General features: G+C 68.6%; 56 protein-coding genes, 2 pseudogenes and 1 riboswitch (2 of these 59 running past the window's edge). Of the genes and pseudogenes, 32 read left to right on the forward strand and 26 right to left on the reverse strand.

Annotation, left to right across the window (positions count from 1 at the left end; all coding sequences use genetic code 11):
• The 3 genes from G6N14_RS02990 to G6N14_RS03000 all read left to right on the forward strand — a co-directional run.
• Window positions 1–816: the 3' portion of an HNH endonuclease signature motif containing protein gene (locus G6N14_RS02990; protein ID WP_179960863.1), read on the forward strand. The gene continues 672 nt to the left of window position 1, outside the view; the window shows 816 of its 1,488 coding nt (coding positions 673–1,488); its start codon lies off the left edge, out of view; its stop codon occupies window positions 814–816.
• 69 nt (window positions 817–885) lie between these two features.
• A complete protein-coding gene (locus tag G6N14_RS02995; RefSeq protein ID WP_085136973.1) occupies window positions 886–1,836 on the forward strand; it encodes an oxygenase MpaB family protein in 951 nt (316 codons plus the stop codon).
• A gap of 13 nt (window positions 1,837–1,849) precedes the next feature.
• Window positions 1,850–2,440 carry a TetR/AcrR family transcriptional regulator gene (locus tag G6N14_RS03000; protein WP_085136975.1) on the forward strand — a complete coding sequence of 197 codons (591 nt, stop codon included), beginning with the start codon at window positions 1,850–1,852 and terminating at the stop codon, window positions 2,438–2,440.
• 2 nt (window positions 2,441–2,442) lie between these two features.
• Here G6N14_RS03000 and G6N14_RS03005 read toward each other — a convergent pair whose 3' ends face one another.
• Genes G6N14_RS03005 through glpX form a run of 3 tightly spaced genes read right to left on the reverse strand, consistent with a single transcriptional unit; the run spans window position 2,443 to window position 6,272 of the window.
• A complete protein-coding gene (locus G6N14_RS03005; protein WP_085136977.1) occupies window positions 2,443–3,777 on the reverse strand; it encodes an MFS transporter in 1,335 nt (444 codons plus the stop codon).
• Window positions 3,778–3,813: 36 nt separating this feature from the next.
• Window positions 3,814–5,217, reverse strand: a complete 1,404-nt coding sequence (locus G6N14_RS03010) for a class II fumarate hydratase (protein ID WP_085136979.1) — start codon at window positions 5,215–5,217, stop codon at window positions 3,814–3,816.
• Between the two features lie 23 nt (window positions 5,218–5,240).
• Window positions 5,241–6,272 (reverse strand): class II fructose-bisphosphatase, encoded by a 1,032-nt coding sequence (glpX, locus tag G6N14_RS03015; protein WP_179960801.1) that lies wholly within the window; start codon window positions 6,270–6,272, stop codon window positions 5,241–5,243.
• A 65-nt stretch (window positions 6,273–6,337) separates the two neighbouring features.
• Here glpX and G6N14_RS03020 point away from each other — a divergent pair, with 65 nt between their 5' ends.
• Window positions 6,338–6,967 (forward strand): DUF4245 domain-containing protein, encoded by a 630-nt coding sequence (locus tag G6N14_RS03020; RefSeq protein WP_109559906.1) that lies wholly within the window; start codon window positions 6,338–6,340, stop codon window positions 6,965–6,967.
• Here G6N14_RS03020 and G6N14_RS03025 read toward each other — a convergent pair.
• Window positions 6,957–8,126: an AI-2E family transporter gene (locus tag G6N14_RS03025; RefSeq protein WP_085136985.1), complete on the reverse strand. Its 1,170-nt coding sequence runs from the start codon at window positions 8,124–8,126 to the stop codon at window positions 6,957–6,959. The genes G6N14_RS03020 and G6N14_RS03025 overlap by 11 nt on opposite strands.
• Window positions 8,123–9,172 carry an NAD-dependent epimerase/dehydratase family protein gene (locus G6N14_RS03030; RefSeq protein WP_234809011.1) on the reverse strand — a complete coding sequence of 350 codons (1,050 nt, stop codon included), beginning with the start codon at window positions 9,170–9,172 and terminating at the stop codon, window positions 8,123–8,125. The genes G6N14_RS03025 and G6N14_RS03030 overlap by 4 nt, the downstream gene beginning before the upstream one ends.
• A gap of 180 nt (window positions 9,173–9,352) precedes the next feature.
• Between G6N14_RS03030 and G6N14_RS21420 the strand changes: the two are divergent.
• Window positions 9,353–9,535: pseudogene (locus G6N14_RS21420) on the forward strand (hypothetical protein); the annotation flags it as partial.
• Between the two features lie 146 nt (window positions 9,536–9,681).
• A complete protein-coding gene (locus tag G6N14_RS03040) occupies window positions 9,682–12,249 on the forward strand; it encodes a LuxR C-terminal-related transcriptional regulator (protein WP_179960864.1) in 2,568 nt (855 codons plus the stop codon).
• A 439-nt stretch (window positions 12,250–12,688) separates the two neighbouring features.
• Here the strand turns inward: G6N14_RS03040 and G6N14_RS03045 are convergent, their stop codons facing one another.
• From G6N14_RS03045 to G6N14_RS03060, 4 genes are read right to left on the reverse strand one after another with little or no spacing between them, the layout of a single operon-like run.
• Window positions 12,689–13,798: a 3-beta-hydroxysteroid dehydrogenase gene (locus G6N14_RS03045; RefSeq protein WP_085136991.1), complete on the reverse strand. Its 1,110-nt coding sequence runs from the start codon at window positions 13,796–13,798 to the stop codon at window positions 12,689–12,691.
• A gap of 43 nt (window positions 13,799–13,841) precedes the next feature.
• Entirely contained in the window at window positions 13,842–14,081 is a 240-nt protein-coding gene (locus G6N14_RS03050) for an exodeoxyribonuclease VII small subunit (protein WP_085136992.1), read from the reverse strand.
• Entirely contained in the window at window positions 14,071–15,312 is a 1,242-nt protein-coding gene (gene xseA / locus G6N14_RS03055) for an exodeoxyribonuclease VII large subunit (RefSeq protein WP_085136994.1), read from the reverse strand. The genes G6N14_RS03050 and xseA overlap by 11 nt, the downstream gene beginning before the upstream one ends.
• Entirely contained in the window at window positions 15,309–15,926 is a 618-nt protein-coding gene (locus tag G6N14_RS03060) for a lipid droplet-associated protein (protein WP_085136996.1), read from the reverse strand. The genes xseA and G6N14_RS03060 overlap by 4 nt, the downstream gene beginning before the upstream one ends.
• Window positions 15,927–16,022: 96 nt before the next feature.
• On the opposite strand from G6N14_RS03060, the gene G6N14_RS03065 reads away from it, so the two are divergent.
• Complete coding sequence (locus G6N14_RS03065) at window positions 16,023–17,039, forward strand: 4-hydroxy-3-methylbut-2-enyl diphosphate reductase (RefSeq protein ID WP_085136998.1); 1,017 nt, start codon at window positions 16,023–16,025, stop codon at window positions 17,037–17,039.
• A gap of 34 nt (window positions 17,040–17,073) precedes the next feature.
• Here the strand turns inward: G6N14_RS03065 and G6N14_RS03070 are convergent, their stop codons facing one another.
• On the reverse strand, window positions 17,074–18,804 hold the full coding sequence (locus G6N14_RS03070) for a SulP family inorganic anion transporter (protein ID WP_234809012.1): 1,731 nt from the start codon (window positions 18,802–18,804) through the stop codon (window positions 17,074–17,076).
• Between the two features lie 509 nt (window positions 18,805–19,313).
• The gene (locus G6N14_RS03075) at window positions 19,314–20,468 is read right to left on the reverse strand and encodes a DUF6542 domain-containing protein (RefSeq protein WP_133054950.1); all 1,155 of its coding nucleotides are present in this window, start codon (window positions 20,466–20,468) and stop codon (window positions 19,314–19,316) included.
• Window positions 20,469–20,539: 71 nt separating this feature from the next.
• On the opposite strand from G6N14_RS03075, the gene ychF reads away from it, so the two are divergent.
• Together ychF and G6N14_RS03085 are read left to right on the forward strand one after the other, a co-directional pair.
• On the forward strand, window positions 20,540–21,613 hold the full coding sequence (ychF, locus tag G6N14_RS03080) for a redox-regulated ATPase YchF (RefSeq protein WP_085137001.1): 1,074 nt from the start codon (window positions 20,540–20,542) through the stop codon (window positions 21,611–21,613).
• A 249-nt stretch (window positions 21,614–21,862) separates the two neighbouring features.
• Window positions 21,863–22,870, forward strand: coding sequence for an alpha/beta fold hydrolase (locus G6N14_RS03085; RefSeq protein WP_234809013.1), 1,008 nt, complete (start codon window positions 21,863–21,865; stop codon window positions 22,868–22,870).
• A 390-nt stretch (window positions 22,871–23,260) separates the two neighbouring features.
• Here the strand turns inward: G6N14_RS03085 and arr are convergent, their stop codons facing one another.
• Window positions 23,261–23,671 (reverse strand): NAD(+)--rifampin ADP-ribosyltransferase, encoded by a 411-nt coding sequence (arr, locus tag G6N14_RS03090; RefSeq protein WP_085137005.1) that lies wholly within the window; start codon window positions 23,669–23,671, stop codon window positions 23,261–23,263.
• 42 nt (window positions 23,672–23,713) lie between these two features.
• On the opposite strand from arr, the gene G6N14_RS03095 reads away from it, so the two are divergent.
• Window positions 23,714–24,169: an acetyltransferase gene (locus G6N14_RS03095; protein ID WP_234809018.1), complete on the forward strand. Its 456-nt coding sequence runs from the start codon at window positions 23,714–23,716 to the stop codon at window positions 24,167–24,169.
• 1 nt (window position 24,170) lies between these two features.
• On the opposite strand, the gene G6N14_RS03100 is transcribed toward G6N14_RS03095, so the two are convergent.
• Both G6N14_RS03100 and G6N14_RS03105 read right to left on the reverse strand, forming a co-directional pair.
• A complete protein-coding gene (locus G6N14_RS03100; protein WP_085137008.1) occupies window positions 24,171–24,551 on the reverse strand; it encodes a nuclear transport factor 2 family protein in 381 nt (126 codons plus the stop codon).
• 66 nt (window positions 24,552–24,617) lie between these two features.
• On the reverse strand, window positions 24,618–24,971 hold the full coding sequence (locus tag G6N14_RS03105; RefSeq protein ID WP_085137010.1) for a Fe-S protein: 354 nt from the start codon (window positions 24,969–24,971) through the stop codon (window positions 24,618–24,620).
• A 102-nt stretch (window positions 24,972–25,073) separates the two neighbouring features.
• On the opposite strand from G6N14_RS03105, the gene G6N14_RS03110 reads away from it, so the two are divergent.
• Both G6N14_RS03110 and G6N14_RS03115 read left to right on the forward strand, forming a co-directional pair.
• On the forward strand, window positions 25,074–25,586 hold the full coding sequence (locus G6N14_RS03110) for an OsmC family protein (protein ID WP_085137012.1): 513 nt from the start codon (window positions 25,074–25,076) through the stop codon (window positions 25,584–25,586).
• Between the two features lie 5 nt (window positions 25,587–25,591).
• Window positions 25,592–25,915 (forward strand): putative quinol monooxygenase, encoded by a 324-nt coding sequence (locus G6N14_RS03115; protein WP_085137013.1) that lies wholly within the window; start codon window positions 25,592–25,594, stop codon window positions 25,913–25,915.
• 56 nt (window positions 25,916–25,971) lie between these two features.
• Here the strand turns inward: G6N14_RS03115 and G6N14_RS03120 are convergent, their stop codons facing one another.
• On the reverse strand, window positions 25,972–26,664 hold the full coding sequence (locus G6N14_RS03120) for a guanylate cyclase (RefSeq protein WP_085137149.1): 693 nt from the start codon (window positions 26,662–26,664) through the stop codon (window positions 25,972–25,974).
• 20 nt (window positions 26,665–26,684) lie between these two features.
• On the opposite strand from G6N14_RS03120, the gene G6N14_RS03125 reads away from it, so the two are divergent.
• Window positions 26,685–26,849: a hypothetical protein gene (locus G6N14_RS03125; RefSeq protein WP_163786988.1), complete on the forward strand. Its 165-nt coding sequence runs from the start codon at window positions 26,685–26,687 to the stop codon at window positions 26,847–26,849.
• A gap of 16 nt (window positions 26,850–26,865) precedes the next feature.
• Here the strand turns inward: G6N14_RS03125 and G6N14_RS03130 are convergent, their stop codons facing one another.
• On the reverse strand, window positions 26,866–27,687 hold the full coding sequence (locus tag G6N14_RS03130) for an adenylate/guanylate cyclase domain-containing protein (protein WP_085137015.1): 822 nt from the start codon (window positions 27,685–27,687) through the stop codon (window positions 26,866–26,868).
• On the reverse strand, window positions 27,684–28,538 hold the full coding sequence (locus G6N14_RS03135; protein WP_085137017.1) for an alpha/beta fold hydrolase: 855 nt from the start codon (window positions 28,536–28,538) through the stop codon (window positions 27,684–27,686). Before G6N14_RS03135 ends, G6N14_RS03130 begins: the two co-directional genes overlap by 4 nt.
• 68 nt (window positions 28,539–28,606) lie before the next feature.
• Here G6N14_RS03135 and G6N14_RS03140 point away from each other — a divergent pair, with 68 nt between their 5' ends.
• The 3 genes from G6N14_RS03140 to G6N14_RS03150 are packed head-to-tail and all read left to right on the forward strand — an operon-like array spanning window position 28,607 to window position 31,288.
• The gene (locus tag G6N14_RS03140) at window positions 28,607–29,500 is read left to right on the forward strand and encodes an alpha/beta fold hydrolase (RefSeq protein WP_085137019.1); all 894 of its coding nucleotides are present in this window, start codon (window positions 28,607–28,609) and stop codon (window positions 29,498–29,500) included.
• A gap of 33 nt (window positions 29,501–29,533) precedes the next feature.
• On the forward strand, window positions 29,534–30,757 hold the full coding sequence (locus tag G6N14_RS03145) for a WS/DGAT/MGAT family O-acyltransferase (protein WP_085137151.1): 1,224 nt from the start codon (window positions 29,534–29,536) through the stop codon (window positions 30,755–30,757).
• 9 nt (window positions 30,758–30,766) lie between these two features.
• Window positions 30,767–31,288 (forward strand): DoxX family protein, encoded by a 522-nt coding sequence (locus G6N14_RS03150; RefSeq protein WP_085137021.1) that lies wholly within the window; start codon window positions 30,767–30,769, stop codon window positions 31,286–31,288.
• On the opposite strand, the gene G6N14_RS03155 is transcribed toward G6N14_RS03150, so the two are convergent.
• Complete coding sequence (locus tag G6N14_RS03155) at window positions 31,249–32,697, reverse strand: short-chain fatty acyl-CoA regulator family protein (protein ID WP_085137023.1); 1,449 nt, start codon at window positions 32,695–32,697, stop codon at window positions 31,249–31,251. The two genes, G6N14_RS03150 and G6N14_RS03155, sit on opposite strands and share 40 nt — an antisense overlap.
• Before the next feature lie 120 nt (window positions 32,698–32,817).
• On the opposite strand from G6N14_RS03155, the gene prpD reads away from it, so the two are divergent.
• The 6 genes from prpD to G6N14_RS03185 all read left to right on the forward strand — a co-directional run bounded on the left by prpD (window position 32,818) and on the right by G6N14_RS03185 (window position 39,803).
• Entirely contained in the window at window positions 32,818–34,323 is a 1,506-nt protein-coding gene (gene prpD, locus G6N14_RS03160) for a 2-methylcitrate dehydratase PrpD (RefSeq protein ID WP_085137024.1), read from the forward strand.
• Complete coding sequence (prpB, locus tag G6N14_RS03165) at window positions 34,320–35,234, forward strand: methylisocitrate lyase (RefSeq protein ID WP_085137026.1); 915 nt, start codon at window positions 34,320–34,322, stop codon at window positions 35,232–35,234. The genes prpD and prpB overlap by 4 nt, the downstream gene beginning before the upstream one ends.
• Window positions 35,231–36,361 (forward strand): bifunctional 2-methylcitrate synthase/citrate synthase, encoded by a 1,131-nt coding sequence (locus G6N14_RS03170; RefSeq protein ID WP_085137028.1) that lies wholly within the window; start codon window positions 35,231–35,233, stop codon window positions 36,359–36,361. Before prpB ends, G6N14_RS03170 begins: the two co-directional genes overlap by 4 nt.
• Before the next feature lie 90 nt (window positions 36,362–36,451).
• Window positions 36,452–38,185: a DUF3556 domain-containing protein gene (locus G6N14_RS03175; RefSeq protein ID WP_085137030.1), complete on the forward strand. Its 1,734-nt coding sequence runs from the start codon at window positions 36,452–36,454 to the stop codon at window positions 38,183–38,185.
• 59 nt (window positions 38,186–38,244) lie between these two features.
• Complete coding sequence (locus G6N14_RS03180; RefSeq protein ID WP_234809014.1) at window positions 38,245–38,970, forward strand: FadR/GntR family transcriptional regulator; 726 nt, start codon at window positions 38,245–38,247, stop codon at window positions 38,968–38,970.
• 5 nt (window positions 38,971–38,975) lie between these two features.
• On the forward strand, window positions 38,976–39,803 hold the full coding sequence (locus G6N14_RS03185) for a sterol desaturase family protein (RefSeq protein WP_085137032.1): 828 nt from the start codon (window positions 38,976–38,978) through the stop codon (window positions 39,801–39,803).
• Here G6N14_RS03185 and G6N14_RS03190 read toward each other — a convergent pair.
• The 4 genes and pseudogenes from G6N14_RS03190 to G6N14_RS03205 form a co-directional block, all read right to left on the reverse strand.
• Complete coding sequence (locus G6N14_RS03190) at window positions 39,800–40,678, reverse strand: crotonase/enoyl-CoA hydratase family protein (protein ID WP_085137034.1); 879 nt, start codon at window positions 40,676–40,678, stop codon at window positions 39,800–39,802. The genes G6N14_RS03185 and G6N14_RS03190 overlap by 4 nt on opposite strands.
• Before the next feature lie 97 nt (window positions 40,679–40,775).
• A complete protein-coding gene (gene metE, locus G6N14_RS03195; protein ID WP_275986557.1) occupies window positions 40,776–43,073 on the reverse strand; it encodes a 5-methyltetrahydropteroyltriglutamate--homocysteine S-methyltransferase in 2,298 nt (765 codons plus the stop codon).
• Between the two features lie 110 nt (window positions 43,074–43,183).
• Window positions 43,184–43,376, reverse strand: a riboswitch (cobalamin riboswitch).
• 46 nt (window positions 43,377–43,422) lie between these two features.
• Window positions 43,423–44,076: an SDR family oxidoreductase gene (locus G6N14_RS03200; RefSeq protein ID WP_085137038.1), complete on the reverse strand. Its 654-nt coding sequence runs from the start codon at window positions 44,074–44,076 to the stop codon at window positions 43,423–43,425.
• A gap of 48 nt (window positions 44,077–44,124) precedes the next feature.
• A pseudogene (locus G6N14_RS03205) lies at window positions 44,125–44,625 on the reverse strand (SDR family oxidoreductase); the annotation flags it as partial.
• A gap of 79 nt (window positions 44,626–44,704) precedes the next feature.
• Here G6N14_RS03205 and G6N14_RS03210 point away from each other — a divergent pair.
• The 5 genes from G6N14_RS03210 to G6N14_RS03230 all read left to right on the forward strand — a co-directional run bounded on the left by G6N14_RS03210 (window position 44,705) and on the right by G6N14_RS03230 (window position 48,202).
• Window positions 44,705–44,860: a hypothetical protein gene (locus tag G6N14_RS03210; RefSeq protein WP_163787037.1), complete on the forward strand. Its 156-nt coding sequence runs from the start codon at window positions 44,705–44,707 to the stop codon at window positions 44,858–44,860.
• Between the two features lie 87 nt (window positions 44,861–44,947).
• Window positions 44,948–46,093, forward strand: a complete 1,146-nt coding sequence (locus G6N14_RS03215; protein WP_046319824.1) for a thiolase family protein — start codon at window positions 44,948–44,950, stop codon at window positions 46,091–46,093.
• The gene (locus tag G6N14_RS03220) at window positions 46,090–46,878 is read left to right on the forward strand and encodes a crotonase/enoyl-CoA hydratase family protein (RefSeq protein ID WP_085137040.1); all 789 of its coding nucleotides are present in this window, start codon (window positions 46,090–46,092) and stop codon (window positions 46,876–46,878) included. The genes G6N14_RS03215 and G6N14_RS03220 overlap by 4 nt, the downstream gene beginning before the upstream one ends.
• Window positions 46,875–47,402 carry a gamma carbonic anhydrase family protein gene (locus G6N14_RS03225; RefSeq protein WP_085137155.1) on the forward strand — a complete coding sequence of 176 codons (528 nt, stop codon included), beginning with the start codon at window positions 46,875–46,877 and terminating at the stop codon, window positions 47,400–47,402. The genes G6N14_RS03220 and G6N14_RS03225 overlap by 4 nt, the downstream gene beginning before the upstream one ends.
• Before the next feature lie 80 nt (window positions 47,403–47,482).
• Window positions 47,483–48,202: a CPBP family intramembrane glutamic endopeptidase gene (locus G6N14_RS03230; protein ID WP_085137042.1), complete on the forward strand. Its 720-nt coding sequence runs from the start codon at window positions 47,483–47,485 to the stop codon at window positions 48,200–48,202.
• 9 nt (window positions 48,203–48,211) lie between these two features.
• Here the strand turns inward: G6N14_RS03230 and G6N14_RS03235 are convergent, their stop codons facing one another.
• Window positions 48,212–49,021 (reverse strand): enoyl-CoA hydratase, encoded by an 810-nt coding sequence (locus G6N14_RS03235; RefSeq protein ID WP_085137044.1) that lies wholly within the window; start codon window positions 49,019–49,021, stop codon window positions 48,212–48,214.
• Between the two features lie 51 nt (window positions 49,022–49,072).
• Between G6N14_RS03235 and G6N14_RS03240 the strand changes: the two genes are divergently transcribed.
• Genes G6N14_RS03240 through G6N14_RS03250 form a run of 3 tightly spaced genes read left to right on the forward strand, consistent with a single transcriptional unit; the run spans window position 49,073 to window position 51,963 of the window.
• Window positions 49,073–50,158, forward strand: a complete 1,086-nt coding sequence (locus tag G6N14_RS03240) for a CaiB/BaiF CoA transferase family protein (RefSeq protein WP_085137156.1) — start codon at window positions 49,073–49,075, stop codon at window positions 50,156–50,158.
• A gap of 42 nt (window positions 50,159–50,200) precedes the next feature.
• Complete coding sequence (locus tag G6N14_RS03245; protein WP_085137046.1) at window positions 50,201–50,953, forward strand: 3-hydroxyacyl-CoA dehydrogenase; 753 nt, start codon at window positions 50,201–50,203, stop codon at window positions 50,951–50,953.
• Window positions 50,954–50,961: 8 nt separating this feature from the next.
• Window positions 50,962–51,963 carry an NAD(P)H-dependent flavin oxidoreductase gene (locus tag G6N14_RS03250; protein WP_085137048.1) on the forward strand — a complete coding sequence of 334 codons (1,002 nt, stop codon included), beginning with the start codon at window positions 50,962–50,964 and terminating at the stop codon, window positions 51,961–51,963.
• A 285-nt stretch (window positions 51,964–52,248) separates the two neighbouring features.
• Here the strand turns inward: G6N14_RS03250 and G6N14_RS21180 are convergent, their stop codons facing one another.
• Window positions 52,249–52,374 carry a hypothetical protein gene (locus tag G6N14_RS21180; RefSeq protein WP_109559908.1) on the reverse strand — a complete coding sequence of 42 codons (126 nt, stop codon included), beginning with the start codon at window positions 52,372–52,374 and terminating at the stop codon, window positions 52,249–52,251.
• 166 nt (window positions 52,375–52,540) lie between these two features.
• On the opposite strand from G6N14_RS21180, the gene G6N14_RS03255 reads away from it, so the two are divergent.
• Window positions 52,541–53,179: a class I SAM-dependent methyltransferase gene (locus G6N14_RS03255; RefSeq protein WP_085137158.1), complete on the forward strand. Its 639-nt coding sequence runs from the start codon at window positions 52,541–52,543 to the stop codon at window positions 53,177–53,179.
• A 7-nt stretch (window positions 53,180–53,186) separates the two neighbouring features.
• Here G6N14_RS03255 and G6N14_RS03260 read toward each other — a convergent pair whose 3' ends face one another.
• Window positions 53,187–53,900: an SIR2 family NAD-dependent protein deacylase gene (locus G6N14_RS03260; RefSeq protein WP_085137050.1), complete on the reverse strand. Its 714-nt coding sequence runs from the start codon at window positions 53,898–53,900 to the stop codon at window positions 53,187–53,189.
• Window positions 53,901–53,928: 28 nt separating this feature from the next.
• Between G6N14_RS03260 and G6N14_RS03265 the strand changes: the two genes are divergently transcribed.
• The gene (locus G6N14_RS03265) at window positions 53,929–54,306 is read left to right on the forward strand and encodes an Rv1152 family transcriptional regulator (protein ID WP_085137052.1); all 378 of its coding nucleotides are present in this window, start codon (window positions 53,929–53,931) and stop codon (window positions 54,304–54,306) included.
• On the opposite strand, the gene G6N14_RS03270 is transcribed toward G6N14_RS03265, so the two are convergent.
• A protein-coding gene (locus tag G6N14_RS03270; protein WP_085137054.1) for a class I SAM-dependent methyltransferase crosses the window boundary here: on the reverse strand, window positions 54,303–54,781 show its 3' portion. It continues 343 nt past the right edge of the window; only the last 479 of its 822 coding nucleotides appear in the window; the start codon falls outside the window, past its right edge; it ends in the stop codon at window positions 54,303–54,305. The genes G6N14_RS03265 and G6N14_RS03270 overlap by 4 nt on opposite strands.

The following is a 54,781-nucleotide window of genomic DNA, read 5'->3' on the forward strand; positions in this document are numbered from 1 at the left end:
CTTGGCCAGCGGCGTGCCGACGCGATGGGCGCGCTGGCGGCGCGGGCGGACCGGCTGGGCTGTCGCTGCGGTCGCCCGGACTGTTCGGCGGGAGGGCGTCCGGGAGCGTCGCCGGTCGTCATTCACGTGATCGCCGGGCAGGCCACCGTCGACGGTGTGGGTGAGGAGCCGGGATCACTGGTGGAGGCCGATGGCCTGCTTCCGCCGGAGCTGATCGCAGAGCTGGCCAAGTCGGCTCGGTCAGTGCCGCTGGTGCACCCTGCCGATGCCCCGGCCGAGCCTGGGTATGTGCCCTCGAAAGCATTGGCGGATTTTGTGCGTTGCCGGGACCTGACGTGTCGTTGGCCGGGGTGCGACCGGCCGGCGGCCGACTGCGACATCGACCACACGATCGCATTCGGCGACGGCGGAGCGACCCATGCGTCGAATCTGAAGTGTTATTGCCGCACACATCATTTGGTGAAAACCTTCTGGGGGTGGCGGGACCAGCAGCTGCCGGACGGAACGGTGATCCTGACCTCGCCGTCGGGGCAGACCTACGTGACCACCCCGGGCAGCGCCCTGGTGTTCCCGCAGCTGTGCGCGCCGACGGGGGATCTGCCGGCGCCGCAGCGGGAATCGGTTGCTGCGTGCGGTGACCGCACCGCGATGATGCCGCGGCGCCGGCGCACCCGCGCCCAACACCGCGCGGCCCGCATCGCGACCGAACGCAACCAAAACCGCCAAGCCCGCCAAGCCCGGCGTGCCGCATTCAATGTCGTCTGGTTCCCGCAGGTAGCCTCCGGCATCGACCTCGACGACCCACCGCCCTTCTAGCGGCACCCTCGACTCTTGACACTGTGACACAGAAAACTATTCTTTGTGTCATACAGCCGAGGAGGCCAGATGACGGCAGTGATCAGCGACGCCAGCATCGATTCGGGCCAACCGGTCCGGCCCAAGGTGATGGCCCAGTTCCGCAGGCACTCCGGCAGCGTGCTGTCGGGCCTGTTCGGCGCCGCAGCGTTCGACGAGGTGGCGCTGGTACCGGTGGCCGCGGCGGTGGACAAGACCGGGCGCTTTGAGAGCAACTTCACCGACCGCGCAATCCGCAGCGGATATTCGGCGCTGCTGGCCATCTGGGGCGACGCCGCGGACCGCGCCGCCGAGGCGGAGCGCCTCAAACGGATGCACCGCGACGTGCACGGCCGCGGCAAAGGCGATTTCGCCGACGTCCGCTACAGCGCGCTCAACCCACGACTGTGGAACTGGATAGCGCTGAGCGGCATGTTCGTCACGCTCAACTCCTTCACCCCGGTCACCGGCATCGCCTGGAACGAGGCGGAGCGCGACGCCGCCTACCAGCAGCTCCTCGAGGCGTTCGGGGCGCTCGAGCTGCCCGGCAAGTCGAGCAAGTTTCCGGCCACCTACGCCGAGGCCGTCGCCTACTACGACGAGGTGGTCCGCACCGAACTGGCCGCCAACCCGTTTCTGGATCGGGTGACCGCCGGCCTGACCCGGCTGCCGATGCCCTCGGTGGTGCCGGCCCCGGTCCGTGCCGCCGCCGCCCCGTTGTGGTCGGTGCTCAGCGCCGGGGCGGGCCGAGTGGTGAAGATCTGCTCGTTCGGGATCATGCACCCCGGGGTCCGCAAGCTCACCGGCTTCGAATGGGAGCCCCGCCACGACGCGGAGTTCTCCCTCTACACCCAGCTGCTGCAGCTGGCCTGGCGGACGCTGCCCGACCGGGTGGTGCTGGTTCCGTTGGCCTACAACCGGATGCAGTACGAGAAGCTGGTCAAGACGCACCGCTCGGTGGCGCTGGAGTCCTTCGCGCCCCCCGGGTGCCCGATGCGATGACAGCCCAGACTCGATGACGCCGCGACGCAGTAACGCCAGCCCCGCCGAACAAGAGGCGGCCATCCTCAAGGCGGCCGCCGAGGAAGTCGGGCTGGTAGGTGTGGGGCGCGCCAGCCTCGACGTCATCGCTCACCAGGCCGGCGTCAGCCGCAGCACCCTCTACCGGCGCTTTCCCACCCGCGACGCGCTGATCACCGAAGTGGGCCGGCGGGCATTCGAGGACGCCATGGTCCAGCTGCGCACGGTGGCCGTGGACGCCGGACCGCACGAGGCCGCGGTGGCGGGGTTCTGCGCCGGGTTGCGCGTGCTCACCACCGACCCGGTGGTGCGCAAGCTGCTGCGCCTAGACGCCGCCGGAGCGCCGATGATGGCCGGGATGTACCAGCAGGCCGAGGTGATCCTCGAGAGCGCCTCGGCCGCCATGGCCAAGGCGCTGCGGGCAGCCGGAGCGACCATGCCGGACGCAGACCTGGCGGCCGTCGCAGAGCTGCATGTGCGCCTGGCCGCCTCCATCGCGCAGATGCCGACGCCGGTACTCGATGCGCGTGACGAGGCGGCGGTGCGTGCCTACGCGAAGAAGTTCCTGGCGCCGCTGGTCTGGTAGCGCTACGGCGCGCCGTCGCTGACCTGAGCCGGCTGCGGGGCGGTCCGCAGACTGATCACCGCTGCCGCCGACGACAGCAGGAATGCCCCCACCACCCACATGGCGGCTTTGCCGTCGCCGGTCGCACCGGTGAGCCATCCGGTGACGTACGGGCCGCCGAAGCCGCTGATGTTGCCCAGCGAGTTGATCAAGGCGATGCCCCCGGCGGCCGCGGCTCCGGTCAGGAACGTCGGGGGCAGCGCCCAAAAGACCGGCATCGCGCACATGATCGAGCACGTCGTCACCGTGATCGCAACCATCGCCAGGTAGGGGTTGGCCATGTGCAGCGCTGCCGGGATGCACACGCCGCCGGCGATCGCCGGAAGCGCCACATGCCAGATCCGTTCTCCCGTCCGGTCGGCATGGCGTGCCCAGGGCACCATGACGATCGCGGCGACGGCGTAGGGAACGGCGGTCACCAGCCCGCGCTCGATGATGCTCAGGTGGCTGCCGAACTGCTGCTGAAAGCCCGCGATGATGGTCGGCAGGAAGAACCCGACCGCGTACAGCCCGTAGACGATGCCGAAGTAGACGAAGGCCAGGGTCAGGACCTTGCGGTGGCGCAGCGTCTTCATCAGCGGCCAGTGCCGATCGGTCCCGGCCGTCGCCTGTTCGTCGGCCAACGTGGTTTCCAGCCAACGGCGTTCGTCGGCGTCGAGCCAGCGGGCCGTGGCAGGTCGGTCGGTCAGATAGAACCAGCAGGCGAATGCCAGCGCGACCGCCGGCAGGCCCTCGACCAGGAACATGAACCGCCACCCGGCAAGCCCGAAAACCCCGTGTCCCCAGTCGATGACGAGCGAGGACAAGGTGGCCCCGATCGCCGTCGACACCGGGACCGCCACCATGAACAGGGAAACGGCCCGGGCGCGCTGCTTGGCGGGAAACCAGAGCGTGAGATAGAAGATGATGCCGGGGAAAAATCCCGCCTCGGCGACCCCGAGCAGAAACCGCAGGGCGACCAGGGTTGGCGCGTTGGGCACGAAAGCGATTGCGGTGCTGATGATGCCCCAGGTCAGCATGATGCGCGCCAGCCAGCGCCGAGCGCCGAAGCGGTGCAGCGCGATGTTGCTGGGCACTTCCAGGAGCAGATAGCCGAAGAAGAAGATGCCCGAGGCGAATCCGAACATGGTCGCGCTCATGCCGAGCGCAGCATTCATGCCGTTGGGCCCGGCAAAGCCGATGTTGACGCGGTCCAGGTAGTTGACGAAATAGAGCAGCGCCAGAAAGGGGATGAGCCGGCGCGTCACTTTCCGCATCGTCGACCGGCCCACGGCCGACCCGACGGCATCGGTGCTCATCGCCGGTCACCGCATCCGATGGCCCCGGCGTCCGGTCTAGTCCTCGTCCACCTTGGCCATCGCCAGCACGTCGAGGCGGCGGTCCAGCTCGGCTTCCGAGAGCTTGTCACCGATCAGGCCGCGGTCGATCACCGTCTGGCGGATGGTCTTGCGCTCCTTGAGGGCCTGCTTGGCCACCGCGGCGGCCTCCTCGTAGCCGATCGCGGAGTTCAGCGGTGTCACGATCGACGGGCTGGACTCGGCCAGCTGCCGCAGGTGCTCCTCGTTGGCCACCAGGCCGACGATGCAGCGCTGCGCGAACAGCTTGGAGACATTGGCCAGCAGCGTGAACGACTCCAGGATGTTGCGGGCCATCATCGGGATGTAGACGTTGAGCTCGAAGGCGCCGTTGCCGCCACCCCAGGCGATCGCCGCGTCGTTGCCGATCACCTGCGCCGCCACCTGGGTGACCGCCTCGGGCAGCACGGGGTTGACCTTGCCCGGCATGATCGAGCTGCCCGGCTGCAGGTCGGGAAGCTGAATCTCGGCCAGACCGGTCAGCGGGCCCGAGCCCATCCAGCGGATGTCGTTGGCGATCTTGGTCAGCGACACCGCGATGGTGCGCAGCGCACCGGATGCCTCCACCAGGCCGTCACGCGCGGCCTGGGCCTCGAACGAGTTCTTCGCGGTGCGCAGCTCGGTGATCCCGGTCTCGGCGACCAGCACCTCGACCACCTTGGCGCCGAATCCGTCGGGGGCGTTCAGGCCGGTGCCCACGGCGGTGCCGCCGATAGCCAGCTCACCCAGGCGGGGCAGCGTCGCCTGCACGCGCTCGATACCGGCGGCGATCTGGCGGGCGTAACCGGAGAACTCCTGACCCAAGGTCACCGGGACGGCGTCCATCAGGTGGGTGCGGCCGGACTTGACCACGGTGCGCCATTCGGCGGCCTTGGCGGCCAGCGCGTCGTGCAGCACCTGCAGCGCCGGGATCAGGTGGCGCACCGCGGCTTCGGTGGCCGCGATGTGCGTGGCGGTGGGGAACGTGTCGTTCGAGGACTGCGACATGTTCACGTCGTCGTTGGGGTGCACAACAACAGGAGGGGTCGCCGTGGCGGCGATCGAGGCGATCACCTCGTTGGTGTTCATGTTGGAGCTGGTGCCCGAGCCGGTCTGGAACACGTCGATGGGGAACTGGTCGTCGTGCTTGCCGTCGGCGATCTCGGCGGCGGCGGCCTTGATGGCGGCGGCCTTCTCCGGGGCCAGCAGACCCAGGTCGGCGTTCACCTGCGCACACGCGCTCTTGAGCAGACCGAGCGCCCGGATCTGGGTGCGCTCCAAGCCGCGCCCGGAGATCGGGAAGTTCTCCACCGCGCGCTGGGTCTGCGCACGCCACAACGCGGTGACCGGCACCCGGACCTCGCCCATGGTGTCGTGTTCGATGCGGTATTCGATCTCGCTCATAGCTGTTCGGTCCTCGCTTGACGTCAGGGCAGGGGATAGGCGGCGTGGGAGTCGCCGGTGAAGTCGACGGCCGAGTACTCGTTGAGCTTCGACAGCCGGTGGTAGGCCTCGATCATCCGGACGGTGCCGGACTTGGAACGCATCACGATCGACTGGGTGGTGCAGCCGCCGGGGTAGTAGCGCACCCCCTTGAGCAGGTCGCCGTCGGTGACGCCGGTGGCGCAGAAGAACACGTTCTCGCCGGAGACCAGGTCCTCGGTGGTCAGCACCGCATCCAGGTCATAGCCCGCGTCGAGGGCCCGCTGTCGCTCGGCGTCATCGGTGGGCGCCAGCTGGGCCTGGATCGCTCCGCCCATACAGCGGATCGCGGCCGCGGCGATGATGCCCTCGGGGGTTCCGCCGATCCCGGCCAGCATGTCGGTGCCCGAGTCCGGCCGGCACGCCGAAATGGCGCCGGCCACGTCGCCGTCGGTGATCAGGCGGATGCGCGCCCCGGTGGCCCGGGCGTCGGCGATCAGCTGGGCGTGCCGGGGCCGGTCCAGGATGCACACCGTCATGTCACGGGCGGACAGGCCCTTGACCCTGGCCACCGCGGCGATGTTGTCCGCGATCGGCTTGGTGATGTCCAGTACGTCCGCGGCATCCGGGCCGACGGCGATCTTGTTCATGTAGAACACCGCCGACGGGTCGAACATCGCGCCGCGCTCGGCCACCGCCAGCACCGAGATCGCGTTGGGCATGCCCTTGCTCATCAAGGTGGTGCCGTCCACCGGGTCGACCGCGAAGTCGCATTCGGGACCGTCGCCGTTGCCCACCTCTTCGCCGTTGTAGAGCATCGGCGCGTGGTCCTTCTCGCCCTCGCCGATCACCACCACTCCGCGCATCGACACCGAGTTCACCAGTTCGCGCATCGCGTCGACGGCCGCGCCGTCGCCGCCTTCCTTGTCGCCGCGGCCCACCCATCGGCCAGAAGCCATGGCTCCGGCCTCGGTCACCCGCACCAGCTCCATGGCCAGGTTGCGGTCTGGGGCTTCGCGTCGCGTTGGTCCCGTCATGCCAGTCACGGCTCATGATTCTCCCAGAGCCGGATCGGCTCGATCGAGCTGGGATACTGGCTTCCGTGACCAACGAGCCCCAACCGGCGCCCAAGCCTGCGAAACCACGTCTGCTGCAGGACGGCCGCGACATGTTCTGGTCGCTGGTGCCGCTGGTCCTGGCCTGTGTCGCGCTGGCCGGTCTGGCCGGTACGTGCGCGTTTCGCCCCGGGGGCGTCACCCCCGGCCCGGTGCCGTCCTACGACGCCGTCGCGGCATTGAACGCCGACGCGCAGACCCTCGGTTTTCCGGTGCGGCTGCCGGCGCTGCCCGAAGGCTGGCAACCCAACTCCGGCGCCCGCGGCAGCATCACCGACGGGCGCACCGACGCCTCGGGGCAGCGGTTGCGCGCGGTGACCTCGCGGGTGGGCTACATCAGCCCGAGCGGGATCTACATGAGTCTGACCCAGAGCAACGCCGACGAGAGCGCCCTGGTCGCCTCGATCCAGCCCAATCTGCACCCCACCGGCACCGAGGACGTCGAGGGCACCCGCTGGGTGGTGTATCAGGGCGACGGCGAACCGGTGTGGACCACCCGGCTGGCCGCACCGTCCGGGGCGACGCAGCTGGCGATCACCGGCGCCGGCAGCCCCGCGCTGTTCCGGACCCTGGCGGCGGCCGTGCAGTCGCAGCCGCCGTTGCCGGCTACCCGGTAGGCGCGTTCGCGGGGCGGGGGTCGGCCTTCGCCCCCCGAGAGGCCGACCGCCGCAGCCGGTTGCCCCGCCGTTTTGTGCGTTCGCGGTTCTGTTCCTGCATTTCCACGCCGTGATACACCGCGAGATAGACGTCGATGGTGGTGACGATGATGATCATCAGCACCGGGCCGATCACGATGCCCCAGAAGCCGAACATGCCGATACCGGCGAAGACGGCCAGCAGCATCAGTGCGGGATTGAGCCGGGCATCGCGGGGCACCAGCACCGGGCGCAGGAAGTTGTCGATGTTGGTCACCACGATCAGGTGGAAGAAGAACACGAACAACCCGCCGAGGACATTGCCGAACAGAGCCATCCCGATGCCGAACGGCATGGTGACGATGCCGCCCCCGAGCGGGATGATCGACAACGCGGTCAGCACGATCGCGAAGATGAAGAACCCCTGGTGGAACCCGCCGATGTACAGGGAGGTGGCGCCGGCCACCCCCTGGAAGGCCGCGATGACGAACTGTCCGCCCACAGTGCCGCGCACCATCGAGCCCATCTTGGCCAGGTACAGGTCCGTCACCTCGGCGCCCAGGGGGTTGAGCCGGCGGATCAATGTGAGCATTTCCTCGCGGTGGGTCAACAGGGCAAGGAACACGTACAAGAAGATGACCGCCGAGGTGACCGCGCCGACCACACCGCCGACGGCGCCCTCCAGGACGTGCAGCAGCAGCTCGCCGCCCTTCTGCGCCACATTCACCATCGCCGAGCGCAGCGTTTCCATGGTCAGCTCGACGTGCAGGTACGGGACTTTGGCCAGCGCGCTGTTGATGAACTTCAGCACTTTGTCGCCCAGGGCGTTGGGATCGGTGGCCTGTACCCAATCGGCGACCTCGCCCACGGCGCGCGATATCTGCACGACCGCCAGAAAGACCAACAGACTGACCGGAACGATCACCGCGACCAGTGCCGCCAGCAGCGTGCCGGCCGCTGCCGGGCCGGTCGGCAGCCGGCGGCTCAGCCACCGGAACAGCGGTGTGAACAGGTAGGCGCCCACCGCGGCGACCACGATCAGCACGAAGTACGTGCGCAGGAAGTACGCGCCGAAAGCCAGCGCCAGCACGGTGAACACGGCCAGGGCGCGCCGTTGGTTGAGGGTGAATTCCTGGTTCATGGGCGTGGATCACTCCACTTGTCGGTGATGGCCCGCCACGGGTCGGCGAACTTCTGGCCGGTGCGGTGGTAGGGGGAACGCCGGCGCAGCACGACGCGGGCCAGCGGCGCCAGCATCCCCAGCAGGTACCGCTTCACGCCGGCTTGGGCGGTGACCTCGGCCAGCATCTGCGGCCAGGAGTGGTGCTGGAAGTCCAGCGCCTCCTGGGCCCGTCGGCAGTCCATCCAGTCGGTGTTGAACCACCCGTCATCGTTGTCGGGGTCGCCGGGCAGGCCCGGAGGCATCCCGTTGACCAAACCCATGGCCGCCGCCATCGCCGGGGCCACATCGCCCTGCAGCTGCCGGTGGGAGTCGTCGCCGCCGACCAGCAGGGTTTCGCCGACCACGGGCGCGGTGGTGGCCGCCACACACGCCGCGGCGACGTCTCGTACGTCCACGGTCTGCAGCCTGCCGTCGGCGGGCAGCAGCTGCTCGAAATACAGGTTGTCGAGATTGACGTAGGGGCCCGGATCCACGGTGAGCACGCCGCCGAGTCGCAGGATCACCCACTGCAGCGCCGAGTCGCGGACCAGTTGTTCGGCGCGCACCTTGTGGTCGCCGTAGACGTCGGCGGGACGGGTCGGGGTCTCGGCGGTCAGCACGCCGGAAACCGAATGCGGGTTGCGGCAGCCGTACACCGCGATGCTGGACGCCAGAACGAAGCGCGCCCGGTCGGGTTCGCGGGCCGCGGCGGCAAGCAGGTGGCCGGTGGCCTCCACGTTGACCCGGTAGGCCAGTTCGCGGCGCAGGTAGATGAACGGCGGGATCACCGCGGCCAGGTGGATGATGGCGGCGGGTTTGACGGTGGCGACCAGTTCGGTGACCGCTGCGGGGTCGGTGAGGTCGGCGTAGCGCACCTGTACCGCTTTCGGCAGTCGGGCCGCGGCTTTTCGATTGGCCGGGATGTCGAGGTCGGTGGCGACCACGTCTGCGCCGTCGGCCGCCAACCGGCGGACCACCGCTGAACCCACCAAACCGAACGCTCCGGTCACCAGCACCGTTTTCACACCGTCCATCCTTAGCCGAAAATCCCCTCGCGCGATGCCGCTTCCGCGCACACCCGACTTTGCGCGCGGGCAAATTTACGGCTTGACCGGGGGCGATTCGGTTAAAAAAACATCGATTAGCAAAGAAATGCATATTCTTTTCCGAGCGGAGAAAACCGGATCACGATCGGCGGCGCAGCGATGACAGCGGCGACCACTTGCCCCACCTGCGGCAGTCAGTGCCTGGCCGGCGCGCGGTTCTGTCACTGCTGCGGTGCGGCGACCACCGCCGCCTCGGCATCCGCGGAGTACAAGCAGGTGACGGTGCTGTTCGCCGATGTGGTCCATTCGAGGGGCATCGCAGCGGCGGTGGGCCGGGCCCGGGGTGACTGCGCCGCCTACGGCGAGTACGCCAAACGTTACCGGCAGAAGGCGGCGATCTGCGGCTACCCCGGCCACGTCGTGATGGCGGAGGCGATGACGTGAGCCCAATAGCCTTGTCGTGGACACTGACCGGCCGCATCAAACAGATGTATGTGCTCAAGGAGACCCTGTCGAGCACGGAGGTCGCCGGTGCCGTGGTCTGCGGCGCCGCAGGGGTCGGCAAGAGCCGGGTCTGCCGTGAGGCACTCAGCGCTGTGGCGTCGCAGGGGTGCCACGTGCGTTGGGCGGTCTGCACATCGGTGGCGCGAAGCGTCCCGCTCGGTGCCTTCGCGGAGTGGGTACCGCCGGCGGTCACCGATACTGTCCTGCTGGTGCGCAGCGTGATCGAGGCGCTGACGGCTTCGGGGCCCACGGTGGTCGGTGTCGACGACGTGCATCTGATCGACGACCTGTCGGCATTCGTGGTGCATCAGATCGTGCAGCGCGGCCTGGCCAAGGTGTTCGTGACCGTCCGTGTCGATGCGCCGATTCCCGCATCCGTGCATGAGATATGGGCGGCCGGCCGGTTCACCTGGCTTGATCTGGAGCCGCTGTCTTTGGAGGAGACCGCCGAGTTGCTGTCGGTCACGTTGGACGGTCCGGTGGATTTCGCCGCCGCCCAACGGTTGTGGCGGCTCACGCTCGGTAATGCGCTGTACCTTCGCAATATCGTCGAGCACGAGATGGCCGAAGGCCGAATCGTTCGCCAGCACGGATACTGGCGCTGGATCGGTGATCCGACCATTCCGGCCGGCCTCGCCGGGTTTCTCGAACCCCGCATCGCGGGGCTGCCCAGGCCGGTCGGCGACGTGATCGAGGTGCTCGCTGTCGGGGAGCCACTCGATCTGGCGGCGTTGAGCCGCATCACCAGTTCGGCTGCGGTGGAAGAGGCCGAGACCCGCGGTCTCATCGCCCTTGAGCCCGCCACCGGCGGGGTGCAGGTACGGCTGGCACACCCGCTGTACGGGGAGGTGTGCCGTAGCCGCGCGGCCGCCACCCGGCTGCGACGGCTGCGCGGCGCGGTCGCCGAAGAACTCGCCGCATCCGAGGACCGCGAGGACCTCGCTGCGGTGGTCCGTCGCGCGACGTTGGCCCTTGAATCCGATCTCGCGCCGGACGCCGAGCTGTTCACCAAGGCGGCCAGCGGCGCCGTCTGGCTGGCCGACCTGGCCCTGGCCGATCGCCTGGCGCGGGCGGCCGTCCGGGCCGGCGCCGGTGCCGAGGCCAGCTTCATCTCCGCACATGCGCTGTCGTGGCTGGGACGTGGTGAGCAGGCCGATGCGGTGCTGGCCCAGGTCATTACCGACGACCTCACCGACCGAGACCGCGCCAAGCTGGCGTACCTGCGGTCCTGCAACATGCTCTGGGCACTGGGCGAACCGCAGCGCGCCAAGGAACTCATCGACGCCGCCGCGAGCACCGTGTCGGCCACAGACCGCGCCTACATCGACGCATTTCTGGCCGTGTACTGGTTTGCCACCGATGAGCTCGAGTTGGCGCGGCACGCTTGCGGGCAGCTGGATCTGCACGGCCTTCCGCCGGTCGTCGGCGTCGAAATCGCCTGGGTGCTCAGCGCTGTGTGTGCGGACGCCGGACGACTGGACGAGGCCCTGGCCGCCGCGAACGCCGGCTACGCCATTGCGGCTCGCTCGCTGGATGCCCCGCAGATGATGTTCAACATCGCCGATGCGCATGTCAGCGCCCTGGTGCTGGCAGGCTGCAATGGTGAAGCCCGCAACGTGGCGGAACAGACGCGCCGCAGGGCCGCTGACCTGCCCGGCGCGGCGCAGCTGCTCGGCACCGCAATCGCCGGTCGTGCGGCGGTGTGGGCCGGCCGCCTCGATGCCGCCGGCCAACTGCTCGACCGAGCCGACGCCGGATTCGCCGGCACCGGCCACGCCCTGGGCTGGGGATACCGGTATCTGCTGCCGCGCATCACCGCACTGGCCATGCGCGGTGCGGCCGGCGAGGCCGCCGGTGCGCTCGATGAGCTCGACGGGCTGCGGCGGCCATTCCGGCCGCTCGACTATGAGCGGAGCCTGGCCCGCGCCTGGGTGTCGGCCGCCCAGGGTGCGGTCAGCGAGGCGATCGCCATGGTGCTGGCGGCGGCGCAGCGGGCCGGGGCGCGCGGTCAGTTCGCCGCCGAAGTGATGTGCCTGCAGACCGCCGCACAGTTCGGCGACAGCTCCGGTGCGCCACGGCTGTGCGAGCTGGCGGCAATGGTCGAGGGGCCGCGTGCGGGAATCGCCGCCCGGTTCGCGGCCGCGCTGCGTGACGGCGACGGGCCGGAATTGTCAGCGGTGTCCGAGGATTTCGAGGGCATTGAGGACGTGGTGGCTGCCGTGGATGCCATGGCCCACGCCGCGCTGGCCTACCGCCGCCACGACCTGCGGGGGTCGGCGTTGGGTTGCTGCGCGCGTGCGGCAGCGCTGGCCGAACGATGCGGCGGCGCGAGCACCCCGGCCTTCCGGCAGGCCGCCGAACCGCTGCCGCTGACCGACCGGGAGACCGAGATCGTGATGCTGATCGGACAGGGACTGTCCAACCGCGCCGTCGCGGAGCGACTGACCCTGTCGGTGCGCACCGTGGAAAGCCATATCTACCGGGCGATGCTGAAAACGGGCACCACCAACCGCGACGAACTCGCGGCCCTACGGCCCCGGCATCGGACCTGAGTCAGGGAGCAGTCAGATTGCAGTGGCGCGCTACTGAGGGTGGCGCGCTATTGGTGTTCGGGGGACCGCAATCCGCGGCTGCCGATTAATTGGTCACCGGCTTGCAAGGCAGTGGGGACGATTGCCGATCTGGGATTTTGAACGGCTAAGTAATCCGCCATCGAAGCCGGGTGAGCCTGCCGTGGTGCGGCACTGAGCGCACCTCCCCGAACGGGAGTGACGATTTGTCGATCACACGGAGGAGGGCAGGTCATGTCCGTATCCGTCATCCCCGTGACGCACGCTATTTCCACTCTGGTGATCGGCGCGGTACGCGCGGTGTTCCCGAGGCCGACCGAGGGTACCGGCTGGCCACCACGGCACTGCCCACCGCAGCCCAACGACATTTTCGGAGATGCCGCCATGGCGCGGGAAATGCATCGGCTGTGAGCGGCGTCGACTACTCCGGATGCGGTTCGGCGACCACCGTCGCCAGGTGCGGGTGCGCCTCGGCTTTGACCTGCTCGAAGAGCCGCTTGTAGTACGGCAGGCAGTCGGCCATCGCCTGTTCGGTGGTGAACAGCGGCTGATAGCCGAGCTGGCGGCGGGCCTTGTCGATCGAGAAGTAGTTGTTCAGGTAAAGCCGCTCCACCGCACCGGGCTCCAGCATCGGCTCGGGCAGGCCGAAGCGGAAGTGCAGCCACTGCCAGGCGAACATGACGTCGCGCACCATGCGCCCGGAAACCCGGAATTTGGGCCACGGTTCGCCGCACGCCTCGACTACCGGGCGGGCGAACTCGAACATGTTGATCGGTTCGCCGTCGTTGATGAAGTAGGCCTGGCCGGGCGCCGATCCGCCCGGCACCAGGTGTTCGGCGGCCAGGATGAAGCCGTGGATCAGGTTGTGCACGTAGGAGTTGTCGAGCTTGGCGTGTTTGCTGCCGATCAGGACTTTGACGTGACCGGCGACCACGCTTTCGAACAGCTTGCGGAACATGGTCTGGTCGCCGTCGCCCCAGATTCCCGACGGGCGAATCGAACAGGTCAGCATGCCGTCAACGCCGTTCTCGCCGAGCACGAACTTCTCGGCGACCACCTTCGTCTCGGTGTAGAGGTCGTTGAACTTGGTGGTGTAGGCCATGTTCTCGTCGCCGCCCGAGATGGCCTTGCCGCCCATCACCACGCTGTTGGAGGCGGTGTAGACAAAGCGTTTCACTCCGGCGCGCTGCCCGGCCAGGACCAGGTTCTTGGTGCCGTCGACGTTGACCGCGAAGCTGCGCCGGCGGATCTCGTCGGTGACCTTGGCGCCGCCCTGCAGATCGATGATCGCGGCGGTGTGAAAGATCGTGTCGATGTCGGCGACCGCAGCGGCCACCGTCTGCGGGTCGCAGATGTCGCCTTCGACCTTTTCCAGGTTGGGATGCTCGGGCAGCGATGACGGAGCGCGGTCGAAGGACCGCACCCGGTAGCCGCGCTCCAGCAGGGTCCTGACGAAATTGGTGCCGACGAATCCGGAGCCCCCCGTGACCAGAACCCGGCCCAGCTCGGTAGTCAGTGATGGATCACCCATCGGGCGAGCATAACTGAACGTGTTCCAGTTCTAGTGGCCGAATTCACGCCTGGGGTTCGTCGCCGGGCTCGGCGTCGAGCGCTTCCTGGACTCGGCGGCGGGCGCCCGCCAGGTGCTCTTCGCACCGTTTGGCCAGCTGCTCGCCCCTTTCCCAGAGGCTCAGCGAGGCGTCGAGGTCCAGCCCGCCCTGCTCCAGGCGCTGCACCACATCGATGAGCTCGTCGCGGGACTGCTCGTAGCCGAGCTCACTAACGGGTGTCAGCGGATCGCGCTCAGCTGCCATCGATGCGTCCTTCACTTGTCGCTGCGATCGCACCGTCGGCGACCCGAATCCGCAACCGGGTGCCCGGCGCGGCGTCCTCGACCGATCGCAGTACCTGCGGCCCGCCGGCGCCGAGGGCTTGGACCACGGCGTAGCCGCGCGCCAAGGTGGCGGCTGGGCCCAGCGTAGCCAGCCGCGCCGACAGATGCGCCACGCGTTCGGCCTGAACGTCGATCAGCCGGGTCACATCGCGGCGCACCGCGCTCAGGGCACGTTGCACCTGGTCGCCGCGCTCGGTCAGCGCGCGCAGCGGGTCGGCCAGCACCGGCCTGCTGCGCAACTGGGCGAGCACGCGGTCCTCGCGCACCACCCAGTTCCGCACGGCTTGCGCGCTGCGGCGGCGCAGGTCGTCGACCAGCGCCTGTTCGGCGGCGGCGTCCGGGACGATCTTCTTGGCCGCGTCAGTGGGGGTGGCCGCGCGCAGGTCGGCGACCAGATCGCACAGCGGACTGTCGGGTTCGTGGCCGATCGCGCTGACCACGGGGGTGCGGCAGGCGGCGATCGCCCGGCACAGAGTTTCGTCGGAGAACGGCAGCAGGTCCTCGACACTGCCGCCGCCGCGGGCCAGCACGATCACCTCCACGGCGGTGTCGGCGTCCAGCTCGCGCAACGCCGCCACCATCTGAGCGACGGCCGTCGGCCCCTGCACCGCGGTGTTGCGCACCGCGAAGCGCACCGCCGGCCAGCGGGTGCCGGCCACCGTCATGACGTCGTGCTCGGCGGCGCTGGCCCGCCCGGTGATCAGGCCGATGGTGCCCGGCAGGAACGGCAGGGGCCGTTTGAGCCGCGGATCGAACAACCCCTCGGCGTCCAGCAGCCGGCGCAGCCGTTCGATGCGGGCCAGCAGCTCACCGATGCCCACCGCGCGGATAGCGCTCAAACGCAGCGAGAAGGTCCCCCGGGCGGTGTAGAAGTTGGGCTTGCCGCACACCACCACCTGGGTGCCTTCGGTCAGCTTGACCGGCGACCCGGCCACCAGCTCCGGGCTGCACGTCACCGTCAGGGACATGTCGGCGGCCGGATCGCGCAGCACCATGAACACCGTGCGTACCCCGGGGCGCAGGTTGATCTGGGTCAGCTGCCCCTCCACCCACACCGACCCCAGCCGGTCGATCCAGCCCTTGACCCGGACGGCAACCGCGCGGACCGGGAAGGGGTTCTCGGCGGATTCGCCCGGGGCGGGGGCGGTCACTTGGCGGTGGTGCGGGTGATCCTGTTGGCCAGCAGCGTCTGGAACGGGGCCCGGGCCTTGGTGGCCTCCTCGTAGGCCAGCAGCGTCTCCAGCTCGTCGAGGCTCAGCGAGGCCAGCCGGGCCCGCAGCTGGGCCAGCGTCAGCGAGCCGTAGTCCAGTTCGTCGACCAGGTCGGGGACAGGCACCTGCGCGCCCCCGCCCTGGCTGCCTGCGGCGCCGGTGTCGGCCTTGGCGGGCTCGCTCGGCGGGGCAACGGCATCGTCGGCATCGTCGTCGTCCTCGCGGCTGTCACTGAACGAATAGAGCGCAAACCGCCCCTCGGTGCGCTGACCGGTGTCGGCGTCGTCGAAGGCCGCTGCGTTGCCGCCGTCGTCGTCGTCGAAGGTGGCCCACTCCGGCTGCTCATCCTTGGGCGGGAACAGTGACTCGAGGGTGGAGTCGCCCTTGTTGACCAGGTCAGCGACGCCCTGCTGCCAGCGCATCACCGCGTGCGCGGCCTGGCTGGCCAGCGTCATCGGGTAGGTCAGGATGGTTTGCGGCAGCTTCATGGTCTCCTCGACCGCGACGGTGGCCGCGCCGACCAGAAGCCGGACTCCAAAGGGTGCATTTGCCATGGCCTCCAGACTGCCTTACCTGCCGTTCATCTCCAAGCATCGGGTGGCGTGCCGCGAGCTGGCGGTCCCGAGTCGGCAGACCGTACGCTGGTTGCCATGCCGCCGACCCTCGATGTGGAGAACTCTGCCAACCCGGGATCGCCCGTCCCCGCCACCCACACCGGGAAGCGGGTGTTACTGGCCGAGCCGCGCGGCTACTGCGCGGGAGTGGACCGGGCGGTGGAGACCGTCGAGCGGGCGCTGGAGAAGCACGGCGCACCGGTGTACGTGCGCCACGAGATCGTGCACAACAAGCATGTTGTGGACACCCTGACGAACAAGGGCGCGGTCTTCGTGCACGAGACCGACGAGGTGCCCGAAGGCGCGATGGTGGTGTTCTCCGCGCACGGGGTGGCCCCCACCGTGCACGAATCGGCCGCCGAGCGCAGCCTGCGGGTGATCGACGCGACCTGCCCGCTGGTGACCAAGGTGCACAACGAAGCCAAGCGGTTCGCCCGCGACGGCTACGACATCCTGCTGATCGGCCACGCCGGCCACGAGGAAGTGGTCGGCATCATCGGTGAGGCGCCTGAGGACGTGCAGCTGGTCGACGGCCTGGACGCGGTGGACTCGGTGCGGGTGCGCGACGAGAACAAGGTGGTGTGGCTGTCACAGACCACGCTCAGCGTGGACGAGACGATGCAGACCGTGGTCAAGCTGCGGGCGCGGTTCCCCAACCTGCAGGATCCCCCCAGCGACGATATCTGCTACGCCACCCAGAACCGCCAGACCGCAGTCAAGGCGATGGCCCCGGAGTGCGAGCTGGTGATCGTGGTGGGGTCGCGCAACTCGTCGAACTCCAACCGGCTGGTCGAGGTGGCGCTGGGTGCCGGTGCCCGCGCCGCCCACCTGGTCGACTACGCCGACGACATCGACCCGGCCTGGCTGACACCCGAGACCGGCCAGGTGCAGACCATCGGCGTCACCTCGGGTGCCTCGGTGCCGGAGATCCTGGTCCGCGGGGTGCTGGAGCGGCTGGCCGAGTACGGCTACGCCACGGTGTTCCCGGTGGCCACGGCCAACGAGACGCTGGTGTTCGCCCTGCCCCGCGAGATCCGGCCGAGCCGACGCTAGCTGCACGTGCGGCGTCCCCCGGGCGCTGCTGAGGTCAGTCCGCTCTGTGGGGGCGCCCTAACGCCGTGACGTCGGCCAGGGCGATCCGCGTGCTCGTCTCGTGCTTGGAGAGGGGCCGCATGTGGTGCCATCCCTCGATCGTCAGCTTCGGCCTGTTGTCCTGGCCGCTGAACTCCTCCAGGAAATATCGCAGGGTCTCACTCGTCGTGTGATCGACGAGGGGTACGCGCGAGCTCAGGTGCAGCTGCACCGTCTGGGCATCCGGTGGATACTGCCCCAATTCCCGAATGACGTGGAACAGGTTGAAACACACCAGGGAACCGTCCAGGTACAGGTGGTAGGCGCCCTCAGTGAAATCCCGCTGTGTCACCGGGTTGCGGAAGAGACTGACGAATCGACCGGTAAGGCCCGGCTCGGCGGAATCTGAGCCGGTGCGCGACGTGTGCCACAGGCTCTCCAACCACAGATTCAATACCAATTTCACGGCGGCGCCGGCGAGAAGACCGATGAGCAGGTCCGTCGTCAACGTCACGAGCAAGGTGATCACGAAGATGACGACCTGCTCCGTCCCGACCCGTGCGACATTGAGCCACACCGCGGGCCGACACAGTTTGTAGCCGATGAAGACCAGGACGGCGGCCAACACCGTCAGCGGGACCTTGTTGATCAGGTGGCTGAACAGCAGCACGAATATCAACAGAAAGCAGGCGTTGTAGAAGTTGGCCCACTGGGTCCGGCCCCCGCCCAGAATATTGGCAGTGCTCTTGACCATGCCGGGGATGATCGTCAGGCCACCGAGCACGCTCGAGGCGACGTTAGAGGCTCCCATGGCCTGCAGGGTCCGATCCGGGTCGGAGCGGCGCCGAAAGGGATCGATCTTGTCGACGGCCGCTATTGTCGCCAGGGACTCGACCCCGTCGATCAAGACCAGGGTGAGCACCAGGTAGGCCAGAGCCAGCCAAAGTTCGGGATGGGCGAACACAGTGCCGAACTGGGGCAGGACGATCCCGTCTATGAGCGAGCTCGGGACTTCGATCAGGTAGCGCTTGTCCAGTTTGAGGATGAAGACGCTGGCGAGCGTGCCTGCGAAGAACACCCAGACCGGAGGCGGCAGTACCTTCAGAAGCCGCCCGGGCAGCGCAGTCAGGACGAAAAGCCCCGCCAGGCAACCAACCCCCAGGATGAAGACCGGACGATTCATTGACCCGACGTGGCGGGGAACTTCGGCCAGGATCGCCCAGAATTCGCGGCCCTCGAACTTCTCGCCCATAAACAGCGGGATCTGCTTGGCGATGATCATCAGACCGATCGCGGCCAGCATGCCCTGAATCGCCGCGGCCGGGAAGATGGCGCTCAGGCGGGCCACCTTCAACTTGGCAAGGAGCACCTGAACCACGCCTGCAAGGGCGATGGCAACCAGAACCAGGGGGTACCCCACCGCCAGCAACTCGGATTCCGGGGCGCCCTCACCGAGGCGGATCTGTCCCAGCGTGATCATGCTGGCGAACAAGACGGGCGCCAGTCCCGCCGCCGGGCCGCTGATGGTCACATACGAGCCGCCCAGGAACGGCAGGACAAAACCGGCGATGATCGCCGACACGATCCCGCAGATCGGCGGGGCGCCCGAGGTGACCGCAATTCCCATCGAGAACGGCAGCGAGATCAGGGCCACCGTGAAACCCGACCGCAGATCGTAGCGCCAGTGCTTCAGGCCGGCCAGGCCATTGCGCGGCTTTTCGGTCGGAACGGTCAGGAGATGTTGCATGAATCAGCTTTCTCGGCAGCGGCTAAAAGCAGTTTTGGTAAAGCGCTGCCGAAATTCGTGCAGCGTCAATCCGCCTTCATAACGGGAGGGCGCAAATTCGTGGGGGCCGGAAAAAGCGCACGGTCGCCGTTAATGCTGAATGAGCCACTTGAACCCACAGTCTCCGTAAAATCCACGCTGCGGGGTGCGCCAATCTGTCGTTCTGATACGACGATTGACCCCGAACCGGCCTGAGCCGGTATCAGCAAGTCCCGCTTGTTGGCGCTGCGCCAACATCGGGATCATAGGCCGACGCAGCTCGAGAATTCCAAGCCCCGAGCCGTCATTGGTGCATCCACAGCAAGTTGGCAGCGGAATTTACGGAGAGACCCAGCTTCGATTTTTGCGGGCGGAAAAAGGGACTTGCGAAACCGGTTTAACCGCATCGGCCAGTTTCGGCTCGTAGCGATGGCTGATTCCAGCTCACACAAAGCCTGTCAGCCCGGGTCTCCTCGGCGGAGCCGCCCTGGCTAGATGTCGAATTCCCAGGAATCGGCTTGTCCGCGCTGCTGGCGGGGACGGGCGCCACGCTGCGCTTCGTCGGCCTCGGCGTCGGTCCCGCGGTAACGCACCTGGGACACCGGGTGGCGGCTTCCGTTGCCGCTGCCCTCGGCGGGCGGGGGCTGACGGCGGCGGGGAACCGATTCTGGCGCCTCACCGGGCCGGTTGCCGCGTCCCGGCACATCCCGCGGCGCGCGGGAGTGCTCACCGCCGCGTGCCGAGTCGTGCGGCGGGCGTCCGACTGGCCGCGGCTCGGCGGTCCAGTCCGGGGCGGGCCGCCGGCGGGGCTGGCGCTCGTCGCGGGCCTCCGGCGCCGGACGGCGCCGCCGCTGCTGCGGGGATTCGCCGCGGCCCTCCGCGGCCGGACGACGGCGCGGGCGCTGGCCGCTCCCGTCGTCCATGCCCGGGCGCACGTGCCGCGAACGGGTCGGCGCTGCGCCGCCCGCCGCGCCACGACGCTCACCCGCGCGGGGGCGGGATCGCGCTGCCGAGGTCTCCCGCGCGGCCCGGCGGGCCTCCGCGGTGGCCCGGCGGGGACGTTCACCGGGGCGCTTCTCCCGGGTGGCCGGCTGCTCGATGGCATGCGCGGCATCGCGATTGAGGACCGAGCCAAGCAGCGCGCCGAGGCGGCCGCTGAGGGTGGCCCGTTGCGGGGTGGCCGGGGTCTGGGCCGCGGGCCGGGCGGTGGCGTCCAGCATGCCCAGGTACCAGCGCACCATCCCGATCAGCAGCACCGCCGCGGCGGTGAACAGCATCAGCGGGAAGCGTTCGATCAGGGGATATCCGCAGTTGATGACGATGGCTTTGAGGCCGGGGAAGCCGCCGCCGCGGAACAGCCAGTACGCGCCTGGCACCATGACGAACAGGATCAGCGGCGGCTGGACCACGGTGGTGAACACCGCCGACTGCTGCACCATGAGCACCGCGGCCAGACAGCCCATCGCATACAGGGTCGAGAAGACGATGGTCAGTTCTTTGTCGCCGGCGCCGGCGTCAAAAGCCACGCCGACTGCGGTCGCGACCACCGCCACCGCGACCGCACTCCACCAGGGCAGCCCGGTGATGGTCGGCAAGATGGAACGGTCGTCCGCGGCCACTGCCGACTTCTCCCGCGCTACTGCCACACGAAGACGGTACCGGCTGGCGACGGCGGGGGCGCACGGCGGCACGCACGGCGCTCTAGACTTGGCTTCCCGTGAGCCTGAGCCTGGGAATTGTGGGGTTGCCCAACGTCGGTAAGTCGACCCTGTTCAACGCGTTGACGCACAACGATGTGTTGGCCGCCAACTATCCGTTCGCGACGATCGAGCCCAATGAGGGCGTCGTACCGCTGCCCGATCCCCGGCTGGCCAAGCTGGCGGAGATCTTCGGCTCCGAGCGGATCCTGCCCGCGCCGGTGACGTTCGTCGACATCGCCGGCATCGTCAAGGGCGCCTCGGAGGGGGCCGGGCTGGGCAACAAGTTCCTGGCCAACATCCGCGAATGCGACGCCATCTGTCAGGTGGTGCGGGTCTTCTCCGACGACGACGTGGTGCACGTGGACGGCAAGGTCGACCCCGAGGCCGACATCGAGGTGATCGCCACCGAGCTGATCCTGGCCGACATGCAGACCCTGGAGAAGGCGATCCCGCGGCTGGAGAAAGAGGCCCGCAACAACAAGGACCGCAAGCCCGTGCACGAGGCCGCCGTGGCCGCCGCAGCGATCCTCGACACCGGCAAGACCCTGTTCGCGGCCGGGGTGGACCCCGCCCCGCTGCGCGAGCTGAACCTGCTGACCACCAAACCGTTCCTGTATGTGTTCAACGCCGACGAGACGGTGCTCACCGACGCGGCGCGGGTGGCCGCGCTGCGCGAGCTGGTGGCCCCGGCCGACGCGGTGTTCCTCGACGCCAAGATCGAAGCCGAGCTCGCCGAACTCGACGACGAATCGGCGATGGAACTGCTGGAGTCCATCGGGCAGACCGAACGCGGCCTGGACGCGTTGGCCCGCGCCGGTTTCCACACCCTGAAGTTGCAGACCTACCTGACCGCCGGCCCCAAGGAGGCACGGGCCTGGACCATCCACCAGGGCGACACCGCACCCAAGGCGGCCGGGGTGATCCACACCGACTTCGAGAAGGGCTTCATCAAGGCCGAGGTGGTCTCCTTCGACGACCTGGTCGAGGCCGGGTCCATGGCCGCGGCCAAAGCCGCCGGCAAGGTGCGCATGGAGGGCAAGGACTACGTCATGGCCGACGGGGACGTGGTGGAGTTCCGGTTCAACGTGTAGTACCTGTTGCGAAAATCGTCTTATCCAGAGGTTGATGCTGGCGATTTCGATGGTGCCGGCGTGAGCGGGCGGCGAGTTGTCGTGGCGGGTTGCGCAGGCACGATGGTGCCCGTGGCGTTGCCTTCGGCGGTGTCGCGGGGAGCTGTCAGGTGGTGGGAACGCCTCGCGCGTTAAATTGTCGAAACATCGGGTGCGCAACGGGCCGGTAGGCGGTTAGCTGTCGGTAGTTTCGGATAGATGGAGCACCGGATGGCTGCGGATAAGCCGCGATTGCGGCCGGTCTCGGATGATCCGGTCCGAGTCGAATACCGAACCGTGCACGGATATCGCCGGGCGTATCGGGTGGCCGGGGACGGGCCGCCGCTGTTGTTGATCCACGGCATCGGAGACAATTCGTCGACCTGGGAGCCGCTGATCCCCCTGTTGGCGCAGAAGTACACGGTGATCGCCCCGGATCTGCTCGGTCATGGGCTCTCGGATCAGCCGCGCGCTGACTATTCCGTCGCCGCGTTCGCCAACGGCATGCGAGATCTGCTGTCGGTCTTAGGTTTTAATCAGGTAACGGTCATCGGGCACTCCTTGGGTGGCGGGGTAGCGATGCAGTTCTGCTACCAGTACCCGCAGATGGTTGAGCGGCTGGTGTTGGTAGCCGCCGGCGGTGTGACGCGCGAGGTCAACCCCGCGCTGCGGCTGGCGTCGCTGCCGGCCGCACCGCAGGCGCTGGCCGCACTGTCGGTGCCAGGATTTGAGACAACGCTTCGGATGGTTCGGGGGCGGATCGACAAGCTGAGCCTGCCGCCGCCTCTGGTGGATCTTCCTGAGATCTTGCGGGTGCTCGGTGATTTGCGGTCGCCGAACAAGCGGGCGGCGTTCGTGCGGACGCTGCGCGCGGTGGTGGATTGGCGCGGGCAGATGGTCACCATGCTCGACCGCAGTTATCTCACCGAACGACTCCCGATCATGATCGTCTGGGGGACCCACGATCAGGTGTTGCCGTATTCGCACGCCAAGCTCGCACACGCCGCGATGCCGCATTCGCGGCTGGAAACCTTCGTCGATTCCGGTCATTTCCCGTTCCGTGACGACCCGCTACGGTTCGCCGACCTCGTCGACGACTTCATAACCAACACGGTGCCGCTGGATTTCGACCTGGAACGGTGGCGTCGGCTACTCACCGACGGAGCGGCCGACCCAGCGGTGGCGGATCCCGATGAGGAATTGCTGCGCGCGCTGACAGACGGCCGCAGCGCCACCTGACCCGCGGGTTCTGGCCCGATAACCGACAGGCTGATGCGCCGAACGGGGGGAGGGGCAGCGCCGGCCTGCCGCGGTGGAGAAGTCGCCGACGTGTGTCTCGCCGGTGACCTCACCGCGACGGCGGTAGGGGAGGCTCATCCTCATGTCGGTGGTTGAAGCGATCTATCTGGTGGCGGCGCTGCTGTGGATTGTTGTGGTGGTGGCCGCGGCGTGCATCGGAGGTCACTACCTGGTGAAGCTTCGTGCCAGGCGGCGCCAGGTGACCGGGCTGATCGACACCGTGCGGCTGTCCATCGAGCGTGTCATCAGCCCGTACCGGGCAGTGGCAACCGGCGGCACGGCCGCGCTTCAGCGGGCGGCTTCCGTAATCGGCGTCTTGGGGAGCATTGCTCAGTTGATGATCTCGTCGAGCCCGTCAGCGCGCAGCGCGGCCAGCCGATCACGCCACTCCCGAAGGGCTTCGGGCGTCAATCGCGGCCAATCGACGATCTCTTCGGCGACCCGTAGCGGCGCACTGCTGCGGTAGGAGCGGGTCGGGTTGCCGGGAAACTTCTTGTCGGTGACGTTCGGGTCGTTCTCGAACGCCCCGGTCGGCTCGACGCGGTACACCCGCGGCTCCCCGTCGCCGGCGGCGAGCTCGGCCGCCAGCCCGGCACCGTCGAGCAGCGCGGTGAAATAGATGTGGTTCATCACGATCTCGGGCCGGTAGTTGGACCGGAAGCCGGCGAGGAGTAGGTCCCCAACCGCCAATCCGGCTTTGGTGCCATGGAAGAACGGGCCTTCGTCGTCGATCGCGTCCATCGGTTACAGGGTATCGACGCGTCGAGGCCCTCGATCGGTAATCTGACCGCGGTGCGAATTCGTGATTGCGTCGGCCCGGCCGAATATCCCCGGTTGGTGCAGATTTGGCGCAGCGCCGTCGACGCGACTCACAACTTTCTGGCAGAACCCGACCGCACAGCCATCGAAACCCAGTTGGCCGACACCTACTTCCCGGCTGTTCTTCTCACCATCGCCGAGATCGACGGTGATCCGGTGGGTTTCGCCGGCACGGCGGGGGAGCACCTGGAGATGTTGTTCGTCCACGCCGACGCCCGTGGACACGGAGTCGGAAGCGCGCTACTCCAACACGCGATCGGCGCGCACGGGATCCGCCGGGTCGACGTCAACGAGCAGAACGAGCTAGCGGTCGAGTTCTACATTCGACGCGGTTTCGTCGTCACCGGCCGCACTGAGCTTGATGATGCGGATCGGCCATACCCGTTGCTGCACATGAAGGCACTGCTCGCACCGGGTTGACTCATTCGATCGGTTCGACCCATTGAACGCGCGACGGTCCGGGGCTGAACGGATCGCCGAAATACTGCGTCTCGCGCACGACCTCCCCGCGCGCGAACTCCATCACGCTCACCACGTAGGACGGCCGACCGTCGTAGGTGAGGACGAGTTCACTGATCCACAGATCGCCACCTCCGAGGATGCGGCGGACTGTGAAGCGTTTGGCATTCGGCTGGGCTTGCCGCGACGCCCGAATATGGTCGCGGCCACGAATCCGCTCACCCGACTGGGGGTATTCGAGGACCGAATCCGCCCGGTAGATCTGATGTTCGGCGTCGAAGTCGTTCGCATCCGACGCCGCCCAATGCGCCTCGAGCGCAGCGCGTATGTCGTCATCAGCCATGACAACGACGGTATCGGCTTTACGTCCGATTGGGATCAGCCAGATTGAATGTCTGAATCGAGCGGTCTACCAGATGACGGCGAGCCCGGCGGCGGTCAGCACCAGGGCACCCGCGGCGTAGAACAGCGGGCGCGGGGCTTCCCCACCTGACTTACGCTGCCGTGCCCGGCCGATGCCCAGCACGGCACCGAGGGCGACCAGGATCACCAGCTTGGTCCCGATCTTGGGGTAGTTGAGCACCACGTCGGCAGGCCAGGGGGCCGCCAGCGCCAGTCCGGTCAGCAGGGACAGCAAGACGCCGTAGTTCATCACCGGGGTGAGCTGGAAGCGCCGCGCCGCAGCTTCGGCGACCAGCGCACCGAACGTCACCGCGAAACCGACGATGTGCAGCAGAACTATTACGTGCCGTAGTACCTCCACGCCGCTCAGGCTAACCCGTGGCGGCGGCAAATGGTATTCCATCCGGCAAGCGCGCCTCCGCGTCGCTCGCCGATCTGGCGCCGAGTCTCTAGCCTTGCCCGCATGACTACCTCCCTCACCCGCCTGGCCGCCGTCGTCGCCGCCACCAGTGACCCGGCCGCTGCCGACCCCGCAGGCTCGCAAGTGGTCTTCAGTGCCTCCGCCGTCGGCCACGACGCGGTCGCCAGCACCGTCACGCTGGGCCAGTACAGCGTCGAGGTCGACGAACCGCCGGCGCTCGGCGGCGAGAACACCGCCCCCAACCCGGTGGAGTACTACCTGGCATCGCTGCTGTCCTGCCAGATCGTCACGTGGCGGTACTGGGCGGAGAAGCTGGGTATCACCGTCGATGAGATCACCGGGCGTGCCGAAGGCGACCTGGACGTTCGTGGCTTCTTCGGTCTGGACGACGACGTCCGCCCCGGCTTCAACCAGGTGCGGGTGGTCATCACCGTGACCGGCCCGGAGACCGAGGAGCGCTACCGGGAGCTGCACCAGACGGTGGAAAAGCACTGCCCGGTACTGGATCTGACCACCAACGTCACCCCGGTGCACAGCACCCTGGAGGTAAAGTAGCGCCGGTGATCTTCATCGTCGTCAAGTTCGCGGTCAAGCCGGATTGGGCGCAGCGCTGGCCGCAGTTGGTGGCCGGCTTCACCGAGGCCACCCGGGCCGAGCCCGGCAACCTGTGGTTCGAGTGGTCGCGCAGTCTCGATGACGCATGCGAGTATGTGCTCGTCGAGGCTTTCCGCGACGGCGAAGCGGGCAGTGCCCACGTCAACAGCGAGCACTTCAAACAGGCCATGGCCGACATGCCGCAGGCCCTGGTGTCGACACCGAAGATCATCAGCCAGCAGATCGACGCCACGGACTGGTCGGCGATGGGTGAGCTGACCGTCGACTGAGGTCATCACGGCGACCCGCTTCACCCGGCTTCGCCGCGCTTGCGATCGCCCAGCGCCTAGCGCACGACCGAGATCTCCCGGCCCAATTGGTAACCGGCGGCCAACGGCAAGATATCCCCGCTCCAGAAGCAGCCGGGGTCGAACCAGTTCGAGTTCTTGTCGGTCGACAGCAGGCCCATCTGTTCGTAGGTGATGGCCACCGTCTCGGCGCAGTAGGCGGTCTGCAACGCGACCTTGCTGTTGCGGGCCTTGCGCTGCTGGGTGATCTCCTCGACTTTGCGGTCCAGCAACGGGATACCGCGGGTCCAGTCGCGCGCTGTGGGCAGCCGCCCCCGCAGCCACCGGCCGGTGAGCCGTGCGGTGGTGGGAAACGCGGTGCCGTCCATCCGCGCGATCGCCTGCAGCAGCTGGTTCTCCTGCTGGCGGGTGATGGTCCCGCTGAGCTGGCGCAGCCAGCAGCGCTGCTCATAGCGGCCCATCCACTGCTCGACGGCCGCCCGGGCGTCGTTGAGCTGCACCCCGCGGTGGTTGGTGCCGGTCCAGAAGTCATGCAACTTGTCGCCGAGCTCGGCATGCCAGATCAACGGCGGCAGATCATCGAGGGCCACCGTCATCCCGACGTGGTTCACCGGGGCGTTGGACAGGGTCTGGATCGCGCGGTCCGGGCCGGAGCGGCCCCGGAACAACCAGATGTCGCCGGTGCGTGTTTCGGCCAGCGCCCGGTCCAATGTCACGGTGTGTTCGTCCACGCCCAGCACCCTAGGGTGTGATGGTGCGCAGCATCTGGAAATGGATCGGCCTGGCGGGTGTGGTGGGCGTTGCCGCCGGGGGAGTGCTGGTGGCGCGAGACCAGCGCCGACGGCGGGCCTACACGCCCGAACAAGTCCGCGCCCGCCTGCATGAGCGGCTGGCCGAGGCCGGCGGCTTGGATTAACGCAGCCTAGCGCCCGTCAGTCCGTGGCGGCGTCGACGCTGTAGAGGCGGTGGGTGCCCGCGAAGCCCTTCAGCTCCGCGTCACGCCCGACGCCGACGGTGATATCCGCGCATTCCTTCACCGCGTCGCGCACCGGCCCGCTGATCAGGATCTGGCCGCCCTGCGCCGCGGCGGCAACCCGGGCGGCCATCGCGACGTTGCGGCCGAACAGGTCGTCGCCGCGCCGCACCGAGCGGCCCATGTGCACCCCGATGCGCACCCGGATCGGCTGCTGGGGTTTGCGCCCGCGCCGGGCCTGCAGCGCCTGCTGAATGGCCAGGGCGCAGCGCACCGCCTGCGCGGGATCGGCGAAGGCGATCATGTAGCCGTCGCCCTGGCTTTTCACCACCTGCCCGCGGTGCGCCGCAACCAGCCGGTGCACCGCCTCGTCGTGGCGGGCGATCAGTTTCACCCAGGCGCGGTCACCGATCCGCTCGTTGAGTTCGGTGGACCCCTCGATGTCGGTGAACAGCACCACCACATGCCCGTCCGGGGCCAGCCGGGCCAGGTCGGGGCGTTCCACCGCCGCCCAGTCGGCGAGGTCTTCGATCGAACTGCGCACCGCCGCACCGAAACCCTGCTCGCGCACCAGGTTCGCCGTCTGCCAAACCGTCTTGACGGCCTCCCGGCCGCTGGTCAGAAGCATGGTGCGGGCATCGACCCGCCCGCGCAGCGAGTCGGCCTCGGCGCGGGCCCGCCGCAGCCGGGCGGTCACGATCGCCAGCGCCAGGCCCTGGCCGGCCACCACCGCCGCCAGGGCGTAGGCCGCGATCCAGGGCGGCGCGAGCCACCCCGTCAAGGCCCGGACACGAACTCGACGACGGCCGCGCTGAAGGCGTCGTTGTCGTCGCCGGCGGCGGTGTGCCCGGCGCCGGACAGCTCCACGAGCCGCGCGCCGGGGACCTTGGACAGGAAGTCCGCGACACCGTCGGGGCTGACCACATCGGAGAGCTTGCCGCGGATCAGCAGGATCGGGATCTGCAGCCCGATGGCGGCCGCCTCGATCTTCTCGGTGCGCAGCGCCGGGTCGTCGTCGGGTTTGGTCATCAGCGCCGGATCCCAGTGCCAGTACCACCGCCCGTCGCGCCGGCGCAGATTCTTCTTCAGCCCTTCGGGACTGCGAGGTTTGCGGCGGTGCGGCAGGTAGGACGCCACCGCGTCGGCGGCCTGCTCCAAGGAGTCGAAACCGTCGAGGTGGCTGGCCATGAAGTCACGGATGCGGGCGCTGCCGTCCTTCTCATAACGCGGCACCACGTCCACCAGCACCAGCTTGGTCACCCGCTGCGGCCCGGCCTGCGCGGCCACCAGAATGCCGGTGAGCCCGCCCATGCTGGCCCCGATCAGCGCCACCGGCCGGCCGATCGCGTCGATCACCGCCAGCGCGTCGGCGGTCAGCTTCTCGATCGCGTAGTCGGCGTGCGGCGCCCGATCACTGTCGCCGTGGCCGCGGGTGTCGAGCGCCACCACGTGATAGCCGCGGTCGGCCAAGATCTGGCCGGTCCTGTGCCAGGAGTGCCGATTCTGGCCACCGCCGTGCAGCAGCACGATGGTCGGGTGGCCGGCCGCGTCGGCTGCGCCGCGGTTCCATTCGTCGGCGACCAGCGTTACTCCGTCGACGCCGTCGTATTCGACGGTCTGGGCTGTGCGCATTCCCAGATGGTAGATAGGTTGGACGACAGGGTCGACGCAAACGCCTGCCCGGCCGTGAGGGGTAAGTGATGAGTGAACCGCGGTGGATCGACGTGCCGGCACCCGGGGTCGAACTCAAGGCATTGAGTTGGGGCACCCCCGGTGACCCGGTGGCGTTGTGCCTGCACGGTTTTCCCGACACCGCCTACGGGTGGCGCCGCTTGGCGCCGCGGCTGGTGGACGCCGGGTGGCATGTGGTGGCGCCGTTCATGCGGGGATATGCGCCCTCGGCGATCCCCGCCGACGGCAGCTACCACGTGGGCGCCTTGATCCACGACGCGCTACGGGCGCACGTCGCTGTCGGCGGCACCGGCCGGGACGTGGTGATCGGGCACGACTGGGGCGCGATCGCGGCCACCGGGCTGGCGGCGATGCCCGACAGCCCGTTCACCAAGGCGGTGATCATGTCTGTGCCGCCGCCGGCCGCGCTCCGTGCCGTCGGCGGGACCGACCGGCTCTCGCTGGCCCGCCGGGTTCCCGGACAGGTGCTGCGCAGCTGGTACATCAGCTACTTCCAACTGCCGTGGCTGCCGGAGCGCTCCGCCTCCTGGGTGCTGCCGCTGCTGTGGCGGCGCTGGTCGCCGGGATATCCCGCCGAGGAGGATCTGCGCCACGTCGACGCGGCCATCGGAACACCGGAGGGCTGGCGCGCCGCGCTGGGGCCCTACCGGGCATTACGCAGCCTGCGGGCCCCCGAGCCCTACACCGATCTGCACCGGTACTGGTTGCAGCTGCCGCAGCTGCGGACCCTGTACCTGCACGGGCGCACCGACGGCTGCATGACGGTGGAGTTCGCGCAGCTGATGGAGCCCGCATTGCCGGCGGGCAGTGCGGTTGCCATCGTCGAAAACGCGGGCCACTTCCTGCAACTCGAGCAGCCCGACCAGGTCGCCGAACAGGTGCTGGCGTTCCTGAGCCGATGAGCGGGGCCTGACCCGGTGGCCGCCGCACGGCGGATGGCCGCCATCGACGCGCAGTTCGGCTGGATGTCGGCGAAGATCCCCAGCGACCAGTTCCTGCTCTACGCCTTCGCCGGGGTACCGGCCGACCTTGACGGCGCGATCGTCGAAGTGCTCGACCGGGCCCGGGCGGCCCCGGATCTCAACATCCGGGTCGACGACGCCGGCCGGCTGCGCTACCCGCGTTGGGTGCCGCGGACCGAGCCGGCCACGGTGATCCGCCACCGGGCACCCGCCGACAGCTGGGCCGGCTGCCTGGACGCCATCGTGGGGCTCACCGAAGACCAGCTCGACATCGGCGCCAACCCGTGGCGCCTGCACGTGTTCGCGCCCGTGCACGACATTCCCGGGCATCGCGGCGCCGGCACGGTGGCGGTGGTGCAGATAGCGCACGCCCTTGCCGACGGCCAACGGTCCTCAGCACTGGCCGCCTGGCTGTTCGGCCGTCCCGCGCCGGTGGCCGCGGTGCCGCCACCGCGGGCCGGGTTCTTGCCGTGGCGTGCCGTGGTCGCCGCGCGCGCCCACCGCCGCCGCGTCGAGGACACCCGGGCGGGACTGCTGCCGCCCGCCGTCGGCGACCGCCCACCGCTGGCCACCAACAACCGGCCGGCCGGCGACCGAACCGTGCGCACGCTGGTGCGACAGCGTGCCGACGTGGGCGGGCCGACGGTCACCGTGGCAGTGCTCGCCGCGGTGTCCGCGGCGCTCTCGGAATATCTCGGCGGGCACTGCGACGAACTGGGTGCCGAACTTCCCATGGCCAAAGCCGGTGCGCGCCAAGCCCACAACCACTTCGGCAACGTGACGGTGGGGCTGTACCCGCGTCTGGACCACGACGCCCGCTGTCAGCGCATCGCCGCCGATATCGCCACGGGCCGGCTCCGGAGCCGCCACCCGGCCACCGCCGCCGCCGACCGCGCCTTCGCCGCGACGCCCGCGGTGTTGCTGCGCTGGGGCGTAGACCGATTCGACCCCGATGTGCGCCCGCAGCGGGTCGCCGGCAACACCGTGGTCTCCAGCGTGCACCGCGGCGCCGCAGACCTGCGACTGGGCACCGAGCCGGTCCTGCTGACCGCCGGGTTTCCTGCGCTGTCCCCGGCGATGGGACTGACGCACGGCGTGCACGGGATCGGCGACACCGTCGTGATCAGCGTGCACGCGGCTCAGTCGGCGATCCCCGATATCGAGGTATATCTGCGACTGTTGGACGCCGCGTTGTAGTTTGAGCAGATGGCCACCTCTGCTGATGTCGCACTGCTGCTCCTGCGTCTTGTTCTGGGTCTGACCATGGCAGCCCACGGGTTGAACAAGTTCATCGGCGGGGGCCGCATCCCCGGCACCGCGAGGTGGTTCGAAAGCATCGGCATGAAGTACGGCAAGTTCGCGGCGCTGACCGCGGCGATCACCGAGATCGCTGCCGGGCTGGCGCTGGCCGTCGGGTTGTTCACCCCGATCGCGGCCGCCGGGTTCGTGGCGTTGATGGCGGTGGCGGTATGGACCGTGCACCGCTCGAACGGCTTCTTCGTGCTCAGCAACGGCTGGGAGTACAACCTGGTGCTGGCCGCCGGCGCTGTCGTGGTGGCCATGCTGGGGCCGGGTTACCTCAGCGCCGACCACCAGATTTTCGGCCACTGCTGGCAGAAAGGCTGGTCGGGCCTGTGGATCTCGCTCGGCCTGGGACTGGCGGGCGCCATCGGTCAACTGGTGTTGTTCTACCGGCGGCCGGCGCAGTCCGCCGCGACAGGCGAGTAGGGCAGCCCGCTGCCGGCGTTCTCGTCGACGATCACGCGCCGGCCCAGATAGGGGAAGGCCCGCTGCGGGCAGGCCTGGCGATCACAGATCTTGCAGCCCGCGCCGATCGGCACCACCGTTGCCGCGTCATCGAGGGCGACACCGGTGGAGTACACCAGCTTGTCGGCATGGGCAAGGTCGCACCCCAGGCCCACGGCGAAACTCTTGTGCTGCCCCAGATAGCCGCGCCCCTCGGGCGGCGTGGTTGTCGCGATCCAGAAGTACTTGCGCCCGTCGGGCATCTGGGCCACCTGGGTGACGATGCGGCCCGGCTGGCTGAATGCATCGTGGACCACCCACAGGGGGCAGCTGCCGCCGACCCGGCTGAAGTGAAACGCCGTCGCTGACTGCCGCTTCGAGATGTTGCCGGCTCTGTCGGTACGGACGAAGATGAACGGCACCCCGCGTCGTCCGGGCTGTTGCAGTGTCGACAGGCGGTGACACACCGTCTCGAAACCGACCTCGAAACGGCGGCCCAGCAGGTCGATGTCGTAACGTAGGTCGGCCGCGGATCGCTGAAACTGCCGGTACGGCAACAGAAAAGCGCCGGCGAAGTAATTGGCCAGCCCGATCTTGGCTACCCCGCGTGCCTCCGGGCTCAGTGACGGGTCTTGGGCCACGAGGTCGGCGAGCAGCTCCTGCTGGGTCAGCAGCGCCAGTTGGGTGGCGATCTGGAAAGCGCGCTGGCCGGCCAGCAGCCAGTGCGCGACGCGCAGCACCCGTGTCGCCGGATCGAAGACCCGCTTGGTGCCCGCCGGCAGGTCGTCGACGATCGCCACGGTGACGCCGAAGCGCTCTTCCATCAGTGCAGCCAGCTGAATATCCAAGCCGCCGAAACGCATCCCGGTGTCGATGAATAGCCGCTCGGCGGCATTGTCGAGTTCGCCGATGTAGTTGTTGCGGTCGTAGAAGAAGTCCCGGACCTCCTCGAAGGGCATGGGCCCGGCCACCGACTGTGCCGCGTCACCGGAGACTCGCGACCGGTAGGATTCCAATTCCTCAGTGGCCGAACGAAGTTGGCGGTGCATGGTCAGCAGGCTGTTGCCGATCTCGGGCATGCGCGCCACCAGCTGCTCGATCTGTCCTTCGCCGGCGGCGTGTTCGCCGGCGGTCGCGGTGAACATGTCGCGCAGTTCGGCGACCAGGCGGGCATCGCCGTCGCCGGAGAAGTACTGCGCGGGCAGGCCGAAACGTTCGGTGAGCGCCAGCAACACCGCAACGGTGAGCGGCCGCTGGTCGTTCTCGAGCTGATTGACGTAGCTGGTCGACAGGTTCAACGCGCGGGCCAGCGCGACTTGCGTCAGGCCGCGCTCCTCACGCAGACGGCGCAGCCTGGCCCCGGCGAAGGTGCGGGAGGTCGGAGGTGCCATGTCATGCAGGGTAACCCCACGGCAGATTCGCAAGGTTTGCAACACCGGAGATTCTAGGACGCAAAATTCCACTTTTCCCGTCAGTTTCGGCAGGTCGCGGCTCTGCGTAGGGTGTGAAACATGCAGCTACATGACGTGCGGACCCGCCGCAGTGCCGAGGACTTCCCCCGCTCCGAGCACCTCGCTTGGAAGATCGCGCAGGTGGCCGCCGACCCGGTGGAAGTTCCCGACGACACCGCGGCAATGGTCATCAACCGGATCATCGACAACGCCGCCGTCAGCGCTGCCTCGGTGCTGCGCCGGCCGGTGACCGTGGCCCGCCGCCAAGCCCTGGCACACCCGTCGGCCCCGGGTGCCGCGGTCTTCGGCGTCCGCGGCAGCTACTCGGCCGAATGGGCCGCCTGGGCCAACGGCACCGCGGTGCGCGAACTGGACTTCCACGACACCTTCCTGGCCGCGGAGTACTCGCATCCCGGCGACAACATCCCCGCGCTGGTGGCGGTCGCCCAGCAGCTCGGGGTCAGCGGCGCCGACCTGATCCGCGGCCTGGCCACCGCCTACGAGATCCAGGTCGACCTGGTCAAGGGTATCTGCCTGCACGAGCACAAGATCGACCACGTCGCCCATCTCGGCCCGTCGGTAGCCGCCGGAATCGGCACCATGCTGCGGCTGGACCCCGAGGTGATCTACTCCGCCGTCGGCCAGGCGCTGCACCTGACCACCGCTACCCGCCAGTCCCGCAAGGGCTTGATCTCCAGCTGGAAGGCCTACGCGCCGGCCTGGGCCGGCAAAGTCGGCATCGAGGCCGTGGACCGGGCGATGCGCGGTGAAGGCGCACCGGCCCCGATCTGGGAGGGCGAAGACGGCGTGATCGCCTGGCTGCTGTCCGGGCGCGACCACACCTACCAGGTGCCGCTGCCCGGTCCCGGCGAGGCCAAGCGCGGCATCCTGGACACCTACACCAAGGAGTACTCCGCGGAATACCAGAGCCAGGCCCTGATCGACCTGGCCAAGCGCCTCCGCGAGCGGATCGCCGACCTGAGCCAGGTGGCCACGATCGTGTTGCACACCAGCCACCACACCCACTACGTGATCGGCACCGGCTCCGGCGACCCGCAGAAGTTCGACCCGGACGCCTCGCGGGAGACCCTGGACCACTCGGTGATGTACATCTTCGCCGTCGCCCTGGAGGACGGCAGCTGGCACCACGTCCGGTCCTACAGCCCGGAACGGGCACACCGGCCCGAGACCATCGCACTGTGGCGCAAGATCTCCACCGTCGAGGACCCGGAGTGGACCCGGCGCTACCACTCGACCGACCCAGGCGAGAAGGCGTTCGGGGCGCGCGCCGAGATCACCTTGGCCAGTGGCGAAGTCATCACCGACGAGCTCGCGATCGCCGACGCTCACCCGCTGGGGGCCCGGCCGTTCGAACGCAAGCAGTACATCGCCAAGTTCACCGAGCTCGCCGAGGGCGTGGTGACCACGGCCGAACAAGAGCGGTTCCTCGCCGCCGCCGAAGGACTTGCGGGTCTGAGCGGCGGTCAGCTCAGCGAACTCAACATCGTCGTCGAGCCGGCGGTGCTCGACCAGGCACCGGCGACACCCGACGGGATTTTCCGGTGAGTGGGCTGCTCGGGTCCGCCGCGGCTCCGGCGGACAAGCGGGCGGCATTGCGGGCCGGTCTGCAATCGGGCCGGCTGCAACGGTTCCCGGGGGCGTTCTCGCCCCTGGTCGCCAAGCTGGTGGCCGAGATCGGCTTCGAAGGCGTCTACGTCTCCGGTGCGGCGCTCTCGGCCGACCTGGGACTGCCGGACATCGGGCTGACCACGCTGACCGAGGTGGCGGAGCGCGGCGCACAGATCGCCGCGGCCACCAGCTTGCCCACCTTCATCGACGCCGACACCGGCTTCGGCGAGCCGATGAGCGCCGCACGCACCGTCACGGTGCTCGAAGACGCCGGGCTGGCCGGGTGCCACCTCGAGGACCAGGTCAACCCCAAGCGGTGCGGGCACCTCGACGGCAAAGCCGTGGTGCCGGTGGGTGAGATGGTCAAGCGGCTGCGGGCCGCGGTCACCGCCCGCCGGGACCCCAACTTCGTGATCTGCGCCCGCACCGACGCCGCCGGCATCGAAGGACTCGCCTCCGCGATCGACCGGGCGAAGGCCTACGCCGACGCCGGGGCGGACCTGATCTTCACCGAAGCCCTACGCGGGCCGGCCGAATTCGAAGCATTTCGCGCCGCGGTGACCACGCCGCTGCTGGCCAACATGACCGAGTTCGGCAAATCGGAGCTGCTCACCGCCGCCCAACTGTGCGACCTCGGCTACAACGCCGTCATCTACCCGGTCACCACGCTGCGGCTGGCGATGTTCGCCGTCGAAGCCGGATTGCGTGAGATCGATTCGGCCGGAACGCAATCCGGTCTCCTGGATCAGATGCAGCAGCGCAGCCGGCTCTACGAGCTGCTGCGCTACGCCGAGTACAGCCAATTCGATGACGACATCTTCACCTTCACGTTAGGAGCGGCCCAGTGACGATCTCCCCGGACGTGCCGGAAATCCGCAAAGGACTCGCCGGCGTCGTCGTCGACACCACCGCCATCTCCAAGGTGGTGCCGGAGACCAACTCCCTGACCTACCGCGGTTACCCCGTGCAGGATCTGGCCGCGCACTGCACCTTCGAGCAGGTCGCCTACCTGTTGTGGCACGGCGAGCTGCCGAGCGACGCCGAGCTGGCGCTGTTCTGCCAGCGGGAGCGGGCGGCGCGGCGAGCGGACCGCTCGCTGCTGTCGCTGGTGGACAAGCTGCCGGAGAACTGCCATCCGATGGACGTGGTGCGCACCGCGATCAGCTACCTGGGCGCCGAGGACGCCGAAGAAGACGACCCCAGCGAGTCGGCGAACTTCACCAAGGCGCTGCGGATGTTCGCGGTGCTGCCCACCATCGTGGCCGCCGACATGCGCCGCCGGCGCGGTCTGGACCCGATCGCGCCGCACAGCCACCTCGGCTACTCCGAGAACTTCCTGCGGATGTGCTTCGGCGAGGTGCCCGATCCGGTGATCGTGGCGGCCTTCGAGCAGTCCATGACGCTGTATGCCGAACACAGCTTCAACGCATCCACGTTCGCCGCACGGGTGGTCACCTCCACCCAGTCCGACATCTACAGCGCGGTCACCGCGGCCATCGGCGCGCTCAAGGGCTCGCTGCACGGCGGCGCCAACGAGGCGGTCATGCACGACATGATCGAGATCGGTGAGCCGGGCCGGGCCGCGGCGTGGCTGCACGCCAAGCTGTCGCGTAAGGAGAAGGTGATGGGCTTCGGTCACCGCGTGTACAAGCACGGCGACTCCCGGGTGCCGACCATGAAGGCGGCACTCGAGCAGGTGGCTGCCGCCCGCGGTGGCCGGGCCTGGCTGGACATCTACCGCATCCTGGAGACCGAGATGTTCGCGGCAACCGGAATCAAGCCCAACCTGGACTTCCCGACCGGTCCGGCCTACTACCTGATGGGCTTCGACATCCCGATGTTCACCCCGTTGTTTGTGATGAGCCGCATCACCGGCTGGACCGCCCACATCATGGAGCAGACGGCGTCCAACGCGCTGATCCGCCCGCTGAGCGCCTACTCGGGCAGCCCGCAGCGCGTCCTCAAGGCGGTGTGACGGCGCGGCGGCCGCGGTCGGTGGCCGCCCGCACGTTCACCGGGACGGGTTTCGGCCCGCAGATCTAGAACACGTTCTAGTCTTGGCTGCATGGGATTTCTCAAACCTCAACTGCCCGTAGTCGACTTCCCGGAGTGGAGCAAGGGCACGCGCAGCGAGAAGATCCGGCCGATGGCCCGGCACTGGGCGGAGGTGGGTTTCGGCACCCCGGTGGTGCTGCACCTGTTCTACGTGCTCAAGATCGGCCTGTACATCCTGGGCGCCTGGCTGTTCGCGCTGACCACCACCGGCATCGACGGATTCACCGAGGTGCGGCAGTGGTGGAGCGAACCGATCGTGTTCGAGAAGGTCGTGCTCTACACGATGCTGTTCGAGGTGATCGGCCTGGGCTGCGGCTTCGGCCCGCTCAACAACCGCTTCTTCCCGCCGATGGGATCCATCCTGTACTGGTTGCGGCCCGGCACCATTCGGCTGCCACCGTGGCCGGGGCGCATACCGCTGACCTCGGGCACCGCCCGCACCCCCCTGGACGCAGCCCTCTACGCGGCCCTGCTGGTGCTGCTGCTGGTGGCGCTGGTCTCCGACGGCACGGGCGCCATCGCCGCACTGCGCACCGAGATCGGGGTGCTGCCGCACTGGCAGATCGTGGCGATTCTGGCGGTGCTGGCGGTGCTCGGCCTGCGCGACAAGGTGATCTTCCTGGCCGCCCGCGGCGAGGTCTACGCGGCGCTGGCCGCGGCGTTCCTGTTCACCGGTGCCGACATGATCATCGCGGCCAAGGCGATCTTCATGGTGATCTGGGTGGGCGCGGCCACCTCCAAGCTCAACCGGCACTTCCCGTTCGTGATCTCGACGATGATGAGCAACAACCCGCTGATCCGGCCGAAGGCCCTCAAACGCGCCTTCTTCAAGAACTTCCCCGACGACCTGCGCCCCGGCGGGCCGTCGAAGGCGCTGGCGCACGTGAGCACCGCGATCGAGATGCTGGCGCCGCTGCCGCTGTTCTTCTGTCACGGTGGCCTGCCCACCGCCATCGCGGCCACCGTGATGGTCGCCTTCCATCTGGGCATCCTCGCGGCCATTCCGATGGGCGTGCCGCTGGAATGGAACGTCTTCATGATTTTCGGGGTGTTGTCGCTGTTCGTCGCACACGCCGACCTGGGACTGTCCGACATCACCGATCCGCTGCCGGTGGCACTGCTGTTCGCCGTCAGCGCCGGCACCGTAGTGCTGGGAAACCTGTTCCCGCAGAAGATCTCGTTCCTGCCCGGGATGCGGTACTACGCCGGTAACTGGGACACCACGCTGTGGTGCCTGACGCCGTCCGCCGAAGAGAAGATCGCGCGGGGAATCGTCGCGATCGCCAGCATGCCCGCCGCGCAGCTGGAACGTTTCTACGGCAGCCCCGAGGCCGCCCAAATCCCGATCTACATGGGCTACGCCTTCCGGGGGTTCAACACCCACGGCCGGGCGCTGTTCAGCCTGGCGCACCGGGCGATGGCCGACGGCGACGAGAGCGACTACTCGCTGACCGACGGGGAGCGGATCTGTTCGACGGCGGTGGGCTGGAACTTCGGCGACGGCCACATGACCAATGAGCAGCTGATCGAGGCGTTGCAGCAGCGCTGCGGCTTCGAGCCCGGGGAGGTGCGGGTGGTGATCCTGGACGCCCAGCCGATCCACCGGCAGACGCAGACCTACCGGCTGGTGGACGCGGCCACCGGCGAGTTCGAGCGCGGCCACGTCAAGGTGGCGGACATGGTGCAGCTGCAGCCCTGGCAGGACGACCTGCGCATCTACGTCGACGGCGCCGCCGGGGTGTGACCCAGATAACTGGTACAACCAGTTGACCAGTATGGTCGCGCTGTCCCACCATGGAGCCCATGGAGCCCATGGACCTTGCACCGATCTCGCGGACCGCGCTGTCCGACACGATCTTCGTGCGCCTCGTCGAGGAGATCCTGACCGGACGCCTGCCGGCCGGTGAGGCACTGCCCTCCGAGCGGGAACTGGCGCTGACCCTGCAGGTCAACCGCCACGCCGTGCGCGAAGCCCTCAAACGGCTGCAGCAGGCGGGACTGGTCCGGATCAGTCACGGCGGCAAGACCCGGGTGCTCGACTGGCGCCAAAGCGCCGGGCTGGATGCCCTGACCGGGCTGGCTGTGGCCGGGGCGATCCCCACCCGCCAGATCATCGGCGACGTCGCGGTGATGCGGCGCTCCATCGCCGCAGACGCCGCCCGGCTGTGCGCGCGCAACGCCTCCCCGCAGCAACGGGCCGCGATCAGTGCAGCCGCGGCGGCCTACCCGGTCGCCGACGACCTCAACGCCCTCGCCGAGGCCGACCTGGCGTTCTGGATCGCCGTTATTGACGGCTCAGAAAATATCGCGTACCGGCTCGCCCTCAACACCCTCGTCGCGGCGTACGAGGAGATGGGCCGCGACGCCATCTACGCGCTCGGGCTCGCCGAGTTCGCCGACCGCAACGCCCACATCGACCTGGCCGCCGCCATCGCGGCCGCCGACGAGGACGCGGCCTACCGCCTTGCCGATGAGTTGCTGGCCCGGTTCGTCACGGCCTGCCAGGCCGGCGCCCAGGAAGGGGAGTAGCTCCCATGTTCGACCTCATCGCACACGCCATTCCGGTCTTCGTGCTCTGCCTGACCCTGGAAGCCGTGTCGTTCGCCGTGCGGCCCGACGACGACGAGCTCGGTTACGAACTGCGCGACACCGGCACCAGTCTGGCGATGGGCATCGGCAACGTCATCATCAACATCGGGTGGAAGCTGGCCGTGCTGGCCATCTTCAGCGCGGCCTACCTGCTGGCACCCGTCCACCTGCCCGCGGCCAACCCGCTGACCTGGATCGCGCTGTTCGTCGCCGACGACTTCGCCTACTACTGGTACCACCGGACCCACCACACCATCCGGGTGTTCTGGGCCAGCCACGTGGTGCACCACTCCAGCCGGCACTACAACCTGTCCACGGCCCTGCGCCAGACCTGGACGCCGTTCACCTCGGTGCCGTTCTGGATCCTGCTGGCGTTCGCCGGATTCGCCCCGTGGATGATCCTGCTCCAGCAGTCCGTCAGCCTGCTCTACCAGTTCTTCATTCACACCGAACGCGTCGGCAAGCTCTGGCGGCCCCTCGAATTCGTCTTCAACACCCCGTCGCATCACCGGGTGCACCACGGCGCCAACCCCAGCTACCTCGACAAGAACTACGGGGGAATCCTGATCGTGTGGGATCGGCTGTTCGGCACCTTCGAGCCCGAGAACGAGCCGGCCGTCTACGGCTTGACCAAGAACATCGACACGTTCAACCCGGTGCGAGTGGCCACCCACGAGTACGTCGCGATCTGGCGCGACATCCGCGCGGCGCGCAGCTGGCGTGCGGTGTTCGGCCACCTGTTCCGCGGCCCGGGATGGCAGCCCGCCGGCTAGGTGCCGGGCACCCACTCGTCGTAGAACGGCGGCATCTGTGAGGCCCGAGCACTGAAGTGCGGGGCACGCTTTTCCAGGAAGGCGCGCACGCCGTCGGCGCCGTCACCGATGCTGGTGTAGAACATCGCCAGCGAGTCGACCCGGTGCGCCTCCACCGGATCGGGCTGGGCGGAGTTGCGGTAGAGCATCTGGCGGATCAGCGCGAAGGAGACCGGCGAGCGGCCCTTGGTCCAGGCGTCGGCCAGCGCCCGCGCCTCGGCCAAAAGTGTCTCCGGTTGGTGAACTGCCTGGGCGATCCCGCAGCCGTGTGCGGCCTCGGCGTCGAGGATGTCGGCGCGATACAGCAGATCCAGGGCCGTCGGCATGCCCACGATCCGCGGCAGGAACCACGTCGAGCAGGCCTCCGGGGTGATGCCCAATTTCCCGAACACCAACCCGAACCGTGCCTTGGTGGAAAACAGCCGGGCGTCCATGGCCAGCATCATGGTGGCGCCGATCCCGACCGCGGCGCCGTTGACCGCGGCGATCACCGGCTTGCGGCAGCCATAGATCGCCAGCGTCACCCGTCCGCCGGTGTCGCGCACCCGCACCAGTTCGGGATCGTCGAGGTCGGCCATGTCGGCCAGTGCCGGCGACTTGGACTCGTCGAGACCGAACACGTTGCCGGAGCTGGACAGGTCCATGCCGGCGCAGAACGCGCGTCCGGAGCCGGTGACGATCACCGCGCGGACATCGTCGTTGTCGTTGACGTCGATGAAGGTGCGTTCCAACTCGTCGGCCATCTCGACGGTGAACGCGTTGAGATTGTCCGGCCGGTGCAGATACACGGTGAGAATGCCGTCTTCGACCTCGTGTCGCAGCGTGGTGAAGTCCATCAGGCAAGGCTAATGCGCCGGCTTACGCGCCGAGTGTGCGTCCAGGGCGAGAATCAGGTGAAAATCCCGCCCTGGACGCACACTCGGCGAGTTGTCGTTACACCCCGGCCCGGACCTGCTGGGCCGCGGCGACCATGTTGGCCAGTGAAGCGGTCACCTCGTCGGGCTTGCGGGTCTTCAACCCGCAATCCGGGTTGACCCACAGACGCTGCGCGGGCACGGCGCCCAGTGCCTCACGCAGCGACACCGCCATCTCGTCGGCGCTGGGCACCCGCGGCGAGTGGATGTCGTAGACCCCGGGGCCGACTTCGTTGGCGAACCCGATCGCGTTGAGGTCGTCGAGCACCTCCATGTGCGAGCGCGCCGCCTCGATCGAGGTGACGTCGGCGTCCAGGTCGGCGATCGCGCCGATCACCTCACCGAACTCCGAGTAGCACAGGTGGGTGTGGATCTGGGTCGCATCCGAGACACCTGACGTCGCCAGCCGGAAAGCGCCGACCGCCCACTCCAGGTAGGCCGCTTTGTCGGCGTCGCGCAGCGGCAGCAGCTCGCGCAGGGCGGGCTCGTCGACCTGGATCACCGCGATACCGGCGGCCTCCAGATCGAGCGTCTCCTCCCGGATCGCCAAGGCCACCTGGTAGGCGGTGTCGGCCAGCGGCTGGTCGTCGCGCACGAACGACCAGGCCAGGATGGTCACCGGGCCGGTGAGCATGCCCTTGACCGGCTTGTCGGTCAGCGACTGGGCGTAGGTCGCCCACTGCACCGTCATCGGCTTGGGCCGGGTGACGTCGCCGAACAGCACCGGCGGACGGACACAGCGACTGCCGTAGGACTGCACCCAGCCGTTGCGGGTGGCGAAGAAGCCCTCCAGCTGCTCGGCGAAGTACTGCACCATGTCGTTGCGCTCCGGCTCGCCGTGCACCAGAACGTCGAGGCCCAGATCCTCCTGCAGCTTGATGACGGCAGCGACTTCGGCCTTCATCCGCTCGATGTACTGCACCTGGTCGATCTCGCCGGCCGCCAACGCCGCACGGGCCTTGCGGATCTCGACGGTCTGCGGGAACGAGCCGATGGTGGTGGTGGGCAGCGGCGGCAGGTGCAGCCGCGCCTCCTGAGCGGCGCGGCGTGCCTGCGCCGAACCGCGCCGGGTGCCGGCCGCCCTGATCTCGGCGATCTGCGCGCGCAGCGCGGCATTGTTCAGGCGCGGGTCGGACGTGCGGGAGGCGACCGCGGCGTCGGACGCGGCGATCTCCTCGGCCACGGCATCCGGGCCGTCGCGCAGGGCACGCGCCAGGGTGGCCACCTCGCTCACCTTCTCCGCGCCGAACGCCAGCCAACTGCGCAGCGCCTCGTCCAATCCGGACTCGGGTTCCAACGAGTACGGCACGTGCAGCGTCGAGCACGACGTCGATACCGCAACGGCCGCCGCACTGCCTCGCAGCGATACCAGGGTGGCCAGCGCCGCCCGCAGGTCGGTGCGCCAGATGTTGCGGCCGTCGACGATGCCGGCCACCAGAGTCTTGGATGCCAGCTCCGGCACCGGCGCCACGGTGCTCGGGCCGTAGACCAGGTCCACCCCGATGGCCTCGACCGGCGTGCGGGCCAGCGCCGCCAGCCCCGCACCGGGGTCACCGAAGTAGGTGGCCACGAAGATCGACGGCCGGTTGCTCAGCCCGCCGAGCCGGTTGTAGACCTGCTCGGCCAGCGCGGGCGCGTCGGCGCAGATGTCGGTCACCAGCACCGGCTCGTCGATCTGCACCCACTGCGCCCCGGCGTCGGCCAGCGCGCCCAGCAGTTCGGCGTAGACCTCGGTGAGCTCGTCCAGGCGGGAGATCGGTGCCGGCGCACCGTCGACAGCCTTGGACAGCAGCAGGAAGGTGACCGGACCGATGATCACGGGCCGGGCCACGTTTCCGCCGATGCCCTGCACTTGTGCCTCGGCGAGCTCGGCCAGCACCTTGGCCGGGTTCAGCCTGAACGTTGTGTCCGGGCCGATCTCGGCAACGATGTAGTGGTAGTTGGTGTCGAACCACTTGGTCATCTCCAGCGGTGCAATGTCCGAGGTGCCCCGGGCTGCGGCGAAGTAGCGGTCCAGCTCGTCGGTCACGCCGGCCACCCGGGCGGGGAGTGCGCCCAGCAGCACCGCCGTGTCGAGCATCTGGTCGTAGTAGGAGAACGTGTTCACCGGCACCGAGTCCAGGCCGGCGGCGGTCAGCTGAGCCCAGGCGTCGCGGCGCAGTCCGGCGGCCACATGGCGCAGCTCGTCCTGGTTGATCCGGCCGGCCCAGTAACTTTCGGTGGCGCGTTTGAGCTCGCGTCGAGGTCCGATGCGCGGGGAGCCGATGACGGTGGCGGTAAAGGGGTGAGCGTTCACGAGTTGATCCTTCGATTGCAGGGTGGATCACCGCCGGCAGTTGTCCAGCCAATCCGGTCCCATGCAATTTAACGCAATAAAACCCTCAAAACCAGACGCCCATTCCGCGGGGCGATGATCCGCTGGGCGCGGCGCGCCCAGCACAACAGGCAGGTATTCGGACTCGCAGGCACGCACCGAAGTGCTCCTAATGGCCGTCGCTTCCCAGTCGGTGGACCAGTGCTTTGTGACGGCGGTCGTTCCTGCATACCGCTGCGGGACAGTCCCGGATTCTCACCGGGTTCCCTCTCGCGCCCGACGGAAAACCGCCGTGCGCTCGATGCCGAAGCCGCCGTGAGGCGGCGCCGGCAAACCAGTTGCAGGACCGAGATTACTCGGCGTGCTGGGCCGCGAGCGCCTGCGGGATCGGCGTGTGGCCGTCGTTGAAATCGATGGTGCGCCCAGTGGTCGACGCGTCGGCCAGGCAGGCCGCGATCACTTGGGCGACGTTGCCGCGCGACACCTGACCCCTGCCCGTGCCCACGTCGATGCGGCCGGTCGGCTCCTCGAGCGTCAGCCGGCTCGGCCCCAGCACCGTCCAGTCCAGGTCGCTGGCGCGCAGGTGGGCGTCGGCGGCGGCTTTGGCCTGCGCATACGGAAAGAACGAGTCGCCTTCGGGAACACCGTGGTTGGGACCGGCGCCGAAGTAGGACACCATGATGAACCGCCGCACCCCGGCCTTGGCGGCGGCGTCGATGGTGCGGATCGCGGCGTCGCGGTCCACGGCGTAGGTCCGCGCCGGATTGCCGCCGCCGGCACCCGCGGAGAACACCACCGCGTCGTGACCGGCCAGCAGCTCGGCCAGCGCGTCGGTGTCGAGGTGCTCGATGTCGGCCACCACCGGGTGCGCCCCGGTCGCCGCGACCTCATCGGCGTGCTCGGGGTTGCGGAACACCGAAGTGACCTGATTGCCGCGGGCGCTCAGGATGGGGGCGAGCAGCAGGGCGACCTTGCCGTGGCCACCGATGATCACGATGCGAGCCATGGGAGCGACGCTACCGGGCGGCGGACGCCGCGACACCGGCGCGACGACTCAGCCGCCCGGACCGTCGGCCATTTGAGCAGGGAGCCGGCGTCGACGCGGATGTGCTGGCCGGTGATGAAGCGCGCGTCGTCACTGGCCAGGAACACCCCGGGATTGGCCATGTCCTCGGGCTCCACGCAGGGGATCGGCATCGCCTGGAAGGGCGTGAACAGCGGCTCGGCATCCTCGCGGGTGGCCTTCTTGCCCGCGGCGGTCAGGTCCGGGCGGAACATGGAGTACATGCCGTCGTTCTGCAGCAGGTGGGTGTTGCAGTTGGTGGGGTGAATGGCGTTGACCCGGATCATCCGGGGCGCCAGATACAGCGAAATCTGGTTTGACGTACTCCATGACGATGCGCTTGCTCCACCCGTAGCCGGTGCCGCCCGGTCGCGTGTTCGGGTTGTCGGTGGTTCCCCGGATCATGCCCGCGGTCGAGCCCGTGACGATGACGGATGCGCCGTCGGGAAGATGTGGAATGGCAACGGCCACAGTGTTAATCACGCCCACCAGGGTCCCGTGGGCAGCTTGGCGGCCGGTCCAAAGCCGTCACGGCGTCGGTTCCGGTCTACTTCAGCCGCTCCGATGAGCAGTGACCCAGGTCGACATCGCGGGCCTGCTCCCGCAGTGCGCCGACGGTGAGCCGGACAAGCACGGCCGGCCTGAAGCGCGCCACTACAACTTCGAGCCGACGTTCATCATGTGGGGGCTGCAGGACCTGCACCTGGAGTTCGATCCGGTCGGCTGACCAAGCGATGGCCACCCCCCTTCGGGTGGCGGCGACGGGCTGGTTGACAATCGAGGTCAATCACACCTCGTTGAATGAAGGAGCACCATGGCTGAAGCCGTCATTGTGGAAGCGGTGCGTTCGCCAGTCGGCAAGCGCAACGGTGGACTGTCGGGGGTGCACCCCGCGGAGCTGTCCGCCCAGGTGCTCAACGGCCTGGTCACGCGGGCCGGTGTGGACCCGGCGCTCGTCGACGATGTGATCTGGGGCTGCGTCATGCAGGCCGGTGAGCAGGCGCTGGACATCGGCCGGACCGCCGTGCTCAGCGCGGGCTGGCCCGAGAGCGTCCCCGCGGTGACGGTGGACCGCCAGTGTGGGTCGAGCCAGCAGTCGGTGCACTTCGCCGCAGCCGGCGTGATCGCCGGACACTACGACGTCGTCGTGGCCGGTGGGGTCGAGTCGATGTCGCGGACCCCGATGGGCTCCTCGCTGGCCAACGGCGGCCGGCCCTACGGCGAATCCTTCAAGGCGCGCTACGAGCAGACCCCCAACCAGGGCATCGGTGCCGAGATGATGGCCACCAAGTGGGGCCTGAGCCGTACCGCGCTCGACGAGTTCGCGCTGGCATCGCACGAAAAGGCCGCTGCCGCCCAGGACGCGGGCGCCTTCAAGGACGAGATCGTCTCGATCACCGACCCCGAGGGCAACGTCATCAGCGAAGACGAAGGCATCCGCCGCGGCACCACCTTGGAGAAGATGGGCCAGCTCAAGCCCGCCTTCAAAGAGGACGGCGTGATCCACGCCGGCAACTCCAGCCAGATCTCCGACGGCTCGGCGGCGCTGTTGTTCATGTCGGCGGAGAAGGCCAAGGAGCTGGGCCTGACCCCGCTGGCCCGGGTGCACACCGCGACGCTGGCCGGCTCCGACCCGGTGATGATGCTGTCCGCGCCGATCCCGGCCACGCAGAAGGCACTGCAGCGGTCCGGCCTGAGCGTCGACGACATCGGGGCCTTCGAGGTCAACGAGGCGTTCGCCCCGGTGCCCATGGCCTGGCTCGCCGACATCGGTGCCGACCCGAAGAAGCTCAACCCCAACGGCGGGGCGATCGCGCTGGGCCACCCGCTCGGCGGTTCCGGTGCCCGGATCATGACCACGCTGCTGTACCACATGCGCGCCAACGGGATTCGCTACGGCCTGCAGACCATGTGCGAGGGCGGCGGGCAGGCCAACGCCACCATTCTGGAGCTGCTGTGAGTGACGCGGCCGTTCTGGTAGAGCGGCGCGGCAACGTACTGCTGGTCACGATCAACCGGCCCGAGGCGCGCAACGCGATCAACGGCGCGGTGAGCCAGGGCGTCGGGGACGCCTTGGAGCTGGCGCAGAATGACGACGAGGTGCGCGCGGTGGTGCTCACCGGTGCCGGCGACAAGTCGTTCAGTGCCGGCGCCGATCTCAAGGCGATCGCCAACCGGGAGAACATCTACCACTCCGAACACCCGGAATGGGGTTTCGCCGGGTACGTGCAGCACTTCATCGACAAGCCGACCATCGCCGCGGTCAACGGCACCGCCCTGGGCGGCGGCACCGAGCTGGCGCTGGCCAGCGACCTGGTGATCGCCGAGCAGCGCGCCCAGTTCGGGCTGCCCGAGGTCAAGCGGGGCCTGGTCGCCGGGGCGGGTGGGGTGTTCCGCATCGTCGACCAACTGCCCCGCAAGGTGGCCCTGGAACTGCTCTACACCGGGGAGCCGATCTCAGCGGCCGATGCGGCCCGGTGGGGATTGGTCAACCAGGTGGTGGAGGACGGCAAAGCCCTCGAAGCCGCACTCGAGCTGGCCGAACGCATCACGGTGAACGCACCGCTGTCGGTGCGGGCCACCAAGCGGATCGCCTACGGGGTCGATGACGGCGTCATCGTCGACGAGGTGGCCGCCTGGGCCAGGACCGGCCGGGAGTTCGCCACGGTGCTGCGCAGCGAGGACGCCAAGGAGGGCCCCCGGGCGTTCGCCGAGAAGCGTGCCCCGGTGTGGAAGGCGCGTTGAGCGACCGGCCACAGCCGCTGCTGATCCCCATCGGGGGCCACGCGCCGCAGCTGCACCCGGAGGCCTGGGTTGCCCCCAACGCCAGCCTGATCGGCCAGGTTCGCCTGGCCGATCGGGCGAGCGTCTGGTACTCGGCGACATTGCGCGCCGAGGTCGAACCGATCGAGATCGGTGCGGAGTCCAACATCCAGGACGGCGTGACCGTCCACGTCGACCCGCAGTTCCCGGTACGGGTGGGTGAGCGGGTCAGTGTCGGGCACAACGCGGTGCTGCACGGCTGCACCATTGAGGACGACTGCCTGATCGGCATGGGCGCGATCGTCCTCAACGGTGCCGTCGTGGGGGAGGGCTCGCTGGTCGCGGCGGGTGCCGTCGTCCCGCAGGGGATGGTGGTGCCGCCCCGGTCCCTGGTCGCGGGGGTGCCGGGACGGGTGCGGCGGGAACTCAGCGATGCCGAGGTCGCCAACAATCGGCTCAACGCCGCGGCCTACCGGCACCTGACCGAAGTACACCGGGCGAACTAGCGCATTTAGGCCACCGGCCGCCGTTTCGCCGCTACGTTTTAGGGACGTTGCTCAACCCGCCGCTGAGGGGACGTCCTCGTATGACTCAGATCAGTCCAACCCGACCCGGCCTGCTGCGCGAGATCACCCATATCATCACCAGGGTTGCCCCGCCCTACCACGAACCTCGGGTCGTGGTGCAGCGTCGTCGCGCCGTGGTCGCGGTGGTGGTGCTGATCGGCGCAGCGGTACTGAGCGCTATGCACAGCAAACTTCCCGGCGACCCGGCGTTCTACTGGTTGTCGCTGGTGCTGGCCGCGGTCTGGTCGGTCGGGGCGGTGGTGGCCGGGCCGCTGCACCTGGGGGTGTTGCGGTTCCGCGGGCGCAATGAGCGGCCGGTGTTCACCGGCACCGGGGTGGGTCTGGTGCTCGGCGGAGTGTTCCTGCTGGGCGGGATTGCGGTGCAAGAGATTCCGCCGCTGGCCGATCAGGTGGTGGCGATCCTGGCCTACACCACCGAGGTCTCCTGGCGGCTGGTGGTGCTGATCGCGATCGTCAACGCGATCGCCGAAGAGATCTTCTTCCGCGGCGCGTTGTTCAGCGCCTTCGGTCGCCGCTCCCCGATGGTGTTCTCCACCCTGCTCTACGTTGCGGCGATGATGGCCGCGGGCAACCTCATGGTGGGGGTGGCCGCACTGGTGCTCGGCAGCGTCTGCGCCATGGAGCGCCGCGCCACCGGCGGGGTGCTGGCGCCGGTGTTGACCCACCTGGTCTGGGGACTGGTGATGGTGCTGGCACTGCCGCCGCTGTTCGGGATGTAGCCCCTGCGGTCAGGAGTCGGTGAAGTTGGCCGAGCGCCGCTCCTGAAACGCCCGCGCTCCCTCGCGGAAGTCGTGGTTGTTCAACAGGATTGACTGCCCGACGTATTCCCGGTCCAGGGCCGCGTTCAGCTCGGTCAAGGTGGCGGCGTTGACGGCGTGCTTGGTCTTGGCCAGCGCCACGGCGGGGCCGGCCAGCAAGCGGCCCAGCAGCTTGTCCACCTCGGCGTCGAACTCCTCGGCCGGGTACACCGCGGAGACCAGCCCCCACTCCAGGGCTTCGGCCGCCGACAGTCGTTCGGCCAGCAGCGCCAGCCGCATGGCACGGGTCCGGCCGACCGCCGCGGCCACCAGCGCTGAGGCGCCGCCGTCGGGCATCAGCCCGATCTTGGTGAACGCCAACAGGAAAAAGGCCTTGTCGGAGGCCACGATCAGGTCGCAGGCCAGGGCCAGCGACACCCCGACTCCGGCGGCCGGGCCCTGCACCACCGCCACCACGGGGCGCGGCAGCGCGACGATCGCCCGGATCGCGCGGTTGGCCTCGACGATGATCTCCGTGGGCAGCTCGTCGGCCGCGTCCTCGGCACCGATCCCCGCTCCGGAGCTGAACCCGCGCCCCGCCCCGCCCAGGCGCACCGCCCGCACCCGCGGGTCGCGGGCGGCCGCCTCCATGGCGTCGGCGATCCCGGCCAGAACTCCGGTGGTCACCGAGTTGAGGCTGTCGGGGCGGTCGATGGTCACCGCGAGCACCCCGTCGGTCAGGGTGACGGACACACCCGCCACCGGAGCCAGGGTGTCGATGCCGGAGTCGATTGCTGTCATGGCCCTCACCTTAGGATGCTGATCACACAGGCTTACGACGAGGAGGCAGAAATGGCGGGACCACTGGCGGGACTGCGGGTCATTGAGCTGGCCGGGATCGGTCCGGGACCGCACGCGGCGATGATCCTCGGCGACCTGGGTGCCGACGTGGTCCGGGTGGATCGGCCGCCGAAATTCGGTGGCGGGCCCAGCAAGGACGCCATGCTGCGCAACCGCCGCTCGGTGACCGCGGACCTGAAGTCGCCGGAAGGCCGCGACCTGGTGCTGCAGCTGGTCGCCAAAGCCGATGTGCTGATCGAGGGTTTCCGGCCGGGTGTCACCGAGCGCCTCGGCCTGGGCCCCGAGGACTGCGCCAAGGTCAACGAACGGCTCATCTACGGCCGCATGACCGGCTGGGGGCAGACCGGCCCGCGTGCCCAGCAGGCCGGCCACGACATCAACTACATCTCGCTGACCGGGGTGTTGCACGCCATCGGCCGCCACGGTGAGCGCCCGGTTCCGCCGCTGAACCTGGCCGGCGACTTCGGCGGGGGATCGATGTTCCTGCTGGTCGGCATTCTGGCCGCGCTGTGGGAGCGGCAGACCTCCGGCAAGGGTCAGGTGATCGATGCGGCGATGGTCGACGGGGCCAGCGTGCTCTCGGCGATGATGTGGAGCTTCCGGTCGCAGGGCATGTGGAGCGACGAGCGCGGTGTGAACATGCTCGACACCGGAGCGCCCTACTACGACACCTACGAATGCTCCGACGGCAAGTACATGTCCGTGGGCGCCATCGAGCCGCAGTTCTATGCCGAACTGCTGGCCAAGCTCGAACTGGACCCGGCCGAGTTGCCGGCGCAGAACGACGTCAGCGGCTGGCCGCAGTTGCGGGCGAAGCTGACCGAGGCGTTCGCCGCCCACGACCGGGACCACTGGACGGCGGTGTTCGCCGGCTCGGACGCCTGCGTGGCTCCGGTGCTGGCCTTCAACGAGGTCGAGTCTGATTCGCACATCGCCGAACGCAACACCTTCTACGACGTCAACGGTTATCTTCAGCCGATGCCCGCGCCGCGGTTCTCCCGCAGCGCGCCCGGCACCCCGACGCCGCCGGCCGTTCTGGGAGCCGACAACGAGTCCATCCTGAACGACTGGGTATAGTCCCGACCAACCAGACGGTTGGGACTGAGAGGGGCCAAGAGAGTGCAGATCAAGGACGCGGTAGCCGTTGTCACCGGCGGTGCTTCCGGGTTGGGTTTGGCGACCGCCAAGCGCCTGCTGGACGCCGGCGGGCTGGTTGTGGTGATCGACCTCAAGGGTGCGGACGTCGTCGCCGAGCTCGGTGACCGGGCTCGCTTCGTGGAGGCCAACGTGGCCGACCCCGAGGCCGTCACCGCCGCCCTGGACGTCGCGGAATCGCTCGGCCCGGTGCGGATCAACGTCAACTGCGCCGGCATCGGCAACGCGATCAAGACGCTGAGCAAGGACGGCGCGTTCCCGCTGGACGCCTTCACCAAGATCATCCAGGTGAACCTGATCGGCACGTTCAACGTCCTGCGGCTCTCGGCCGAGCGGATCGCCAAGACCGAGCCGATCAACGGCGAGCGCGGTGTCATCATCAACACCGCCTCGGTGGCGGCGTTCGAGGGCCAGATCGGCCAGGCGGCCTACTCGGCGTCCAAGGGCGGCGTGGTCGGCATGACGCTGCCGATCGCCCGGGACCTGTCGCGGGAACTGATCCGGGTCTGCACCATCGCACCGGGCCTGTTCAAGACCCCGCTGCTGGGATCGCTGCCCGAGGAGGCGCAGAAGTCGCTCGGTGCGCAGGTGCCGCACCCGTCGCGGCTCGGTGACCCCGACGAGTACGGGGCCCTGGCCGAGCACATCATCAACAACCCGATGCTCAACGGCGAGGTCATCCGCCTCGACGGTGCGATCCGGATGGCCCCCAGGTAAGGAGTGAGATGAGCATCAAAACGAAGTTCACCGAGGCGTTCGGCGTCGAGCACCCCATCGCCCAGGGCGGCATGCAGTGGGTGGGTCGCGCGGAGTTGGTGGCAGCCGTCGCCAATGCCGGGGGATTGGGTTTCCTCACCGCGCTCACCCAGCCGACTCCGGCTGATCTGGCCAACGAGATCGCCAAGACCCGGGATCTCACCGACAAGCCGTTCGGGGTGAACCTGACCATCCTGCCGGCGATCAACCCGCCGCCCTACGACGAGTACCGGCAGGTCATCGTCGACGCCGGCATCAAGATCGTCGAGACGGCCGGCTCCAACCCCGCGCCGCACCTGCCGATGTTCCACGACAACGGCATCAAGGTGCTGCACAAGTGCACCTCGGTGCGGCACGCCGTCAAGGCGCAGAGCCTCGGCGTGGACGGCATCAGCATCGACGGGTTCGAGTGCGCCGGACACCCCGGTGAAGACGACGTTCCCGGCCTGGTGCTGATCCCGGCTGCCGCCGCGCAGATCGAGATCCCGATGATCGCCTCCGGCGGCTTCGCCGACGCCCGCGGCCTGGTCGCGGCGCTGGCCCTGGGTGCCGACGGCATCAACATGGGCTCGCGGTTCATGTGCACCGTGGAGTCCTGCATCCACCAGAACGTCAAGGAAGCGATCGTCGCCGGTGACGAGCGCGGCACCGAGTTGATCTTCCGGTCGCTGCACAACACCGCCCGGGTGGCCAGCAACGTGGTGTCGCGTGAAGTGGTCGACATCCTCAACAAGGGCGGCCAGTTCCCCGACGTGCAGGAACTGGTGGCGGGCGTGCGCGGCCGCCGCGTCTTCGACGAGGGCGACATCGACGCCGGCATCTGGACCGTCGGTACCGCGATGGGCCTGATCAACGACATTCCGACCGTCGACGAGCTGGTCTCGCGGATCGTGTCGGAAGCCGAGGAGATCATCCTGGGACGTCTGGGCGAGATGGTCGTTGAGGACGACGACGCGGAGAACGTCGCCTAACAGCGACACCCGGGGACTGCTGCTTTACCAGCGCCGAACGTGTAACCAGGGCGGGATTTGGACCGATTTTCCGCCCTGGTTACACGTTCGGCGTTGTCGTTGAGATGGTTGCCCGCAGGTTGCTGGGGCTGGGCCGCGCCGGGCGCTCGATCAGCGCATCCCGCAGCGGGGCCTGAGTAAAAGAGAAATGGCTCGACTCACAGTTGGCGCCCGATCTCAGCGGAGCGGGGGCCGTCGCGCGATGGGCGCAACAGGGAGCGGCGCCGCTGTCGCGGCGCCGGTCACTTAACTGGCGAGCAGATGAAAGTCGTCGAACTGCTCCGAGGTGTCACCCTCGACGAGGAAATCGCCGTGGTACAGAGCCTCGAAATCGACCTTGATTACGTCGGCACTTGAGTCGTCGATCCACATGGCCCTGAGCCTATGGGTCACTATTAAGGAATCATTGAGTCACGTTTCGGGAAATGGTGGCAATACTACTGACGGGTAGGGTTTGCCGGCGCCCCGCCGAGACTGCTCGAGTAGTCCGCCCGGATCGGTGCGCCCGGCCCCGCGGCGGCGGGCTAGGGTGGCTGGCATGAGCGCACCGGGCAACCTGGACAACCCGCTGTTCGCCCGGATCTGGACCTTCATGTCGAGCCGGGAGACCGAATGGCTGCGCGACCGGCGCCGGGAGAATCTGGCCGGCCTGTCCGGGCGTGTGCTGGAGGTCGGCGCGGGCACCGGAAGCAACTTCGGCTTTTACCCCGAGACCGTGACCGAGGTGGTGGCCGCCGAGCCCGAGTCGCGGTTGCGGGATGCCGCCGCAGCGGCCGCGACGTCCGCGCCGGTGCCGGTCACCGTACTGGCCAGCACCGTCGAGGCCCTGGGCGCCGGCGAGCCCTTCGACGCGATCGTGTGCTCCCTGGTCCTGTGCTCGGTCGACCGTCCCGAGGACGTGCTGCGCCAGCTGTTCGCGTTGCTGAAGCCCGGCGGCGAGCTGCGCTACTTCGAGCACGTCGCCAGTGCCGGGGCACGCGGCCGGCTGCAGCGGGTGGCCGACGCCACCTTCTGGCCCCGGCTGTTCGGCAACTGCCACACCCACCGCCACACCGAGCAGATGATCACCGCAGCCGGATTCGTCGTCACGGAGTCGCGGCGCGGGCACCAATTCCCGGCCTGGGCGCCGGTTCCGGTGTCGGAGTTCGCACTGGGCTCGGCTAGCCGCACGGCCTGAGCGCGCCTCAGCGCAGCAGGAACGGCAACCGCTGCGCCATGCCCGGCAGCGCCGCCGAGGCGGTCGTGAGCAGGTGCACCGTGGCCCGCTCGGACAGCGGCGTGGGCTCGGGGTTCACCTGGACGACGGTCTTGCCCAGGTCCAGTGCCCGTTCGGGCAGGCTGGCCGCCGGATAGACCACCCCGGAGGTGCCGACCACGACCATGACGTCGCAGTTGTCGACGGCCTCAACCGCGGCGTTCCACGGCCCGTCGGGCAGGTCCTCGCCGAACCACACGACGTCGGGGCGGATCAAGCCGCCGCACTCGCACTGCGGCGGCATGATCTCGAGCACTGGCTCCGCCAGCTCGGGTAGCTGCGTGTCGTGCGGTTGATGGCAGTCCGAGCAGCGGAAGGTGAACATCCGGCCGTGCAGATGGTGCACCGTGGAACTGCCGCCGCGCTCGTGCAGGTTGTCGACGTTCTGGGTGATGATCTGGACCTCGGCGTGCTGTTCCCAGTCCGCGATCGCGGTATGGCCCAGGTTCGGCTCATAGCGGCGGGCCAGCTGGCAGCGCCACACATACCAACCCCACACCAGTTCGGGGTGCCGGTTCCAGCCGTCGATGCTGGACACCTCGTAGGGGTCGTACTGCGACCAGAGTCCATTCTCGTCATCGCGGAACGTAGGTATCCCGCTCTCCGCTGAGATCCCTGCGCCACTGAACACCACCACCCGCACGCCACCAACATAGCGGGATACTGGCCGAATGGACTTCTCGGACATGCTGAAGATCGACTCGGACCACGACGGGCCGCTGTTCGAGCAGATCAGGGTGCAGCTGATCGAGGCGGTCCGGGCCGGATCGCTGCCGGCAGGCACCCGGTTGCCCACGGTGCGCGACCTGGCGGGCCAACTGGGCCTGGCGGTCAACACCGTCGCGCGGGCCTACCGCGAGCTGGAGTCCGGCGGTGTTGTCGAAACCCGCGGCCGCTTCGGCACTTTCGTGGCCAGCACCGATCCGGCCGACGCGGCGATGGCACAGGCCGCGGGTGCATTCGCCGCCGCGGCCCGCGCGGTCGGACTGGATAAGGCCCAGGCCCTGCGCTACCTCGACGCCGCGTTCGACGGCGCCGGGGCGAGTTAGCCGAACTCCAGCAGAGTCAGCGACGGGCGCACATCGGCCAGCGACCGCAACCGGTAGGCAGCGGGCAGCAGCGTGTTGAACAGCAGGCCCCGGCCCCGCGGCAGCTGCAGATCGTGCACGGCCCGCACCCCCGGCACGGTGTCCACCAGCTTGGCGCTGGCAGCCGCGGACAGCGTGAACGGCATTGCCGGCGCCCGGTAACGCAGCGAGGTCGGCACGCCCTGGCGCATCAGCCAGCCGAACCACGACGGGGGGAGGTCGAAGACCATCCGGCCGCCGGGAAAGCGGCGGGCGCATTCGGCGATCAGGCCCAGCGCCTCGTCGGGCTGCAGGTACATCAGCAGGCCCTCGGCGGTGATGAACACGCCGTCGGAGGTGTCGACCAGGTCCATCCAGCTGTAGTCCAGCGCGGACTGGGCGCAGACCGACACCCGTTGCTCCTTGGGGAGCAGCCGTTCGCGGATCGCGATGACCG

The sequence above is a fragment of the Mycolicibacter hiberniae genome, assembly GCF_010729485.1.
Taxonomy (GTDB): Bacteria; Actinomycetota; Actinomycetes; order Mycobacteriales; family Mycobacteriaceae; genus Mycobacterium; species Mycobacterium hiberniae.

Coding starts and splice junctions, on each gene's coding strand:
- G6N14_RS03190 (WP_085137034.1), bottom strand. CDS start 40,678: ATGGACTTCACCACGCTGCGACACGAGGTCGAAGACGGCATTCTCACC.
- G6N14_RS02995 (WP_085136973.1), top strand. CDS start 886: ATGACGGCAGTGATCAGCGACGCCAGCATCGATTCGGGCCAACCGGTC.
- G6N14_RS03000 (WP_085136975.1), top strand. CDS start 1,850: ATGACGCCGCGACGCAGTAACGCCAGCCCCGCCGAACAAGAGGCGGCC.
- G6N14_RS03185 (WP_085137032.1), top strand. CDS start 38,976: ATGTTCGACCTCATCGCACACGCCATTCCGGTCTTCGTGCTCTGCCTG.
- G6N14_RS03025 (WP_085136985.1), bottom strand. CDS start 8,126: ATGAACCAGGAATTCACCCTCAACCAACGGCGCGCCCTGGCCGTGTTC.
- glpX (WP_179960801.1), bottom strand. CDS start 6,272: ATGACGGGACCAACGCGACGCGAAGCCCCAGACCGCAACCTGGCCATG.
- G6N14_RS03110 (WP_085137012.1), top strand. CDS start 25,074: ATGACTACCTCCCTCACCCGCCTGGCCGCCGTCGTCGCCGCCACCAGT.
- G6N14_RS03150 (WP_085137021.1), top strand. CDS start 30,767: ATGGCCACCTCTGCTGATGTCGCACTGCTGCTCCTGCGTCTTGTTCTG.
- G6N14_RS21180 (WP_109559908.1), bottom strand. CDS start 52,374: ATGTGGATCGACGACTCAAGTGCCGACGTAATCAAGGTCGATTTCGAG.
- G6N14_RS03255 (WP_085137158.1), top strand. CDS start 52,541: ATGAGCGCACCGGGCAACCTGGACAACCCGCTGTTCGCCCGGATCTGG.
- G6N14_RS03135 (WP_085137017.1), bottom strand. CDS start 28,538: ATGCGCACAGCCCAGACCGTCGAATACGACGGCGTCGACGGAGTAACG.
- G6N14_RS03085 (WP_234809013.1), top strand. CDS start 21,863: ATGGCTGCGGATAAGCCGCGATTGCGGCCGGTCTCGGATGATCCGGTC.
- G6N14_RS03215 (WP_046319824.1), top strand. CDS start 44,948: ATGGCTGAAGCCGTCATTGTGGAAGCGGTGCGTTCGCCAGTCGGCAAG.
- G6N14_RS03045 (WP_085136991.1), bottom strand. CDS start 13,798: ATGGGTGATCCATCACTGACTACCGAGCTGGGCCGGGTTCTGGTCACG.
- G6N14_RS03065 (WP_085136998.1), top strand. CDS start 16,023: ATGCCGCCGACCCTCGATGTGGAGAACTCTGCCAACCCGGGATCGCCC.
- G6N14_RS03005 (WP_085136977.1), bottom strand. CDS start 3,777: ATGAGCACCGATGCCGTCGGGTCGGCCGTGGGCCGGTCGACGATGCGG.
- G6N14_RS03265 (WP_085137052.1), top strand. CDS start 53,929: ATGGACTTCTCGGACATGCTGAAGATCGACTCGGACCACGACGGGCCG.
- G6N14_RS03200 (WP_085137038.1), bottom strand. CDS start 44,076: ATGGCTCGCATCGTGATCATCGGTGGCCACGGCAAGGTCGCCCTGCTG.
- G6N14_RS03180 (WP_234809014.1), top strand. CDS start 38,245: ATGGAGCCCATGGACCTTGCACCGATCTCGCGGACCGCGCTGTCCGAC.
- G6N14_RS03240 (WP_085137156.1), top strand. CDS start 49,073: ATGGCGGGACCACTGGCGGGACTGCGGGTCATTGAGCTGGCCGGGATC.
- arr (WP_085137005.1), bottom strand. CDS start 23,671: ATGGACGCGATCGACGACGAAGGCCCGTTCTTCCATGGCACCAAAGCC.
- G6N14_RS03040 (WP_179960864.1), top strand. CDS start 9,682: ATGTATGTGCTCAAGGAGACCCTGTCGAGCACGGAGGTCGCCGGTGCC.
- prpD (WP_085137024.1), top strand. CDS start 32,818: ATGCAGCTACATGACGTGCGGACCCGCCGCAGTGCCGAGGACTTCCCC.
- G6N14_RS03235 (WP_085137044.1), bottom strand. CDS start 49,021: ATGACAGCAATCGACTCCGGCATCGACACCCTGGCTCCGGTGGCGGGT.
- G6N14_RS03155 (WP_085137023.1), bottom strand. CDS start 32,697: ATGGCACCTCCGACCTCCCGCACCTTCGCCGGGGCCAGGCTGCGCCGT.
- G6N14_RS03175 (WP_085137030.1), top strand. CDS start 36,452: ATGGGATTTCTCAAACCTCAACTGCCCGTAGTCGACTTCCCGGAGTGG.
- G6N14_RS03050 (WP_085136992.1), bottom strand. CDS start 14,081: ATGGCAGCTGAGCGCGATCCGCTGACACCCGTTAGTGAGCTCGGCTAC.
- G6N14_RS03250 (WP_085137048.1), top strand. CDS start 50,962: ATGAGCATCAAAACGAAGTTCACCGAGGCGTTCGGCGTCGAGCACCCC.
- G6N14_RS03100 (WP_085137008.1), bottom strand. CDS start 24,551: ATGGCTGATGACGACATACGCGCTGCGCTCGAGGCGCATTGGGCGGCG.
- G6N14_RS03140 (WP_085137019.1), top strand. CDS start 28,607: ATGAGTGAACCGCGGTGGATCGACGTGCCGGCACCCGGGGTCGAACTC.
- G6N14_RS03145 (WP_085137151.1), top strand. CDS start 29,534: ATGGCCGCCATCGACGCGCAGTTCGGCTGGATGTCGGCGAAGATCCCC.
- G6N14_RS03230 (WP_085137042.1), top strand. CDS start 47,483: ATGACTCAGATCAGTCCAACCCGACCCGGCCTGCTGCGCGAGATCACC.
- G6N14_RS03125 (WP_163786988.1), top strand. CDS start 26,685: ATGGTGCGCAGCATCTGGAAATGGATCGGCCTGGCGGGTGTGGTGGGC.
- G6N14_RS03060 (WP_085136996.1), bottom strand. CDS start 15,926: ATGGCAAATGCACCCTTTGGAGTCCGGCTTCTGGTCGGCGCGGCCACC.
- G6N14_RS03010 (WP_085136979.1), bottom strand. CDS start 5,217: ATGAGCGAGATCGAATACCGCATCGAACACGACACCATGGGCGAGGTC.
- G6N14_RS03070 (WP_234809012.1), bottom strand. CDS start 18,804: ATGCAACATCTCCTGACCGTTCCGACCGAAAAGCCGCGCAATGGCCTG.